The sequence below is a fragment of the Novosphingobium naphthalenivorans NBRC 102051 genome (genome assembly GCF_001590985.1).
Classification (GTDB): domain Bacteria; phylum Pseudomonadota; class Alphaproteobacteria; order Sphingomonadales; family Sphingomonadaceae; genus Novosphingobium; species Novosphingobium naphthalenivorans.
Genome location: NZ_BCTX01000005.1, coordinates 57,672 through 115,342, shown reverse-complemented (window position 1 = coordinate 115,342; position 57,671 = coordinate 57,672). Strand labels below are relative to the sequence as shown.

Here is a 57,671-nt window from a genome sequence, read left to right as displayed (position 1 = left end):
GGCCGAGCCGGCTCCTGCCGGAACGCAGGCTCCGCAGGGTGCACCGGCAGCGCCGGCATCGTCTCCTGCATCTCCCGACGTCCAGACCGTCTCCAATCCGGTGGTCCAGCAGCTCTTCGTGGCCGAGCCGGTGATGTCGTGGTCGCTGGCCGATGCGAAGGCCCTGCTTCAGACCATCGGCTATATCGGCAAGGAAGGCCTCATCCCCGCCGACTACCAGCCCGCCGCGCTCAAGGCGGCGATTGCCGGGGGCGAGGGCGATGCTCTCGATACGCTCGCCAGCAAGGTCTTCGGCTGGCTGATCGAGGATCTGCGCGACGGGCGCACGCCGATGAAGGACCGCGTGCAGTGGTTCGCGGTCGATCCCGATCAGGACACCATGCCGACCGCGCAAGTCATGGCGCAGGCGCTGTCCGAACATGACGTGCCGGGCGTCGTCGCCAAGCTGGCGCCGACCAATCCGGACTATGCCGCGCTCAAGGCCGAATTCAACGCGACGCCGGTGGCCGACAAGGCCAAGCGCGCGCTGATCCAGGCCAACATGGATCGCTGGCGCTGGCTCAGGCAGGACCTCGGCGAGGTTTACCTGATTACCAACATTCCCGAATTCCAGCTGCGGCTGGTGGTGAAGAACAAGATCATCCGCACGTACAAGACGGTGGTCGGCAAGCCGGGCCGCACGGCGACGCCGCAGCTGGCCGAAACGGTGAGCGCGGTGGTCTTCAACCCGACCTGGACGGTGCCGCAGTCGATCGTCAAGGGCGAGGGGCTGGGCGCGAAAGTGCTCGCCAATCCCGGCTGGGCCAAGGCCGCGGGCTACAAGGCGGTCAAGGGCGGGGACGGCACTGTCTATGTCGTCCAGCAGCCGGGGCCGACCAATTCGCTGGGCCTGATGAAGATCGACATGCCCAACGAGCACGCGATCTACCTGCACGACACGCCGTCCAAGCAGTATTTCAACCGCGACGTGCGCGCGTTCAGCCACGGCTGCATCCGCACCGAGCGCGCGGTGGAACTGGGCATGACGATGGCAATCCTCGGCGCGCAGATGCCCGCGACGGAAGCGGCGGACATCTCCCGCTCGGGCAAGTACACCAAGGTCGACATGACGCGGACTTTCCCGGTTTACCTGACCTATTTCACCTATGCCCGTTCGATCGACGGCGAGCTCAAGCCGTTCGACGATCTCTACGGCCGCGACAAGCCGGTGCTGGACAGCTTCGCCGCGCCGCGCGAACTGAAGACCACCCAGCGCAAGAGCGACGAGGAAGTGATCCAGCTCGATAATCCGCTTTGAGCACAATTCGTGGCGTTCTCGTCATTCCAGCCATTCCTATGGGCGGTTAGCCGATGTGGTCTGAAGTGCGAGGATTGCGTGAAGATCGTGACATGGAGTGAAGCTGGACCGGACTTTGCTCTGTAACACGCTGTAAGTACGGTTGCACCATGAGCAAGAACCGTCGCAACAGTCCTTACGTCAAGGCTTGCCTGTTCATGCTTTGCTCGATCCTTTGTGGTATCGTGGCTATCTCGCTGGTTCCCATGGTTTTGGCTGATCTGGGCCTGTCACCAGACGCGGCTGGGTGGGTTGAAGCATCGCTTGGAGCTACCTGGGTGCTTGTCGGCGGTATCGGCGCGTTTGCAATCAGATGCCCCATGTGTGGCAGGTCATTGTTCAAACGGCGTTGGTCTATTCATGTGCCATGGCCGGCTGAACGGTGCAGCAAGTGCAACTATGATTTGACCAACGAGACGTAACAAGGCGTGCAGGGTTGGCTTGAGATCCAACCCGCTCAGAACTGCCGGATCACGTGCAGGAATTCCTCGCCGTACGTGTCCAGCTTGCGCGCGCCGACGCCGCCGATTTCGCCCAGTTCCGCGAGTGACGAAGGCCGGGCCTGCGCCATCTCGCGCAAGGTGGAATCGTGGAAGATGACGTAAGGCGGCACGCCAGCGTCCTTGGCCAGATCGCGGCGCAATTCGCGCAGGGCGTCGAACAGCGGATCGCCGACGGGGTTGGCCCCGCCATCGGCTCGGCCCCGGCGCTGGCGTTCCTTTTTGGGCGGGCGCACGATCATCACCGCCGCATCGCCTTTCAGGATTGCGCGGGAATCGCCGCCCAGCGCGAGCCCGCCATGCTCGGTAGGGACGAGGCTGCCGCGCGCCTGCAGGGCGCGGGCGAGGGCCTTCAGAAGCGGCTTTTCCTCCTCGCGCAGGATGCCGAAGACCGAGAGCTGGTCATGCCCGCGCTGGAGCACGCGGTCGTCGCTCACTCCGCAGAGCACCTTTTCGAGATGGCCGAGGCCGTAGCTCTGCCCGGTGCGGTACACGGCCGAGAGCAGTTTCTGCGCGATCGTGGTGGCGTCGATCACATCGGCCGGTTCGAGGCAGTTGTCGCAGTTGCCGCATTTCGCGGGCGGCTCCTCGCCGAAATGGCGCAGCAGCACGGCGCGGCGGCAATCGGCGGTCTCGACCAGCCCGGCGAGCGATTCGAGGCGCTGGCGCTCGCTCTGCTGGCGCTGCGGATCGACTTCGGAGAGGCGCTGGCGGGCGCGGGCGAAATCGTCGGCGCCCCAGAACATCACCGCGACGGAGGGATCGCCGTCGCGCCCGGCGCGGCCGGTTTCCTGATAATAGGCCTCGATCGACTTGGGGATGCCGGCATGGGCGACGAAGCGCACGTCGGGCTTGTCGATGCCCATGCCGAAAGCGACGGTGGCGACCATGACCATGTCCTCGCTGGCGACGAAGGCGGCCTGGTTGCGCGCGCGCACGTCGGGGGAGAGACCGGCATGGTAAGGCAGCACGCGGCGGCCGGTGCTGGAGGCGAGGCTTTCGGCAAGCTGCTCCACGCGCGCGCGGGTGGGCGCGTAGATAATGCCGGGACCGGGGTTCTCGTCGAGCACGGCCTTCAATTGCCGCATCGCATTGTCGCGCGGGCGGATCGCATAGCGGATGTTCGGCCGGTCGAACCCGGCGACGATGAGGCCATCCTCGGCAATCCCGAGCTGGGCGAGGATGTCGGTGCGGGTGTGGTGGTCGGCGGTGGCGGTGAGGGCAAGGCGCGGGACTTGCGGGAACATGTCCAGCAAGGGTTTCAGCAGTCGGTAGTCGGGCCGGAAATCGTGGCCCCATTCGGAGACGCAATGCGCCTCGTCGATGGCGAATAGGGCGATCCGCGCTTGCGAGAGCAGTTCGCGGAAATGCGGCTGGCTGGCGCGTTCGGGCGCGACATAGAGCAAGTCCAGCTCGCCGGCGCGGAAGCGGTCCATGGTCTCGCCCCGGTTCTCGTCGGCGCTGGTGAGCGTGGCGGCGCGAATGCCGTTGGCGGTCGCCGAGCGGAGCTGATCGTGCATCAGCGCGATCAGCGGCGAGACGACGACGCAAGTGCCCGGCAGCAGCACGGCGGGCAACTGGTAGGTCAGCGACTTGCCCGCGCCGGTGGGCATCACCGCGAGTGTCGACTGCCCCTGCAGCACCCGGCCCACCACCTGATCCTGCACGCCGCGAAAGCCGGGGAAGCCGAACACGTCGTGCAGCGCCTGCGACACCGCTTCCGGTGAAGGCGGCTCGGCAGGCGCGAAATCGAACGCGGGCGCGTATGCATCGAGCATGTCCGCATCCGGTTCGCCGTAGAAGGTCGTCTCGTAAGGCCAGTCGTCGTCGTTCACGCGGGCACTATGGCAGAGACAGGGGCTGGCAGGAAACCCCGGCGGCCAAGGGTTACACGGATTTCATCGTGCTGTGAGCGGCCATGCCGTGCTCACTCATGGCCGTCGCGCGCGTCCGCGGGCCGCATTTCCCGGCATGTGGGGAAAGTCACATGGCCGCTGTGCCGTGTCCCACGGACGCCGGAGCCGGTTCGCGGCACTATGGCTTCATCGGAACGACAACCGGACCGCAAGGGCCGGACAATGCAAGGGAAGACGATCATGGAACCGACCGCTGGCAAGCTCTTTGGATTGATTGGCGATGCCGTCCGCGTGGCTACCGGAATGGTCGCCCAGCAGCCGCTCGCCGCGCCGGTGCCTTACCGGCGGCCGCAGGCGGTGCCTGCGCTGTACCGTGTACAGGAATGTGCGGCCCGCTGATGTCTGCGATAGGTCCTGACCCTAAGGCAAAATGCAAGAGATCTGAATCAAGGCCCGCTCACCCTCAGCTTGTCGAAGGGTGTTGGACCTCGCGCAGCGCCAGCGTCCTTCGACAAGCTCAGGACGAGCGGAAGGGGTGCGGATTTCCCGCAAGATGCTCTAGAGCCAGACCGGATTGGCCGGCACGTCCGCGCTGAACATGTTGAGGTATTGTACCAGCCGGGACTTTTGCGAGCGGTTGGGGCTGGCATCGTGGGGCAGGGCATGGTGCCAGATGATGAGGTCGCCCGCACCGGCCGGAACCGGCCGGGCCTGTGCGGTGAAATCATGGGCGCGCGGGGCGTTCCGGCCTTTGCCGTCGAGCCATTCGCCGATCACCCGGTGGAACCCCGGCACCACGCGCAGCGCGCCCTGATCGGCCGCGGTGTCGGTCAGATAGAGAATCCCGAGAGTTCCGAACGGAATCGGCCTCGCCAGGCTGACGTCCCAGTGAATGCCGCCGCCACGGTAGGTATGTTTTCCCATGACGGGCGGGTTGAAGCCCATGCGGTCTATGGTCATCCACAAGTCCGCCGTGCCCCAGAGCTGGGCGAAGGCCTTGCGCACTTTGGGGCTGCGGCGGGCCGGTTCCAGCGCGGGGTGGTGGAACAGGTTGACCCAGATCCCCTCGGTTTCGGCGCGCGGCCAGCTTGCCGGATCATCGGGGCTGACGCCCAGCGCCTCCCACAGCGCACGTTCGGCCGCAGCGGCTTCGGCCTTGGAGATTGCGCCGCGTACCACGATGAAGCCCTGCTCGTCCCATTGCAGGAGATCCGCATCGGACAGCACCGGGGGCATGGCGGCGATGGTCCCGGATCCTGTAGCGGGCCCTGCGCTGGCCGCAGGCGCACCGTCCAGCCAGGCGTGATAGCGCGTGACGAGGGCGGGGTCCGGGGCACCGGCGGTGGCCTCTATCCAGCGGCAGAAGGCGGCGAAATCCGGGCGCTCGCGGTGGAGCAGTGGCAGGACTTCGCCGATGCCGAGGCCCAGTGCGGAGAGCATGACCTTGTCCGCATGGGCCTCTTGCGCCGTCGCGGTGCGCGCGTCGCGGCTGCGTTTCCAGAAATCCTCCAGCCTGCGCACGCCGGTAAGGGCTGGGGCAAGGGTAAGGTCCGGCGCAGCCATCTTCGCTCTAGTCCAGATTGGGCCGGAGCCAACGCTCCGCCACCTGCAGGTCCACCCCGCGCCGCGCCGCGTAGTCCTCCAACTGGTCGCGGCCGATGCGCGCGACGCCGAAGTACTGGCTTTCCGGATGGGCGAAGTAGAAGCCCGAGACTGCCGCGGTGGGCAGCATGGCCTGGCTTTCGGTCAGGGTGATGCCCGCATTGTCGGTGGCCTTGAGCAGATCGAACAGGATCGGCTTGAGCGAATGGTCCGGGCAGGCCGGATAGCCCGGCGCCGGGCGGATGCCGCGGTATTCCTCGCGGATCAGCGCTTCGTTGGTGAGTTGCTCGCCCGGCGCATAGCCCCACAGGGTGGTGCGCACATGCTGGTGCAGGCGCTCGGCGAACGCTTCGGCAAAACGGTCGGCCAGGGCTTTGAGCAGGATGTCCGAATAGTCGTCGTGACCCGCCTTGAAGCGTTCGAGGTGCGGATCGATGCCGTGGATGCCGACCGCGAAGCCGCCGAGCCAGTCGTTCTCGGTATCGACGAAGTCCGACAGGCAGAAGTTCGCGCGGCCGCGCGACTTCTTGAACTGTTGGCGCAGGAAGGGCAGGCGAACCTGGTCCCCCTCCCCTTCAGGGGAGGGGTTAGGGGAGGGGGTGTGCCCGGCGGCCCGCCCCTCTCCCAACCCTCTCTCCTGAAGGGGAGAGGGCTTGATGATGATATCGTCCCCCTCGCGATGCGCGGGCCAGAAGGCGCAGACGCCCTTGGCGGTCAGCCACTTTTCCGAGACGATCTTTTCCAGCATCGCCTTGGCGTCGGCGAAGAGATGGCGAGCGCTTTCGCCAATCACGGCATCATTGAGGATCGCGGGGTAAGTCCCGGCCAGTTCCCAGGCGCGGAAGAACGGCGTCCAGTCGAAAGTCTCGACCAGATCGGCCAGGTCCCAGTCCTCGAAGACGTGCAGGCCCGGCTGCACCGGGGCCGGGGCCTTCTGCGCGAAGTCGGGCGCATAGGCATTGGCGCGGGCATCGGCGAGGGGCAGCAGGTCCGACTGGCCCTTGCCCTCGCGGGCGATACGCACCTTTTCGTAGTCGATCGCGACCGACTGCTTGAAGCCTTCGGCCTGCGTGTCCGACAGGAGCTGTGAAGCGACGCCCACCGCGCGGCTGGCGTCGAGCACATGGACCACGGTGCCTTCATAAGCCGGGTCGATCCGCAGCGCGGTGTGCACCTTGCTGGTGGTGGCGCCGCCGATCAGCAGCGGGATAGTCATTTCGGCGCGCTGCATTTCCTCGGCCACTGTCACCATCTCGTCGAGCGAGGGGGTGATGAGGCCCGAGAGGCCGATGATGTCGACCTGCTCTTCCTTCGCGGTGTCGAGGATCTTCGACCACGGCACCATGACGCCAAGATCGATCACTTCATAGCCGTTGCACTGCAGCACGACGCCGACGATGTTCTTGCCGATGTCATGCACGTCGCCCTTGACGGTGGCCATGATGATGCGGCCCTTGGCCTTGGCACCCGCGTCCTTCTCCGCCTCGATGAAGGGGATCAGGTGGGCGACCGCCTTCTTCATCACGCGCGCGGACTTCACCACTTGCGGCAGGAACATCTTGCCCGAGCCGAACAGGTCGCCGACGACGTTCATGCCGTCCATCAGCGGGCCTTCGATCACTTCGATCGGGCGGCCGCCGCGCGCGGCGATCTGCTGGCGGGCTTCCTCGGTGTCGTCGACGATGTGGGCGTCCATGCCCTTTACCAGCGCGTGCTCGATGCGCTTGATGACGTCCCAGCCGCGCCATTCCTCGGCGGCCTTTTCCTCGGCGACGGACTTGCCCTTGAAGCTTTCGGCGAGCTCGATGAGGCGCTCCGTGGCATCCGGGCGGCGCATCAGGATCACGTCCTCGCAGGCCTCGCGCAGTGCCGGGTCGATCTGGTCATAGACGTCGAGCTGCCCGGCATTGACGATCGCCATGTCGAGCCCGGCGGGGATCGCGTAATAGAGGAACACCGAGTGCATCGCCCGGCGCACCGTCTCGTTGCCGCGGAAGCTGAACGAGAGGTTGGACAGGCCGCCCGAGAAATGCACGTGCGGGCAGGCCTCGCGGATTTCCTTCACCGCCTCGATGAAGTCGAGCGCGTAGCGGTCGTGCTCCTCGATGCCGGTGGCGACGGCGAAGACATTGGGATCGAAGATGATGTCTTCGGGCGGGAAGCCGATGCCGGTCAGCAGCTTGTAGGCGCGCGAGCAGATCTCGACCTTGCGCTGCTTGGTGTCGGCCTGCCCGGTCTCGTCGAAAGCCATGACGACCACGGCCGCGCCATAGGCCATGCACTTGCGCGCCTGCGCCAGGAACGGCTCCTCGCCTTCCTTCATCGAGATCGAGTTCACGATCGGCTTGCCCGAAACGCATTTCAGGCCCGCCTCGATCACCTCCCACTTGGAGCTGTCGATCATCACCGGCACGCGGGCGATGTCCGGTTCGGCGGCGATCAGCTTGAGGTAGGTGGTCATCGCCTTGACCGCGTCGAGCAGGCCTTCGTCCATGTTGACGTCGATCACCTGCGCGCCGTTTTCCACCTGCTGGCGGGCGACTTCGACGGCGGCGGGATAGTCGCCGGCCATGATCAGCTTCTTGAACTTCGCAGAGCCGGTGACGTTGGTGCGCTCGCCGATGTTGACGAAGCGGGCAGAAGAAGGTGTCGCGGTCATGGGTTTTCTCGTTGAATCAAAATAGCGGCATTGGCGTTCATCCACCACCGCGCATTCCGGGGAAGGGCCCCGGCCTTGGGGATGGCGGGCTCAGTCCGAACGGGCGTGCAGGGCCGGTTGCAAGGACGGCGAAGCGGGGGCGAGCGGGCGGGCCAGGACCAGATCGTTATAAATCTTGCCGCCCACGTCGAAGCGGCGGGTGCCGATCGTTTCGAAGCCGTTCTTGCGGTAGAACGCGATGGCGCGGTGATTGTCGTCCTTCACCCCCAGCAGCAGGCGGGCGCGGCCCTCGGCGGCTTCGCAGGCGTGGCGCAGCAGCACGCCGCTGATCGCCGAGCCCTGAAAGCGCGAAAGCAGATAGATCCGCTTCAGTTCGAGGTCGCCGGGCCGGGCCAGTTCCAGCTCGGGCTCGCAAGTCAGCGCATAGCCGACCGGGGCATGGCCGGGTTCGACTTCGACCAGCCAGGCCTTGGCTCCTTTGGCGAAATAGGCGCGATAGGCATCGGCGCTGTGATGACGCAGGCAATGCGCGACGATTCCGGCGCCATCGACAAGGCCTGCGAAACTTTCAAGGAAAGTGGCAGAACCCACGAGCGAGAGCGCATCGGCATCTTCGGGGCCGGCAGGGCGGATGCGCCAGATCGGGAAGGTTTCCATGAACAGGGGGCTCCGGTCTCAGGCTGCCAGCGTGAAGGGTTCGAGGCCGGCCAGCCGCGTCACCGGCTCCAGCACCGGCACTTTGCGCGGCGGCACCCCGGCGACGGCCTTGGCCATCGCGGCGATATGCGCAGGGGTGGAGCCGCAGCAGCCGCCCAGCACATTGACCTGCCCGGCGATCGCCCATTCCTTGACGAAGCCGGCGGTGGTGTCGGGCATTTCGTCATAGGCGCCCAGTTCGTTGGGCAGGCCGGCGTTGGGATAGATCATGATGAGGGTGTCGGCGATTTCGGACAGCGCCTTTACATGCGGGCGCAGCTGGGTGGCGCCGAACGAGCAGTTCAGGCCCACCGTCACCGGCTTGGCATGGCGCACGGCGTGCCAGAAGGCTTCGACCGTGTGGCCCGAGAGGTTGCGTCCCGAAAGGTCGGTGAGCGTCATCGACAGCATGATCGGCACTTCGCGGCCGAGGTCTGCTTCGAGCTGCTTGACCGCCATGATCCCGGCCTTGGCATTGAGCGTGTCGAACACCGTCTCGATCAGGATGAAGTCCGCCCCGCCTTCGACGAGGGCGGCGGCCTGTTCCTTGTAGACATCGACCAGCGTGTCCCAGTCGATCTCGCGATAGCCCGGATCGTTGACGTCGGGCGAAAGCGAGAGCGTCTTGTTGGTCGGGCCGATGGCGCCTGCCACGAAGCGCGGGCGCCCATCCTTGGCCTGGTATTCATCGGCCAGGCGGCGGGCAAGCTGCGCCGAGGCCACGTTGATCTCGCGCACCAGATGGTCGGCGCCGTAGTCCGCCTGGCTGATGCGGTTGGCGGAGAAGGTGTTGGTCTCGGCAATGTCCGCCCCGGCCTCGAAATAGGCGCGGTGGATCGCCTCGGGCACTTCGGGCTTGGTCAGCGCGAGGATGTCGTTGTTGCCCTTCTGCTCATGCGAAAGGCCAAGGTTGCCGGCATAGTCCTCTTCGGAGAGCTTCCAGTTCTGGATCTCGGTGCCGAAAGCGCCGTCGGTAATGAGGATGCGCTTGGCAGCCTCGGCGAGAAAGGTTTCGCGGGCGGTCATGCGGCATTCTCCCCAGGGATCGATTTCGGGCGCAGGCCCAGTAGCTGGCAGATCGCGTAAGTCTGCTCGGCCTTGTTCAATGTATAGAAGTGAAAGTCACGCACGCCGCCATCATAAAGCCGCTTGCACAAGTCGGCGGCCGCGACCGCGGCGACCAATGCGCGCGGGCCGGGGCGCTCGTCGAGCCCTTCGAACATCGATTCGAGCCAGACGGGAATTTCGGTGTTGCCCGACATGCGGCGGATCGCGGCGAAGCTTGTCACTGGCATGATGCCCGGCAGGATCGGCGCGGTGATGCCCGCCGCCAGCGCCTTGTCGAGGAAGCGGAAATAGGCGTCGGTCGAAAAGAAGAACTGCGTGATCGCGCGGCTGGCGCCCGCGTCGATCTTGCGCTTCAGGTTGTCGAGGTCGGCCTCGGCGCTCACGGCATCGGGATGGACTTCGGGATAGGCGGCGACCGAAATGTCGAAATCATGCCGAGCCTTGAGCCCCGCGACCAGATCGGCGGCGCAGGTATAGCCTTCGGGATGGGGCACGAACTTGCCGCCGTCGGCCGGCGGCGGATCGCCGCGCAGGGCGACGATGTGGCGCACGCCCGCCTCCCAGTACTGGTCGACGATCTCGGCGATTTCACCCTTGCTGGCCCCGACGCAGGTCAGGTGCGCGGCCGGGACCAGATCGGTTTCGCGCGCGATGCGGGCCACGGTCGCATGGGTGCGTTCGCGGGTGGAGCCGCCCGCGCCATAGGTCACTGAGACGAAGCTGGGGGACAGCGGGGCCAGCTGGGTGATCGCGTCCCACAACTGCGCTTCCATCTTCTCCGTCTTGGGCGGGAAGAATTCGAAGGAGACGGAAATGTCGCCCGGCACTTCTCCGAAAAGGGGATGTTCGGCCGGTCTCGTGGCAGCGGTCATGCGGAAGTCGTCTTTCCTGTTTCAGCGGTCTTGCCGCTTGCGTTGGGCGCCGTGGCGCAATCGCGCCGTGCCGTCCAGATCTTCACAGTGAGCGGCGTGCCCGGAAGCGCGACGGGCGTTTCCGGCACCAGTCCCGCTTCGCCAAGCAGCGTGAGCATCTGTTCGTCGGAAAAGCCCAGGCGCGCGTGGGCGTGGCGTTCGCGCAGTTCCTCGCGGTCGTGCGCGGCGAGATCGACCACTGCGATGCGGCCCGCGGGGCGCAGCACGCGCGCGGCTTCGCCCAGCACTACGCCGGGGTCCTGGGCATAGTGCAGCACCTGATGGAACAGCACGGTATCGAACGCGGCATCGCCGAAAGGCAGTCCGGTGAAGTCGCCCTGTACCAGATCGACCGTGCCGGCCGGCAGGGCCTGCAGCCGGGCGCGGGCGATGCGCAGCATTTCCGGACTCTTGTCGAGCGCGGTGACATGGGCGGCGCGGGCCGCGAGCAGTTCGGCCATCCGGCCGGTGCCGGTGCCGACATCGAGCAGCGCGCCCAGATCCTGCCCGGCAAGGGCCTCCAGCAGCGCCTGTTCCACCGGCCCGTCGGCGCCGTGCAGCAGGCGCAATGTGTCCCATTCCACGGCATGACGGGCGAAATAGGCTTCGGCGCTGGCTTCGCGGCCCGCGCGAATCGCGGCGAGATGGCGCCGGTCCTCGGTGCAGCGGGCGGCAAAGGTGGTGTCTTCCTGTTCGGCTACGGTCAGCAGGCGGGCTGCCGCCGCGCCGAGCGGGCTGCGGCTCTGTTCGCTGACGGCGCTGCGCAGGAACACCCAGCTGCCTTCCTTGCGGCGTTCGGCGAGTCCTGCATCGCACAGGATTCGGATGTGGCGCGAGACTCGCGGCTGGCTCTGTCCGAGCACCTGGGCAAGCTCTCCCACGGCCAGCTCCATATGGGCCAGCAGGCGCATGATGCGCAGGCGCGTCGGTTCCGAAAGCGCTCTCAGGAGGGGGTCAATCCGCATGGAAGATCATATAAAGATATCTTTATATGTGTGCAACCCCAAGGAAAACAGCGGGTTTCCGCCCTTTCACTTCCTATTTGCGTTGCACCATTGTCTCGTCTAAAGAATGGCCCGCAGGCTTGCCTGCAAGCGTTGGCCTATGGGCCAAACAATGCAAGGGGATTCGCATGAAGAAGATTGCTTTCGCCGCGTTCGCGTCGGCTGCTGCTCTGTCGCTCGCCGCTTGCGGCGGTACTCCGGCTCCGACGGAGACCGAGTCGGTTGAGACCGCTCCGCAGGAAATGATGACCGGTGACGCCACCGACGCTCCGACCGAGGCTGCGTCCGAGGCGATGTGATCCGGCTTGGGGGCCGCCGCGTGCCATAGCGGCACGCCGGCCCCCGCCGCTTTCCATCAAGCCCGGTTCCCGGGTGAAATGGAAAGTCCGTCGAAAGACGGACAGAAGCCCTCCCCTCCGGGAGGGTTTTTTGTATCTGCGTTCCGCGCAGCCTTTGGGCTGAGGCATCGTACCGTTAATCAGCATCAGGTTCCGCTCGGCACGAGCGGCGGCCGCCCGGGCTTTTGGGCGGCGTGTCTGGCAGCGGTTTTGTTTGACTGTTCTCATTCCGCAGCGGGTTTTCAATTGCATCGCGCAAGGCCGCCGGGCATCACCCCGTCATGCCTGATACGCTGAAGATTGCCCTCGCCCAGCTCAACCAGTCGGTGGGGGATATTCCCGGCAATGCCCAGAGCATACTCGATGCGCGCCAGCGCGCGCGGGGCTGCGACCTCATCGTCTTTCCCGAACTCCACCTGATCGGCTATCCGCCCGAGGACCTGATCCTCAAGCCATCGCTGATCGAACGGGCCGCCGCCCAATTGCAGACGCTGGCCGCGGCCAGCGCTTCGGACGGCCCGGCCATGCTGGTCGGCTCCGCCTTCGTGCTCGACGGGGCCTTGCACAACGGCGTGGCCCTGCTCGATCAGGGCAAGGTGGTGGCCGTCAGGCTCAAGCACGAACTGCCCAACTACGGCACGTTCGACGAGATGCGCCTGTTCCAGCCCGGCCCGCTGCCCGAGCCGGTGATCGTGCGCGGCACCATGATCGGCGTGCCGATCTGTGAGGATATCTGGCAACCTGAAGTCTGCCGCCACCTCGCCGACTTCGGGGCCGAGATGCTGGTGTGCATCAACGGCAGCCCTTACGAGATCAACAAGGACGCGTTGCGAATCGAGGGCGTGGCCAAGCGCCGCGCGGTCGATACCGGACTGCCGCTGGCCTATCTCAACCGCGTCGGCGGGCAGGACGAGCTGGTGTTCGACGGCGCAAGCTTCGTCGTCAACGGCGATGGGATGCTGGCGGTGCAGTGCCGCGACTGGGAGGAGCAGGTCGTCGAGACCAGCTGGACCAAGACCGCGCAAGGGTGGCGCTGCGATCGCGGCACTCTGGAGACGCTCGCCACGCATCCTGAGGATATCTACTGCGCCATGGTCCTGAGCCTGCGGGACTATGTGAACCGCAATCATTTTCCCGGCGTCGTGCTGGGCCTGTCGGGCGGGGTCGATTCGGCCATCTGCGCGGCCATTGCCACCGATGCGCTGGGCGCGGACCGGGTCTGGGGCGTGATGATGCCCTCGCGCTTCACCAGCCAGGAGAGCCTCGACGATGCCGCCGCCTGCGCCGATGCGCTGGGCATCCGCTACAACGTCATGCCGATCGGCGCGGCGGTCGACGGGCTCGATGCCATGCTGGGCGAGGCGTTCGAAGGCACCAACCGCGATCTGGCCGAGGAAAACCTGCAGTCGCGCATTCGCGGCATTGCGCTGATGGCCTTGTCCAACAAGTTCGGGCCGATGCTGATGACGACCGGCAACAAGAGCGAGATGAGCGTCGGCTACGCCACCATCTATGGCGACATGGCGGGCGGCTACAATCCGCTGAAGGATGCCTACAAGATGACGGTCTTCGCCATTGCCCGTTGGCGCAACCATCACAAGCCGCGCATCGGTCTGGGCCCCGAAGGCCCGGTGATGCCCGAAAACGTGCTGACCAAGCCGCCCAGCGCAGAGCTGCGTGCGGACCAGCGCGATTCGGACAGCCTGCCGCCTTACGAAGTGCTTGACCCGATTCTCCTCGGGCTCGTCGAGCATGACAAGAGCGTGGAGCAGGTCGTCGCCGAGGGATTCGACCGCGAAACCGTGCAGCGCATCGAACGGCTGCTGCATCTTGCCGAATACAAGCGCCGGCAGGCGCCGCCCGGCGTGAAGCTGACTGCCCGCAATTTCGGCCGCGATCGGCGCTATCCGATCACCCACGCCTTCCGCAGCGGATAGGCCGGAGGAGCGGAAGGCGGGGTCCTCTGAAGGTTCCCGCCTGAATCGGCCGGTGAGACGAGCCGTGTTTCGATTGAGGCCGAATGCTCCAGATTGTGCAGTGCACAAGCTCAAGTGTAGTTGAAGTTTAACCGGTGCTCCCTTAGCTTTTCAGGCAAGAGAGATAGAACCGGGGTCGCTAGAACATGGATTTGAGTCGTCGTTATTTTGTCGGCGGCGCGGTTGCGATGGTCGCGGGCGCGTCTGCTTCGGGGGTTATTGCCAAGCCCGGCCAGAAAGTGATCTGGCCCAAAACGGACATTCCGAACGAGCCCGCTGCGCCGGCCGTCCCGGCCGCGCCGAAACAGGCCGAACGCCCGCCCTTGCTGCAAAAGGCCCTGGCCGCGCTCGACCGGCACGGTTCGCGCGTCGGCAATCACCAGCGCATCGGTATGGTCGATTTCACCGAGCATTCGAGCCAGAAGCGCTTCCAGATCGTCGATGTGGCGAACGGCGCGATTGTCGGCTCCTACCTTGTCGCGCATGGGCGCGGGTCCGACCCCCGGCATACCGGCTGGGTCGAGCGCCTTTCGAACCGGCCCGGCTCGAACGCATCGTGCCCCGGCAGTTTCGTGATCGCCAGCCGGTATTACGGCAAGCACGGCGTGTCGCGCCGGCTGATGGGGCTCGATCCGGAAAACAATCTGGCGCTCGAACGCGCGATCGTGATTCACGGGGCCTCCTACGTCGACAAGAGCCTGATCGGTTCGCAAGGGCAGATCGGCCGCAGTCTGGGGTGCTTTGCCGTGGCGGAAAACCAGATCGCCGAAGTTATCCGCGAACTGGGCGAGGGCTGCCTGCTCTACGCATCGGAAGCGCGCGCCTGATCCAGGCTCTCTGACGCCGAACCTTTGACGCCAAACCTTTGACGTGAGCCCGCGCGCGCCGTAATCGCGCGGGCCATGACTGTTACCCGCTTCGCCCCTTCGCCCACCGGGCATCTGCATGTCGGCAATATCCGCACGGCGCTGCACAACTTCCTGCTCGCCCAGAAAGGGAAACAGGGGCAGGCAGGCGGCCGCTTCCTGCTGCGGATCGACGATACCGATGCAGCGCGCAGCCGCGAGGAATATGTCGAGGGCATTCGGGCCGACCTCGCCTGGCTGGGGCTTCATGCCGAAGGCGAAGAGCGGCAGTCGGCGCGTTTCGATCTCTATGAGGCCGAATTCGAGCGGTTGAAGGCCGCCGGGCGCGTCTATCCCTGCTGGGAAACGCCGCAGGAACTCGAATTGAAGCGCAAGGTCCTGCTCGGGCGCGGGTTGCCGCCGATCTACGATCGCGCCGCGCTCTCGCTGAGCGAGGACGACAAGGCGGCGAAACTGGCCGCCGGCGATTTGCCGCACTGGCGCTTCCTGCTCGACCGGGATGAGCCGATCGCATGGACCGACGGTATTCGCGGGCCCCAGCATTTCGATCCGGCCATGATGTCCGATCCGGTGATCCGGCGTGCGGACGGTTCGTGGCTCTACATGCTGCCATCGGTGATCGACGATGTGGCCATGGGCGTGACCGACATCCTGCGCGGGGAGGACCACGTGTCGAACACGGCGGCGCAAGTGCAGATGTTCACGGCGCTCGGCGCCAAAGTCCCCAACTTCGCGCACGAGGCGCTGCTGGTCGGCACCGAAGGCAAGCTGTCGAAGCGGCTGGGCTCGCTAGGCGCGGCGCATTTCCGCGAGGCGGGAATCGAGCCGCAGGCGCTGGTGGCGCTGCTCGGCCGTCTGGGCACGTCCGATCCGGTCGATCCCGCCCTGGGGCTGGAAGAGTTGGCCGCGCATTTCGACTTGTCCCGCTTCGGCCGCGCGCCTGCCCGCTTCGACGAGGCAGAACTGGAACGGGTGAATGCGGCCGTGGTGCATGGCCTGCCTTTCGCGGCCGTGGCGGACCGCTTGCCCGCAGGCATGGACGAGGCGGCGTGGGAGGCCGTGCGGCCCAACCTCACGCATGTGCACGAGGCGGCGGACTGGTGGCAGGTGGTGACCGGCCCGGTCGCAGCGCCCGCCTTCTCCGAAGAGGACCAGGCCTATCTGGCGCAGGCCGCGGAAGTTCTGGCCGGGCTCGATTGGGGGGAGGGCGTGTGGAAGGCGCTGACCGAAGCCCTCAAGGGCGCCACGGGCCGCAAGGGCAAGGCCCTGTTCCTGCCGCTGCGCCAGGCGCTGACCGGCATGGACCACGGCCCCGACATGGGCGCGCTGCTTCCGCTGATCGGGCCGCAGAAGGCGGCGGAGCGTCTTGGGGTTGCAAAGCGTTAATCTGCGTTAGCTAAACCCTTGAGGTGCGAAGTTTACCAATCGGTGCGAGATTGGGCGTTCGGTCATCAGGGCAGAGGCAATGCAGGTCGCGGTCGTCAATGTATCATGGGAGCCCGCTTCGTTCGCGCGGCGCATTGTCGGCCGGCCCCAGGGTTTCAACTGTTCCAGCTGCTGCTTCTGGGATGCCTTCGAACAGACCGGCGGGGACGGTGCCGGGCTCTGCCGCCGCTTCGCCATCGCGCCCGGTTTCGACGCCTGGCCGATAACCGAATCGGCCGACCGGTGTTCCGACTGGTCGGCGGTAAAGCCGCGGCCCTAGAGCATCTTGCGGGAAATCCCCCCTTCCGCTCGTCCTGAGCTTGTCGAAGGACGCTGGCGCAGCGCCATGCTCAACACCCTTCGACAGGCTCAGGGTGAGCGGGCTTTGATTCAGGTTTCCTGCATTTCGCGCTAGCCGAGGCAGGGCGATTGCGCCCGGTCCCTTGACCGCGATCAAAGTATTCGAAGCCGTTTGGATTAGTATTCCTCGTCAAAGAAGCGAGGAGGGCAATGTCATGCGCTTCGTTGTTATCACGCTGGCCATGTATGCCTTGTGCGTGGCTGTGCTCATGGGCGTTGGTGTTACCGGAGTTCTTGCCGCAGGGATGGTCGGCGCCAGACCGATCCTGATTGCCGTGGCGGCAGGTGTGGTTCTGGCTATTCCGGTTACCTGGATCGTCACGCGCCAGATTCTGGCGAAAACGTCGAAGGGCTGAGAGTCCGTTTGGAAATTCGCTGAAGGCGAATTTCGCGGCACCGGCCCGCTCCCCCACCCGCAGGATACCGTGGTTGGGCAGTGGGTGGGGGAGCGGACCGGTGCCGCAACGGGAATGCCCAAACGGGCATTTCCCAAACAGTCTCTGCCGACCCTTCGACCCGGAGGGCCGGGCTCCGTGCGGGGTGCATGGGGGCACGCCGCGCGGAGCCCGCTTTCCCTTATTCCATGTACCAGCCGTGGCTGGCGATCAGCGACTGGCCGGTGAGCGCGTTCGTCTGGAACGCGGCGAAGAACAGCGCGACTTCGGCGATGTCTTCCACCGTGGTGAATTCGGCATCGACGGTCTGGCCGAGCATGACCTTGCTGATCACTTCCGATTCGGGAATGCCCAGTTCCTTGGACTGTTCGGGGATCTGCTTGTCGACCAGCGGGGTGCGCACGAAGCCGGGGCAGATCACATTGGTGCGCACGCCCTTGGGGCCGGCTTCCTTGGCGATCACGCGCGACAGGCCGAGCAGTCCGTGCTTGGCGGTGACATAGGCGCTCTTGAGCTTGCTCGCTTCCTTCGAGTGGACCGAGCCCATGAAGATGATCGAGCCCGAGCCTTGCGCATACATGTGCGGGATCACGGCCTTGGAGGTGAGGAAGGCGCCGTCGAGATGGATCGCCAGCATCTTCTTCCAGTCGGAAAAGGCGAAGTCCTCGATCGGATTGACGATCTGGATGCCCGCGTTGGAAACCAGCACGTCGACCGTGCCCCAGGCATCGACGACGGCCTGGACGCCCTGATTCACCTGATCCTCGCTGGTGACGTCCATGGTAATGGCCATGGCTTCGGTGCCGAACGTGCTCTTGATGTCGTCGGCCGCCTTCTGCGCGGCATCGATGTTGAGGTCCGCGATCGCGACTTTGCCGCCTTCGGAGGCGTACTTGTGCGCGATGGCATTGCCGATGCCGCTGGCAGCGCCAGTGACGATGCAGACCTTGTCCTTGAGCTTCATGCTTTCTCTCCGTGCGGTTCGGTCAGCGGCTGGTGAGTTCACGACCCAATCGGTCGCCGGCCAGGTCAAAAGTGATGATTTCGTCGGGAGCGGGCGCGCGGCCCGTCCAGTCGGGGTGCTCCAGCGAATAGAGCGCGTCGGCGCGGCCCGCGGCCCAGTGATCGTCCACGGTCATGCGCGAGAAATCGTAGTCCTTGGAATTGGTCTCGTAGCCGCGCGTGCGGTTGATCAGGTGCATCACCGCCACGGCCCCTTCGGGATGGTGGTTGAGCAGGGCCGCCATGTCCGGATCGTTGTGCCACTCCCGGGGCAGCCGGTGTGCGAGGCGGCGGGCGGCGGCGCGCATCTTCTGCATCTGGCGGGACTGATCGGTGCCGAGGCGCGTGCGGCTGGAATAGCGGATGTCCTTCACCCGCTGGTCGATGTCGGCCATGGTGCGCGGCACGCTCCCGCGCGAGGAGAACAGATCGACCTGGAACACGGTCATCTCGCAAGGGGTGCGGTTGTCGAGCACATATTGCAGAGGCGTATTCGAAACGAGGCCGCCGTCCCAGTACCATTCGCCATCGATCTCGACCGGCGGGAAGCCGGGCGGCAGCGCGCCGCTCGCCATGACGTGTTCGGGGCCGATCTTGCGCTGGGTATTGTCGAAATAGGTGAAATTGCCGTTCAGCATGTTGACTGCGCCGACGCTGAAGCGCGTTTCGCAGCGGTTGATGCGGCCGAAATCGACCAGTTCGAGCAGCGACGTGCGCAACGGGGTCGTGTCGTAGAAGCTCAGTTGCCCGATTTCGGCCGGCCATTCGGGCAGCGGCATGGGCCAGCGCGGATTGAAGAATCCGGGTATCCCGAAAGCGGCCGCGAACTGGGCAGAGGCTTCGTTGAAGGTCCGGCGGGCGAAGCCGATCGGTTCGTCCAGCCGGTACTGCAGTTCGGCAGAGGCGCGATACCAGAAGCGGCGCAGCGCCGCCACGCGCTCTTCCGGGGCGTTGCCCGCGACGATCGCTGCGTTGATCGCGCCGATCGAGATGCCCGCAACCCAGTCGGGCAGGGCACGGTGTTCCGCGAGCGCTTCATAGACGCCCGCCTGATAGGCGCCGAGCGCGCCGCCGCCCTGCAGGACGAGAACGCATTGCGGTGCAAGCTGGTGGTGGTCGGAATCAGGAGCATTCATGGCGAGATCCTGCGCAGTGATGGGGGGATGGCACTGGGCATGCTGCAATGCAACAGATGGGATCGCCGAAAGTTCCTTTCAACACCAGGCCAATGCCGGGTCCGTATCGAGGCAGGGCCACTGGAGCCGGGCCGGACGGTCAGGCCGCCGCTTCCTCGGCGCTGTGCTCGCTTGCTGCTTCGAGCAGGCGGCGTTCGAGCGCCTTGAGCCGGTTCGTGGAGGTCAGCTTCTCGCCCAGCAGGTCCGTGACGTAGAACGTGTCGGCCGCGCGTTCGCCATACGTGGCGATATGCGCGGAATGGACCATCAGCCGCGATTCGAACAGCGCATAGGCCAGCCGGTTGAGCAGCGCCGGACGGTCCCGCGCATTGACTTCCACCACGGTGAAGCGGTTCGAGGCCTTGTTGTCGAACAGCACGCGCGGGCGGACTTCAAAGGCATCGGCGCGCGGGCGCGCATCGGGCTTGGCGACGAGCTGGGGCAGGATCTTGATGCGGTTGGCGAGCGCGTTCTCGATCGAGGTGCGCAGCCGTTCGAGCTGGGCTTCCTCCATGAAGGGGCGGCCCAGCGGGTCCTGCACCAGGAAGTTGTCGACCGCGCGGCCGGTGCGGGTGGTGTGGATGCGCGCGTCGATGATGTTGCCGCCGGCCAGGTGGATGCCCCCGGCGATGCGGTAGAACAGGCCCGGATGGTCCGAGGCGATCACCGTCACCAGCGTCGCGCCGTGGGCCGGATAGTATTCGGTATGGATCGACAGGGCATGGGCCAGCGCCTCGGCCGCTTCGAGCTGGGCGAGATTCTTGGCGATCACGTCCTCGCTCTCGGCGATCCAGTAGGCGTCGATGAACTTGGTGCCAATCTTCTCGATCAGCGCCGCGCTTTCCGGCGAGAGGGCGGCGACGGCGGCTTTCTTCGCGGCAACCCGCTTCTCGCGCCCGAATTCGGCATGGCCCAGCCGCAGGCGCTCCTCGGTGGCGGCATAGAGCTCGCCGATAAGCTGGCGCTTCCACGAGTTCCAGGTGCCGGGGCCGACCGCGCGAATATCGACGATCGTCAGCAGCGTGAGCTGGCGCAGCCGGTCCAGCGACTGCACGACTTCGACGAAATTGCTGATCGTCTTGCCGTCCGACAGGTCGCGCTTGAAGGCTGTGGCGGACAGCAGCAGGTGCTGGCGCACCAGCCACGAGACCAGATCGGTCTCCTCCTCGTCCAGCCCGAAGCGCGGGCACAGCTTGCGCGCGATCTCGGCGCCCAGCACCGAGTGATCGCCGTCCCGCCCCTTGGCGATGTCATGCAGCAGCACGGCCAGATAGAGCACGCGGCGCGAGCGCACCTTGTGCACGATGTCGTGCGCCAGCGGGTGGTCCTGCTTGAGCTCGCCCTTCTCGATCCGCGACATCAGGCCGATCGCGCGGATGGTGTGCTCGTCCACCGTGTAGTGGTGGTACATGTCGAACTGCATCTGCGCGTTGACGCGGCCGAATTCGGTAACGAAGCGGCCGAACACGCCGGCCTCGTTGAACCAGCGCAGCACCGTCTCGGGATGATTGCGGCTGGTGAGCAGGTCCATGAACAGTTCGTTGGCGCGCTTGTCGTGGCGCACCTCGTCCTTGATCAGCGTGGCATCGCGCGAGATCAGGCGCATGGTTTCAGGGTGGATCTCGAAACCTTCCCGGTCGGCGATCACGAAGATCTCGATCAGGCGCACCGGATCCTGCGTGAACCAGTCGTCCGAAGGCGCCTTGATGCGCCCGCCGAAGACCTTGTAGCCCTTGACCATGCGTTCCTTGGCCCGGAACCCGGCGAGCAACCCGCGCGGCTGCTTCTTGGCGAACTGCTCATCGAGCTGGGCCAGGAACACGCCGGTGAGGTTGCCCACGACCTTGGCCTGAAGGAAGAACATCTGCATGAACCGCTCGACCGCGCTCTTGCCCGGCCGGTCGGAGAAATTCATGCGCGAGGCGACTTCGCGCTGCAGGTCGAAGGTCAGCCGGTCCTCGGCGCGGCGGGTGATCGTGTGCAGGTGGCAGCGCACCGCCCAGAAAAAGTTCTCGGCGCGGCGGAACGAGAGATATTCCTTGCGCGTGAGCAGCCCCACGGACACCAGCTCGGACGGGTCGCGCACTTTGTGGATGTACTTGCCGATCCAGTAGAGCGTGTGAAGATCGCGCAAGCTGCCCTTGCCTTCCTTCACATTGGGTTCGACGACATAGCGGCTGTCGCCCATGCGCTTGTGCCGCTCGTCGCGCTCGGCCAGCTTCTCGACCACGAACTGGCGCTCGGTGCCCGAGACCACATCCTTCCAGAAGCGCTGGCGCGCCTCTTCATAGAGCTCCTGATCGCCCCAGACATAGCGGCCTTCGAGCATCGCGGTGCGGATCGTCAGGTCCGATTTCGACATGCGCACCATGTCGTCGAGCGAGCGGCTGGAGTGACCGACCTTGAGGCCGAGGTCCCACAGGAAATAGAGCATCGCCTCGATCACCTGTTCGCACCAGGGGGTGTTCTTGATCGGGGTGAGGAACGCGATGTCGACATCCGAATGCGGCGCCATCTCGCCGCGGCCATAGCCGCCCACGGCCATGACCGTTAGCCGCTCGCCCTTGGAGCGGTTGCTGGCGGGATAGACGTACTGGACCACGTAATCGTGGATCACGCGGATCAGCTGGTCGGTCAGGAACGCCTGGGCTTCGGCGACTTCGTGCCCGGCGGAGGGGTTCTCGACGAGGCGGCGGGCGATTTCCACGCGGCCCGCTTCCTGTGCGCTGCGCAGCGCCTCGACCACGAACTTGCGCGCCTTGGACGGGCCATGGGCCTCGACCAGCTTGTCGAGTGTCTGCACGAGCTCGCGCCGGTCAATCACTTTGCGGGGCGAGGGAATCCGGATCACGCTGTTCATGGGAGGCGGCTTCTAGACTGGTGGGATGGCTATGGAAAGGCAGCGGAGGCGATCGCGGTGATCGCCCGCTGCCCGGCGGTGTTCAGCGATTGTGCAGCGAAGGTGTGAAAACGCGGCTACCATCATCAGCCGGGCTATGCCAGAAGGCGCCCGTAACAGAGCCTCCCCAGGTCCGCGCGGGGCCGCACAGGACACAGCCAGGCAAGACACAGGCAGAGAGATCGAATGTCCCTGATACAACTGGCCGCCGCCGCTGCGGTGCAAGTGCACGAACCGATTCACTGGGTGGATCTGGGCCTCAAGAACTACCTGTTCCGGATCGGCAGTTTCGAACTGCGCTGGTATTCGCTGGCCTATCTGGCGGGCATCCTGCTCGGCTACTGGCACCTCAGCCGCATGATCAAGGCGCCCGGTGCGCCGCTGGCGCAGCGCCATGCGGACGACCTGTTCTTCTACTGTACGCTGGGCATCATCCTGGGCGGGCGTCTCGGCTACGCCACGTTCTACACCGGCGGCGATTCCGCCATTCCCAGCATGTGGCTGCATCCCGCCGAGCTGGTCCAGCTCTGGCACGGCGGCATGAGCTTCCACGGCGGGCTGATCGGCGTGCTGCTGGCGATGCTGTGGGTGTCCTGGCGCAATGGCCTCAATTTCGTGCGCGTGGCGGACTACATTTCGGTCTGCGTGCCGTTCGGCATGATGTTCGGCCGTCTCGCCAACTTCGTGAACGGCGAGCTGTGGGGGCGCGTGGTGACGGACCCGAACCTGCCCTGGGCGATGGTCTTTCCCGATGCCGGCCCGCTGCCGCGCCATCCCAGCCAGCTCTACGAGGCCGGGCTGGAAGGGCTGATGATGATCCTGATCATGCTGCCGCTGTTCTGGAAGACACGCGCGCGCTTCCGCACCGGCCTCTTGGTCGGCGTGTTTACCACCGGCATCGGCTGCGCGCGCTTCATCGTCGAATTCTTCCGCGAACCGGACGCCCAGCTCGCCGAGTTCGCGCGCAACACCGGCCTTTCGATGGGCCAGTGGCTGACGATCCCGCTGATCGCGCTCGGCCTGTTCCTGATCACGCGCGCGCTGATGAAGCCGGAGCTGGCCAGCGGCCGTACAGCCATGGCTCCGTCCGCCGCCTGATGATGGCCTGATGACTCGGGGCGGAGAGCCGCTCGCGGCTGTTTTCCAGCGGCTGATCGCCAACTACGGGCCGGTCACGCTGCAGCACTTCATGGGCGAATCCAACGCCCGCTACTATGCCGGGAAAGACCCGCTCGGCAGCGCGGGCGATTTCATCACCGCGCCGGAGATCAGCCAGATGTTCGGCGAGCTGATCGGGCTGTGGCTGGCCGACATCTGGATCAGGGCCGGACGCGAGGGGCCGTTCCACTACGTCGAGCTGGGGCCGGGGCGCGGCACTCTGGCGCGCGATGCGCTGCGGGCGATGGCGCGCTGCGGGCTGACGCCGCAAGTCCACCTCGTCGAAGCATCCACCGCGCTGCGGGCCATCCAGCGGGGCGCGGTGCCGCAGGCGCAGTGGCATCATGACGTCGCCAGCCTGCCCGAGGACGCGCCGATGCTGGTCGTCGCCAACGAATTTCTCGACGCACTGCCGGTACGCCAGCTGGTGAAGACGCCGCAGGGCTGGCGCGAGCGGATGGTGGATTTTCAGGCCGGCCGCTTCCTGCCGGTCGCCGGGGACAAGCCGATGGACGCGGCAGTGCCGCCCGCAATGCGCGAGCAGGCGGACGGCACGCTGATCGAGACCTGTCCGGGCGCGGCGGCGGTTGCCCATGACATTGCCGGACGGCTGGCCGGGCAGGGCGGCGCGGCGCTGTTCATCGACTATGGCTATGACCGCAGCCAGACCGGCTCCACGCTGCAGGCGCTGAAGGCGCATACCAAGGTCGATCCCTTCGCCACGCCGGGCGAGGCGGACCTCACTTGTCTGGTCGATTTCGCGGCCATGGCCGATGCCGCGCAGGCGGGCGGGGCGCGCCATCTCGGCACGGTGACGCAGGGCCATTTCCTGCGCGCGCTGGGGATCGAGACCCGCGCGGCCAATCTCGCCGCCGCGGCGCCGCATCATGCGGCGGCTTTGGAGGCCGCGAAAGACCGGCTTATCGCGGAGGATCAGATGGGCACCTTGTTCAAGGTGATGGGCCTCGCCGCGCCCGATTGGCCGGACGGCGCGGGGTTCTGATGACCGAGGCGCATATGTCCACCGCTCCCGACAAGCTGGAAAAGCTGCTGGGCGCTCTGGCGCTGGTGCTGCTGGGCTTTATCGCCGCCGCCGTGCTGCGCGGCATGGGCGATTGGGGCCTGGTTCCGGCCGTTGTCTGGTTGCACCTTTCCACCGTCGTTGTCGCACTGGTGCTGACGCCCGTGCTGCTCTGGCGCCGGCGCGGCACACGGGGGCATCGCCAGCTCGGCTATGTCTGGGCCGGGGCGATGCTGATCACGGCGGTCGACAGCCTGTTCGTGCGCTTGCAGAACCATGGCCAGCTCAGCCCGATCCATGCACTTTCGGCGATGACCATCGTGCTGGTTCCGGTGCTGGTGATCGCCGCGCGCCGCCACGACGTCTATCGCCACCGCCGGACCGTGCGCGGGCTCATTATCGGTGCGCTGCTGATCGCCGGGTTCTTCACGTTCCCGTTCCACCGGCTGCTTGGCCGCTGGCTGTTCGGATAGGCGCGATGGACCCGGAAGAGCTTGGCGAATACCTGCACCGGCAGATCCCGCTTTCGGCGGCCATGCAGGTGGAGGTTCGGTCGGCCACCGCGCAATCCGTCGTGCTCACAGCGCCGCTGGAACCCAACATCAATCACAAGAGCACGGTGTTCGGCGGCAGTGCTTCCGCGCTGGCGATCCTTGCCGCCTGGTCGCTGGTGCATCTGCGGCTGGTGGAAGAGGGGCTGCCGAGCGAAGTGGTGATCCAGTCCAACCAGATGGACTATGGCCGCCCGATGCAGGGCCCGTTCACCGCCTCATCGATGCTGGCGGACGAGGCGGCCTGGGCCGCGTTCGTGAAGACGCTCGCCCGGAAAAGGCGCGCGCGGATCGAAGTGCATTCGGTGCTGACTTGCGGGGATACCGAAACGGGCAGGCTTACAGGCCGGTTCGTCGCGTTCCTGCGGGACGGAGCGTAACAGATTTATCCCCCTCCTCTTCAGAGGAGGGGGAGAGGCTTATCACCCCCCGATCTTCACCCCCCGATCTTCACTGCGCGCACTTCGGCCGGGACCTGCCGCACCGGCACGGCGGCGATCCACTCCTGCAAGGCCACGTTGTCGATGATCCCGCGCACTTCGTCCGTGCCCTGCTTGAAGGTGGAGAAGCCGTCCCCGCCCTCGGCGAGGAATTGGACCACGGTCACGCGGTAATCGGCCTTGGGATCGATGGGCTTGCCGTTCAGCGTCAGCGAAACCACGCGGCTGCGCGAAGGGCGGGACATGTCGAAGGTGAATTTCAGGCCGGCCGAGGCCGCGAGGACCTGCTTGGCACCGTCATCGTCCAGTCCGTCCTCGATCACCGCGCGGACCTGCGCGCCGGTGAGTGTCATTGTCACCAGGTCGTTGTTGAACGGCTGCACCATGTAGATCTGGCCGAAAGTCACGGTGCCATCGGGCGCCGGATCGATCGGGGCGCGGATGCCGAAAGGATTGGTGAAGGCGATCTGCGCGCCGGCGCTCTTGCTGGCATAGAGCTGGCCGTCGGCGATCAGGTTGCCGAGCGGGCCGCCCTCGTTGCTTTCGCCAGAGGGCTTGGCGGCGGGGCCGGAGAGCTTGCCCACCGGGCGCGCGATCAGGTCCTTGGCGTCCTTCACATAGGCCGCCACATAGCTGGCCACGTCCGCACGCGGGCTGAACTGCGGGTAGAGCGCGGTATTGGGCACATCGCCGCGCCCGCTCGCATAGCCTTCCGACTGCACGATCACATTGTGCGCCTTCTTGGCGATGACGCGGTGAGTGGCCGGATCGATGGTGAGCGTGATGTCCGTCACCAGCTTGCCGTAAACGCCCGCGCTGGTCAGCAGGATCGGATCGCCGGGCCGGGTCTGGCCGTACTGGCAGACATATTGCCAGTGCGTGTGGCCCGAGACGACCAGATCGACACCGGGGTTCAGGTGGTCGAGGATCGGCTTGATCGCGCCGGTCAGATCGTCACAACCGTTCGGGTTCCCGCCGGTCGTGTAGCCGCCCTGGTGGATCAGCACGACGACGGCATCGGCGCCTTCGGCCTTGAGCTTCGGCACTTCGCGGTTGATCGCCTCTGCCTCGTCGCCGAAAGTCAGCCCCTTCACTTCATCGGGCGAGACGAGCGTGGGCACGTCCTTGAGCGACAGGCCGATGAAGCCCACCGTCACCTTTTGCGCGCCCGTGCCGAAGCTCTTGAGCCCGGTGGCGGGGAACAGGGTGGTGCCGTCGGCCTTGTAAGTGCTGGCGGAAAGGTACTTGTACCGCGCGCCCTGGAACTGTTCGAGCTGGCAGGGCTGCAGCCGCGTGTTCTTTTCGCACCCGCCGTTCTGCAGGCGCTGCAATTCCTTCCAGCCGCGGTCGAACTCGTGGTTGCCCACCGCGTTGAATTCCAGCCCGATGCGGTTCATCACGCCGACCGCCGGCTCGTCGAGATGCAGCGAGGAGGAAAGCTGCGAGGCGCTGGTCAGGTCGCCCGCGGCCACCACCACATGATTAGGATGCTCGGCCTTGAGCTGGTCGACCGCCGATGCGAGCCAGGCCGCGCCGCCAGCCGGGACCGGGATCGATCCGCCCTTGCCGTCCGGCGCGGATACCGCCGCCTTGGGCGGCTCCAGCGCGCCGTGGAAGTCGTTGATGGCAATGATCCCCACGTCCACCGGCTGCACGGCGGGAGCGGCTACCTGATGCGTGGAGGGAGTTGTGGCACAGGCGCCCAGCAGGGTGAGGGCAGCCAGAGGAGCAATGTGCGGGGCGATGCGGGGGGGAATCCGGAAAAGCATGGCGACGCTCTATCGCATGGAAGCGTGACGCTCCAGCGACCAAATTGCGCGCGGGGCGTGCGGTTTTCTCATGCCGCTTCCCGGACACCAAATCCCATCCGTTCGTGTCGAGCGAAGTCGAGACACGCCGACGTCGCGGTGTCTCGACTTCGCTCGACACGAACGGGGACGGATAGGGCAGTATGAAGATCTGGAGGGCGATCGTCTTTGAATGAACCCTTCGTCATTGCGAGCGAAGCGAAGCAATCCAGGGCGGTTTGCGCTCGCTCTGGATTGCCGCGGCCCTGCGGGCCTCGCAATGACGATTCAAGGTAAGGCGATCACGTTCCAGTCACGTGAATCGGAAGTTCGCATCCCAATTCCACGTCGCCCCCGCCTTCGCGGGGGCGACGAATTGTGAGGCGAACTTTGGCTCCATCAGACCAAGGGCTGAATCCCCACAGGCCCTAACGCCCGCCCTCTTCCAGCGCGTGCATCTGCGCATCGCTGAGGCCGAAGTGGTGGCCGACTTCGTGCACGACGACATGCGTCACCAGATCTTCCAGCGTCACGTCCGTCTCACACCATTCGGCGAGCAGCGGCTGGCGGTAGAGCGTGATGCGCGGGCGGAATTCGCCCGAGGCCCACACGCTTTCCTCGCTCATCGGCCGGCCGTGATAGAGGCCGGTGAGCTGGAACGGATCTTCCAGCCCCACCGCGTGCAGCGTCTCGTCGTCGGCGAATTCCTCGACATGGACCGTGATCCCGTCGAGGTGTTCGGCGAAGGGAGAAGGGATGCGCGCGAAGGCGGCATGGGCCAGGGCTTCGAAGATGGCGGGGCCGGGGGCGGAGCCGAAACGGGTCGTCATCGGCGCATGATAGGATGAAAGAGGCGCGGCGTCTTGCGGCTTGCGTCAGCCGTCCACCGCCGCGCGGCCGATCGCCGGATCGTCGGTGAAGAAGGCGTCGAGACCGACGGCGAGGTAGGCGCGGATTTCGGCCATGCTGCCTTGCGGGTTGCGTGCGCCGTCGCCTTCGCCGTTGCGCAAGTTGGCGGGCAGGAAGTGGTTTTCCGGGCGGAAGGTCCATGAACAGACCAGCAGGCCGGCCGCATGGGCATTGTCCATCAGCGGCGTCGGCGTCGCCGAAAGGGCACCGTCCTTGTCGCGCGGCAGCAGGGCGAGGTTGTAGGGCGAAATCCAGTCCGCATAGGCGGCCATGTCCGCGAGCCCGCGCGGGGTGTGCATCTCGTCGTAAGTGGGGCCGGAGCCCTTGGCGGCGAGATCGGCCGGGCGCACCGGGGCCGGGACGGTGAGCTGCATGAGCTGGACATTCTTCTGCCCGGCCAGGCGCTCGCGCAGCCACTTGAGGTTCGAGACTTCGAAGCTCTGGATGATCAGCGGGGCGGTCTGCAGGTAAGTGCTGGCGGCAATCCGGTCGAGCAGGCGCTGTTCGAGCGGCAGGCCGATCCCGGCGAAATAGGTCGAATGCTTGATTTCGGGGATCAGGCCGATCGTGCGTCCGCGCGCGGCAGCTTCGGCGGCGGTGAAATCGGCGATTTCCTCCAGCGTGACGATCTGGAACTGCCCGTCGTAGCCATGGCTTTCCGGCCGCAGCGGACCCAGCCGCTCCTTCGCGCGCAGCGACTTGATCTCGGCCAGCGTGAAGTCCTCGGTGAACCAGCCGGTGATGGTCTCGCCGTCGATGACCTTGGTGGCCTTGCGCGCCGCGAAGGCGGGGCGGGCGGAAACGTCGGTGGTCTCGGCGATGTTGTTTTCATGCCGGGCGATCAGCACGCCGTCCTTGGTCGAAACCAGATCGGGTTCGATGAAGTCGGCGCCGTCCGCGATGGCCTTGGCATAACTGGCCAGCGTGTGCTCGGGCCGCAGCGCGGGCGCGCCGCGATGGCCGATCACGATCGGCTTGGCGGGACGTTTCAGAGGCGGGTGAGCCGTGGCGGCGAAAGCGCCCGGCACATGCACGACTCCTGCCGTGGCCAGCGCGCCGCCGATCAGACTGCGGCGGGAGATGTCGAACTGGGGCATGGCTGGTCCTTTTGGCGCGCAAAGATCGCCGCATAGGCGGGACCGATGACAGTCGCGGGACAACTGCCCCGCAACCTCGGCCAACCAACGCCCCCCACCCGTTCGTGTCGAACGGAGGTGGGGGGCGAATGGCTCAGACGTCGAGGTTCGCCACGTTCAGCGCGTTTTCCTGGATGAAATCGCGGCGCGGTTCGACCACATCGCCCATCAGGCGGGTGAAGATCTCGTCGGTCACGTCCGCATCCTCGACCTTCACTTGCAGCAGCGAGCGGTTTTCCGGGTCGAGCGTGGTTTCCCAGAGCTGCTCGGCGTTCATTTCGCCAAGGCCCTTGTAGCGCGAGATCGACAGGCCCTTGCGGCCCGTGGCGAGCACGGCTTCGAGCAACTGGCTCGGGCGGGTGATGACCCCGGCCTGCGCGGTGGGGCGGGCGGCTGCGGTTTCCTCGCCGTCATCGCCTTCGGTTTCCGCGGCTTCGCTGGCGGCGGTAATGCGCACGAGGCGGGCCGTGCCTTCGTAGATCTCGGCGTTCTCGGCGGCGAGGCGGGCCAGCTTGCGGGCCTCGGCGCTGGAGAGGAAGCTCGCCTCGATCTTGTGGTGATCGGTGACGCCGCGCCACAGGCGCTCGATTTCGACGATGCCGTCTTCGGAGAGGCGGGCGGACCACTTGGCCTCGCCATCGCCGCGGTCGAGCCAGGCAGCGGTCTTTTCGAGCGCGGCCGCGCGCGCCGTGGCGGACATGTCCGGCTCCAGCGCGCCGGACAGCGCCAGCGTTTCGACAATCACCGGATCATAGCGGCGCGGCACGAAGGCCATGAGGTTGCGCAGGCGGATCGCGTGTTCGACCAGCGCTTCCAGTTCCTTGCCGCTGCGGGCGCCGCCCGAGGTTTCCAGCATCCGCCCGCTGAGACCGGCCTCGACCAGATAGCGGTCCAGCGCGGCGTTGTCCTTGAGGTAGACTTCGCTGCGGCCCTTGGTGACTTTGTAGAGCGGCGGCTGGGCGATGAAGAGGTGCCCGGCGCGGATGATGTCGGGCATCTGGCGGTGGAAGAACGTCAGCAGCAGCGTGCGGATGTGCGCGCCGTCGACGTCGGCGTCGGTCATGATGACGATCTTGTGGTAGCGCAGCTTTTCCAGGTTGAAGTCGTCGCGGATGCCGGTGCCCATGGCCTGGATCAGCGTGCCGACTTCCTTCGACGAGATGATGCGGTCAAACCGCGCACGCTCGACGTTGAGGATCTTGCCCTTGAGCGGCAGGATCGCCTGCACCTTGCGGTCGCGCCCGCTCTTGGCGGAGCCGCCGGCCGAGTCACCCTCGACCAGGAACAGTTCGCACTTGCTGGGATCGCGCTCCTGGCAGTCGGCGAGCTTGCCGGGCAGACTGGCGATGTCCATCACGCCCTTGCGGCGGGTGAGTTCGCGGGCCCGGCGCGCGGCTTCGCGCGCGGCGGCGGCGTCGATGACTTTCTGGATGATCGACTTGGCGATAGCCGGGTTCTCTTCCAGCCAGTCGGTCATCTTCTCGCTCATCAGCGCTTCGAGCGGCTGGCGCACTTCGGAGCTGACCAGCTTGTCCTTGGTCTGCGAGGAGAACTTCGGGTCAGGCAGCTTGACCGAGACGATTGCGGTCAGGCCTTCGCGCATGTCATCGCCCGAGAGCGTGACTTTCTCTTTCTTGAGCAGGCCCGAACGCTCGGCATAGTTGTTGAGCGTGCGCGTCAGCGCGGCGCGGAAGGCGGCGAGGTGGGTGCCGCCGTCGCGCTGCGGGATGTTGTTGGTGAAGCACAGGACGTTTTCGTAGTACGAATCGTTCCATTCCAGCGCGACGTCGATGCCGATCCCGTCCTTCTCGGCCGAGATCGCGATCGGTTCCTGCATCAGCGCCTGCTTGTTGCGGTCGAGGAACTGCACGAAGGCCGCAATGCCGCCTTCGTAGAACAGGTCGTGTTCGGCCACTTGCTCATGCCGCTTGTCGCGCAGCAGGATGCGCACGCCCGAGTTGAGGAACGCCAGTTCGCGGTAGCGGTGCTCCAGCTTGTCGAAATCGAACTCGGTGACGTTCTTGAACGTGTCGGTCGAGGCGAGGAAAGTGACGCGGGTCCCCTTCTTGAAACCGTTCTGATCGGAGTTCTGCTCCACCTTCGGAGCATCGCCCCTGACGATCAGCGGCGCCACGGCGTCGCCGTGCTCGAAGCGCATCCAGTGCTCCTTGCCGTCGCGCCAGATGGTGAGTTCCAGCCATTCCGACAGCGCGTTCACCACCGAGACGCCCACGCCGTGAAGGCCGCCCGAGACCTTGTAGGCATTGTCGTCGCTGGTGTTCTCGAACTTGCCGCCCGCGTGGAGCTGGGTCATGATGACTTCGGCCGCCGAGACACCTTCTTCCTTGTGCAGGTCGGTGGGAATGCCGCGCCCGTTATCTTCGACGGAGACCGAACCGTCCGGGTTGAGCTCGATCAGCACGAGGTCGCAGTGGCCCGCGAGCGCCTCGTCGATGGCGTTGTCCGAAACCTCGAACACCATGTGGTGCAGGCCCGAGCCGTCGTCGGTATCGCCGATATACATGCCGGGACGCTTGCGCACGGCGTCGAGGCCCTTGAGGACCTTGATCGAATCCGCGCCGTAGGTGTTCTGATTCTTGCCGCTTTCGGGTTCTGTAGCCATGCCGAGCATATAGGGTTTGCGCCCGCCAAACCCAAGCAAAAGCGGCTCCGCAGCGGGGCTTTTCCACAAGGTTGGGCGGCGTCCCGGTTTTCATGGCCGGGCCTTTCGCAGGGTTTCAGGGGGCGGTGCTGTGCTTTCCTACAAGCCGAGGTAATCGACCGGCGAAGATTTCGGTTTGATAATGAGGTCGCGCATATGGTCGATCTGTTCTTTGGTTTGCCAGCGCGATCGCGGGAGGAATTCGATTTTGTTGCAGGTGTCGATCCGCTCTGCGCGTACTGCGTTCAAATTGCCCGTGGGATCGTCAATGCTGATGGGGATCATCCTGCAGCTGTCGCGCAAATTGCGCATCAGTGCCATGAAGGCCGCTGGCTGAATTCCCGTATAATACGAGTTCTGATTGTCCTGTTTTCCGATGAACAGTTTATCGTCATTGAGTCCTAGGCATTCCAAAAACTGCGAGACGGTTTCATTTTTGCTATATTTGGCCTTGTTGCACTCTACCGAGTTGCGAGCAAGAACTTCGAGTCCGGTGCGATGGGTGGCTGCGCCGCTGTGCAATCCGTCGAGCGTTTTTACCGAGAAGCTGAAAGCGGCGGATACTGCTGACACGAGGTTGCCCGACGTAACCTGATCAAGGAACTGCTTTGCCTGCTTTTGCGGCAGTGCTGCCATGGCGAGGCGGAACAAGCGTTTTTCAATCATGGGCAGGTCAGTTTCGAAGTTCACGCGATAGCTGAGGCAGCCGCCGGTATCGGGGCTGTCGTCAGGCATCGTTGTCGGTGCTTCCTTTGCGTCATCTTTGGTGTCGTTTGCGGGCTGCCCTGCCAGCATGTTCTCGATTTTACCTGCGCTGTCCGCTGCCGAGGTTGCAGCTGCCTGCGCGATGGCGGCGTTCGCCTGTGCTACCTGTGCGCTGTCACGGGCTGAGCGCGCATCCGTTTCGAACTGGTCGGCTAGCATTTGTATTTCGCCGGACAGGACCTGGCGGGCAGGCTTTGCTTCAGGGGGATTTGCTCCATGCATGGGAACGGGGCAGGCGAGGTTCGGTGTTGCGCCTCCGGGCTTGAGATCAAAAACCTGATCCAGTTGGTAAATGTCGCCTGCAACGATGTTCAGTTCGTCCGAGGCTGCAACGAGGTAGTTGACATAGGCTTCGTTCTCGCGGGAATCGCGCGCATAGACACTGCCGCCGCGCGCGACCATATCGATCAATATCGCATAGCGAAGCAAGGCGAGTTGTTTCGATCCACTCGCGTCGAACATGCGTGTGTCGAGAACATCACCGACGACGCCACCGGAATGCCGCAAGTCTTTGGCAATATAAGTGCAGCCTGATGTTAATGTGGTCGCTGCAGTCAGTATGCAAAGCCAGAATCGTCTCAATTTTAAGACTCTTGTATTGTTATATTCGAAGCGAGAATATTGCAGAATCAGTGTGGCGTCGAAAGTTAAATATATGACGCAAGGTGGCTGGAGAGGGCGGGGCAATTCGCGCGATCAGCAGTTGCCTTCTGCGGCAAATGTGCTTGTATCGCGCCGTTCCCACAGCATGACATACAGGGGTGCGCGATGCGTAAGGGTTTGATGACAATGGCTTGCGGGGCTCTGCTCCTGTCTTCGATGACCGGAACCGGGGCAGGTGCGGCCGAACCTTCGGCGCCGATGCCGAAGCTGCGCGCGGACCAGCAGGATTTCTTCGGTCTCTACAAGGAACTGATCGAGACCAACACGACCGTTTCGCATGGCAGCTGCACCGAAGCGGCCGCCAGGATGGCGGCCCGGCTCAAGGCGGCGGGGCTCAAGGATGACCAGCTCACGGCGTTCTTTACCTCCGATCATCCCCGGGATGGCGGGCTCGTCGCGGTCTATCCCGGCACGGACAAGCGCATGAAGCCGATGCTGCTGCTGGCGCATCTGGACGTGGTCGAAGCCAAGCGCGAGGACTGGGTGCGCGATCCGTTCAAGCTGATCGAGGAGAACGGCTACTACTACGCGCGCGGCGCGGTGGACGACAAGGCGATGGCCTCGATCTGGGTGGACACGCTGGTTCGCTTCGCCAAGGCGGGATACAAGCCCAAGCGGACGATCAAGCTGGCGCTGACCTGCGGTGAGGAGACCAGCGGGGCGTTCAACGGCGCCGAGTGGCTGGCCCAGAACCGCAAGGACCTGATCGACGCGGCGTTCGTGCTTAACGAAGGCGGCGGCGGCCGGACCGATGGCCATGGCAAGCTGATGGTCGAGACGCTGCAGGTGGGCGAGAAGGCCTATCAGGATTTCACCCTGACCGCGACCAACCCCGGCGGCCACAGCTCGCAGCCGGTGCCGGACAATGCGATCTACGAGCTGTCCACCGCGCTGCTGAAAGTCGGCGCTTACGAATTCCCGGTCGAATTCAGCGACACCACCCGCGCCTTTTTCACCAAGGCGGGCAAGATGCGCGGCGGGGAAACCGGCGCGGCGATGCAGGCGCTGGCCGCCAATCCCGGTGACAAGGCGGCGCTGGCGATCGTCGATCAGGACAAGATGCTGCACTCGATGCTGCGCACGACTTGCGTTGCCACCATGGTCGATGCCGGGCACGCGCTCAACGCGCTGCCGCAGCGGGCCGAGGCCAATGTCAATTGCCGGATGTTCCCGGGGCGCACGGCCGAGGAAACGCAGGCGGCGCTGGTCAAGGCGATCGACGATCCGCGCATCACTGTCGATCTGCGCGTGAAGGACAAGCCGATCGCCTCGCCGCCGCCGCTCGATCCGAAGATCACTGGCCCGGTGGAAAAGATCGCGGCGAAGTATTTCCCCGGCGTTCCCGTGATTCCGTCGATGTCGACCGGCGCGACCGATGGGGTCTATTTCGGGGCACTGGGCATTCCGGTTTACGGCGTGCCCAGCGTCTGGGTCGATCCGGATGGCAATGGCATCCACGGCCTCAACGAGCGGGTCGAGGCACGGGCGCTCTATACCGCGCGCGATTATCTCTACGATCTGGTGAAGGCGCTTGCTGGCTGACGGTGCCGGCTGACGGTTGCGCCAACTGACCAAAACAAAAGGGCGGCCTTGCGGGGCCGCCCTTTTTGCTTGTGCCCGGCGGGACCGCCGGGCGCGGGGATCAGGTGTCAGGTTCAGGTGCCAGATTCAGGCAAGGGTGATCGCGAAAGCGAAGGCAAAGGCGCCCAGAGCTGCCGCGAAACCGATCGACTTTTCAGCGATGGTCACAAGTCTATCTCCATTCACACAAGGGATTTCATATCCTTACCATGCTTAATATAAGCTAGGTTAGGATATTTGCAAGGGATAAAATGAAGGGGGTGCGAAAGTGCCGCGTCCGAAGGGGGCGGAAACGAAAAGAGCGGCCTTGCGGGCCGCTCTCGTCACACATGCAAAAGGGGTCTGATGGGACCTATTGCACGATGCGCATCCCTTCTCGCTCAGGCGAGGGTAAGCGCAAATGCCAGCGCGCTGACGCCAAGCGCCGCCGCCAGGCCGAACGTGCGTTCGACGATGGTCATTGTAATGCTCCTGCAAACATTGTTTTTTATTTTATCCGCGCCGGGCTCCTTTGGTCGCTCCGACGGCGGACGGGCGAAATAGGCTTCGCTGGAATTCTCGCAAATTCAAAAGCAACAATATTACTTGCAAGTTTTGCAATCATCAATTGAACGCCATGCATCTGCCTCCGGCGGCGTTCAGCCATCTGGACACCCGGCGCCTGTGCTATTAGGGGCCAGCCATGAGTATCCAGACTTCTGAATCCGTACTGATCGTCGATTTCGGCAGCCAGGTGACCCAGCTGATCGCGCGCCGCGTGCGCGAAGCGGGCGTCTACTCGGAAATCGCTCCCTTCAATGCCGCCGCAGAGGCGTTCAAGCGCATGAACCCGGCCGGGGTGATCCTGTCCGGTTCGCCGGCCTCGGTTCTCGATGAGAACGGCCCGCGCATTCCCCAGGCGATTCTCGACAGCGGACTGCCGATTCTCGGCATCTGTTATGGCCAGCAGGCGCTGATGCACCAGACGGGCGGCGAAGTGCTGCTCGGCGACTCGGGCGAATTCGGCCGCGCCTTTATCGAGATTCTGGACGAATGCGCGCTGTTCGACGGCATGTGGCAGGTCGGCGAGAAGCACCAGGTGTGGATGAGCCACGGCGACAAGGTGACGAAGCTGGCCCCCGGCTTCCGTCCCGTCGCTTCGAGCGCGGGCGCGCCTTTTGCGGTGATCGCCAACGACGAGAAGCGCATCTACGCGATGCAGTTCCACCCCGAAGTCGTGCACACGCCCGACGGCGGCAAGCTGCTCAAGAACTTCGTGCGCCATGTCTGCGGCCTCGCCGGGGACTGGACCATGGCCGAGTTCCGCAAGACCAAGATCGCGGAAATCCGCGAGCAGGTCGGCGACAAGCGCGTGATCTGCGGCCTTTCGGGCGGCGTCGATTCGGCGGTGGCGGCGCTCCTGATCCACGAGGCGATCGGCGATCAGCTCACTTGCGTCTTCGTCGACGGCGGCATTCTGCGCATGGGTGAGGCTGAGCAGGTCGTCAGCCTGTTCCGCGGCCACTACAATATCCCGCTGGTCCACGTCGATGCCTCGACCCTGTTCCTCAAGGGGCTCGAAGGCGTCACCGACCCGGAGAAGAAGCGCAAGTTCATCGGCAAGACCTTCATCGACGTGTTCGAGAACGAGGCGAAGAAGATCGGCGGCGCCGAATTCCTCGCGCAGGGCACGCTCTATCCCGACGTGATCGAATCGGTCTCGTTCACCGGCGGGCCTTCGGTGACGATCAAGAGCCACCACAACGTGGGCGGCCTTCCCGAACGCATGAACATGAAGCTGGTCGAACCGCTGCGCGAACTGTTCAAGGACGAAGTGCGCGAACTCGGCCGCGAACTGGGCCTGCCCGAGATCTTCGTCGGCCGCCATCCGTTCCCGGGGCCGGGCCTTGCGATCCGCATCCCCGGCGAAGTGACGCGCGAGCGCTGCGACATCCTGCGCAAGGCCGATGCGATCTACCTTGAGGAAATCCGCAACGCCGGTCTCTACGATGCGATCTGGCAGGCCTTCGCGGTGCTGCTGCCGGTCAAGACCGTGGGCGTGATGGGCGACGGGCGCACTTACGACAGCGTCTGCGCGCTGCGTGCAGTGACCAGCACCGACGGCATGACCGCCGACATCTACCCCTTCGACGCCACGTTCCTCAGCCGCGTCGCGACCCGCATCATCAATGAGGTGAAGGGCATCAACCGCGTGGTCTATGACTACACGTCAAAGCCGCCCGGCACGATCGAGTGGGAGTGAGGGGTAACTCTAGCGTAGATATACGCCAACTTGCTGCATGCTAAGTTTGCCGCTCCCTTCGGTTTAACCTCAAATCTTCTCGCTGAACATCCTGCCGTGAGAATAATAGCGCTGTCAGGTTCGCTGTGCCCCCCCCCCCGGCGGGGCAAGCCTGTGCGTTGTCAGCGAACGTCGGCTTGCCTCGCCTAGGGAGCCGTCAGCTCGCCGCGAGGCAAGGAAGTTGCGTGCTTGCGACGACCAATCGGCCTGCACGCTGACGACGTCCTGTCCGCCAACAGCCGTGAAAGCGGCAACGCGACCAGAGCGGTGTCGGCTAGGTTCGACGTGTCGCCAAGCACGCCGTTCAGGCGCCCGCCGATGGCTTTCACTGCAGCATCTGGTGAGTCCTGACGACGGCCGCTGATGAACACCGATGCGCCTCAGTAACCGACGCCGTTGCGGACATCGCACAAGCGTGCCGACGGTTCGAATTCATTCCACTCCGCGCCTAGAGACTTCGAAGGAAGTCCAGCAGAACGCGCGAGGTTTCCTGCGGACGTTCCATCTGCACGAAATGTCCGGCCCCTTCGATCAGCACGGTATCGCGCAGGTCGGGCACCCGGCGGCGCTGGATATCGAGGGCATCGGCTGCGATCATGCGCAGCACGATGTCCTGCGCTCCGGCGATAAACAGGGCAGGCACTTCGATATTGGCGTCGGCCCAGGGTTCGCCCAATTCCCAGTTGCGATCAGCCGTGCGGTAGGAATTGAGCCCGCCGATGAAATAGCCGCCCGGGTCGGTTCGCGTGAAGCCATCGACGAAAGTCTGGAAATCCTCTTCGCTCATCCAGTCCCACGGCAGGTCGGGTGCCTCGGGAAGCACGTCGAGGTAGCCTGTCCCTTCGCTCGGATGGTTGACGTAATTACCCAGCTTTCCCCCCGCGCTGAGCGCCCAGAACAGGCGCTTCAGGAATTCGGCCGGGAGAGCGCCAAGTTCGGCTTCTGCAGGTCCGATAGCCTGGAAGTAGTGGAGGTGGAGGAAATGCTGCTTTGCCGCCATGGCGAAAGCCTGGGTCGGCCGGATGCCGCCGCCCCAATCCATGTCCGTTCTTCCCTCGGGCGGCTTGCTACCCTGTCCCGACCGGCCGGCAAGGTCAAAATCGTAAGGGCACGCCATAATGACCACCGCCCTCACCCGTTCGCTGTGTCTGACGGCAAGGTTGCAGACCTGTTGCGCCCCGAAATCGTGGCCCACGAACACGGCCTCGCTTTCGCCCAGTGCATCCAGCAGCCCTGTCATGTCGGCCATGACCTGATCGGCGTCATAGGAAGCGACGTCGCGCGGCCTGTCGCTACCACCATAGCCGCGCTGATCGACCGCGATGGCGCGATAACCTGCCTCGGCAAGTGCCTTCATCTGATGACGCCAGCTATAGGCAAGGCCCGGAAAGCCATGGCAGAATACGACCGGCGCGCCTTCACCGGCGATCGCAACTTGCAGGCTGATGCCATTGCTTTCGACCATCCGATATTCCATTTCCACGGCCATCTTCCTTTCGGTATCCGGCTTGCAGCCAGCTACAGCGTACCGTTTTCAAGTTTACCCAGCTGACGATCGAATTCGGTCAGCAGGAAGTCGCGATTGTAGGATTGCTTGTCCGCCACGCTCAGGGTGCTAAGACCCGACAAGATATAGAAAAGGCGTTGTGCAGCCTGTTTCGCATCAATTGCAGGCGAAATTTCGCCAAGCGATTGCGCAACGATGATGTCTTCCTCGATGACCTTCAGCCAGATTTGCAGACGCTGGCGTTGTACCGTGTTGATGTCCTGGTCGGGCGAACTCCAGAACCGCAGGCGCAACCGCCATTCGTTTCGCGTCGTCGGGGACTTCGGCAAAGAGTACTCGAAGCGGGCACGCAGTGCGGCAAGTCCGCGCTTGCCGGCGACCGCCTTGTTGATCCGCCGCAAATAACTTGCGTTCAGCCAGTCGATCGCAGCGCCGACAAGTTCGGTCTTGTTCTCGAAATAATGCTCGATGAAGCCGCGTGTGGCGCCGGTGCGCTTTGCCACTTCCCGGATCGACGCACTTTCAAGTCCACGCTCCGAAATCACTTCGGCAGCAGCACGTGCAATCTGTTCTCGACGCTGTTTGGTATCGACGATCTTCGGCATACGACGAATTTCCCAGATGGCATGCGGCGATTGCACCAGGCGCGGTTATTCATCGCAATTACGTTAAGCCTCCCCGCTCCCGCTCAATCAGCGCCTGCAGGTTGGGGCGGGCGATGGCGCAAGTAAGCGCGCACCCGTTCGGCCCGCTGTATCTCGCGCTGGTCCGGATCGACGAAGACAGTGTTCGGCGCAAGGGCCGATTTCAGATCGGCAAGCTTGACCATCTCTGTCGGCCGCAAGGCGACTTTGGGGTCGGCCGGTCCAGTCAGCGCCTGCCATCGCAGGGCGATCATGCCGCTATCATGGCCCTGTGGTTCGAGCCAGTTATGGACGCCGGGATCGAGACGGGAAATGACATAAGTGTACGAGCCATCTGGGTTGGGCTTCGATTCCGCCAGATTGTAGCAGCTCAGATGTTCGAGATACTCGAACTGCACCCCCCACGGGTCGGTAACCTGGATATCCACCGCCAGCGCGCTCAAGGGTTCCACCGTCACCACCAGCGCTTCGTCGTCCGCGAGCTTGAAATGGCCCCCGCCGGCCAGTCCGCGTCCGCCCGGACGCGCGATTGCATGGGCTGAATTGACCGGCCCAACGAAGGTGTACTTGTCGAAGAAGGCGATCCAGAACCTGCCCTCGGCCAGGGCGATCTCCGCCGCGCGCTGCGCCAGCGCTTCGTCGCTCGGCATCGGCTGTGCCGGCGGGCCGTCGGTCCTGGTGATTTCGATCGAGTAGATATGCTGGGTGGTCCAGTCGGTCAGCAGGTCCCGCGTGACCAGGAATACATAGCCGACGGGCGGGACCTGCATATGATTGATGCGGCCATTGGCCGGCTCGGTATCGAGCGTGACGAGGAACGAACCGTCGTCGGCAAAAACCATGTCCTCGCCGTTCAGCGTGGCGGTCTGGGGCGACCCTTCCGGGTCGATGGTCGGTCCCGCCCCCGGGATCTCGGAGCGCGCCTCGAAATGCAGCTGCACCGGCCCGGGGCGCTGCACCTTGCCGGTGATGACATATTTGGAATTCACGTCGAGGATGACGTGCCGATATACCGCCTGGGGATTATCGATGCCGTAAGCTGCGCGCGGCACTTCCATGTCATGCCAGCAATGCGGTGCGCTTTCGAACCAGAGGAACGCCGGGTCGGCGGTCAGCGGCTCAAGCACGGCGTGATACACCGACATGAATGCGGTGGCCGAAGCGGCGCGATGCATGGTGGCCTGGCCGGTTGCAGTGGCGCCCAGCGGGTGGGCTGCGTAGAGCGCCTTGATCTGCTCTACCGCGTCGCGCATTTCGGGCCGTTCGAAAACACGTATGGCAAGCCGCTCGCGCTCGATCTGAGCGGTGGTTGCCAGTTCAGGATAGAGATTGCCTGATTGCGGCGAGGATGGCTGCATGATTGGTTCCTCTCTCATCATCGGAAATGCTGGACGATTGCCGCCCAGGCTATTCCGTCTCGGTCGGCACGTCGAAACGCTCGCGATAAGCGGCAAAAGTCTGACTGACCGCCGTTGGATCGAGGCCGAAATCTTCCAGCCGGTAACGATGGCGGCCATGGCCGCGGTCGCGTGGTTTGGCCGCAACATAAGCACTCATTCGCTCTGCAGCATCATCGGGCAGGTCGAGGCCAAGATCCTGGTAGGCCTTGCGTATCGTTGCCACCGGATCGCGCATGAAATCCTGGAACTTGACGTCGGTGATCTGGGATTCAGGCACGATTCCTGAGTCCCTCGTCTTGATCGCGACATCGAGCATATAGGCAAGCGCCTGCTCCATTTCGTGACCGAATCTGACGGGCTCGATGGTGTCGGTGCGCATCCAGAACAGGGCGCAACGCAGGCTGCTTTGCGAAGCCACGACCTTCAACGGATCGCGGTGCGTCATGATCACGCGCGCATCGGGATAGGTCCGGAACAGTTGCGGCAGATTCATCAGGTGGGTCGGCGATTTCAGCACCCAGCGCCGTTTCGGGAACTTCCATTGCAATATCTGGAGCACGCTCTTGTGCATTTCCCAGGCCGGCGCGCGATCCTGCTGGAACAGCCATTTCTGAAAGCTCGGCACGCCGTACAGCCCGATCATGTGATCCGACAGGATCGAGAAGTTGAACAGGAAGTCATCCTCCTGCGGCACGGCGCCCCCGCCCTCATGCATCTGCTTGTAGGGCGGTGCGATGTGCTCCCAGCGATGGACATGATGATCGGCTTCGCGGATGCGCGGATCGCTGGCATGGGTCGCCGGATCCGGGGGAGGGCAGGGGCGGAGCACTTCCCAGTGCAACAGGGCACGGTTGTTCAGCGAATCCTGCGCCAGCACTTCGTGCAGGATCGAGGTGCCGCTTCGTCCGGTACCGGTGATGAAGATCGGCTCGACGATCTGTTGTTCGCGGATCTCCGGATGCCGCTTGATGGTGTCGACCACCAGCAGGCGGTTGATCAGGTGATTGCGCAGTTCCAGTCGGGTCAGCCAGCGCCCGACCGGAGTCAGATCGCACTCGCTTTCCAGGCTGCGGCAAAGAACGCGCAAGCCTTCCTCGAAGGAAAAGCCGCCGAAATCGCTCAAGCCGGTCTTGCGCCGCGCGTGGTCGACCAGACTGTCTTCATCGAGCCTGAACGGTTGCACGCCGATACCGTTCAGGCACCTTCCGGCAGCATTCAACATCCGGATGTCAAGCGGTCGATCGCTGGGCGTCCAACCTTTTTGCATGGTAGCCCCTCTCCTTATGTTGCCTTTGGCTCAATGACTTTCCCATGGAAGATCACCGGCGCCGCCTTCGTTATTAAATGACACTTGTCATGTCAATTGTCGCCTGAAAGGCGCTGTCAGGCGAACTTCCGCCGTCAAGCGAAGGCCCTGATCCGGACTTCACCCCGCCCCGGTTGACGCGGCGTCTCGCTCCGCCATGACGGCGGCAACGCCTCGGCGGAAACGATCGACGGTCTTTACAAGGCCGAGATGATCCGCAGACGGAGGCATGGCGATCCTTGAAGCCGTTGAATACACCACGCTCCAATGGGGGGCTGGTTCAACAATCGCCGGATGGCGGGGTGCACCTGCACGGCCGGGAAGGCCAGACAATCGAAGTCATCGCGAGCAGCGCGATGGCTGCATGTCACGACACTCCAATCCCAGGGGATGCAGGACAGCTGGCAAGCCCGTCAGTAGGGCCGGTTCAAGCATGTGTTTGCGGATCGACGCGATTCCTGCATCGCTCAGGCGCAGCCCTCGTGAAGGTAGCCTTCAAGCGAGCCGTAACGAGCATTGATCGTGGCGAAGGAGGCGTCGAGCCATTCGGGTTCGACATGCGCGAGAACCGCCAATGCACCGGGTTCACTTGGCCCAGGCCTTCCAGTCGCTTGACAGGCTGACTGGTGGCGATGCGTCCAGCTACCGCGGCGTCGATGGTCTACTTCTGAGCAACCCCCGCCTGTGATCCCTCCGTGATCGATACGTATGGGCTTCCGAGTGTCCCGGCTATTGCCGTTGCCGCGCTCGCAGTCGGATCGCGCGCATGTTTGGTCTACAGAAACACCCGCGCCGCATCGCCACTCGCTTCGAGAAGCCGCCTTGTCCTACCTCAGCTCCCTTGACCTCGGGAGCCGACCGCCTGTGGCTGAAACATTTTGTCAACGCGCGCTAATCCGCCACGCCGCCCCCGATCTCTGCCGGAGGATACGTGACGTAACCTTCCGGTCCGGGACTGTACAACGTGTTCGGATCGAATTCCGCCAGCGGAAGTCCCTTGCGGAAACGAAGGACCAGATCGGGATTGGCTATGAACGGGCGGCCGAAAGAAACCGCATCAGCCGTCTTGCCGGAAATTAGCGTTTTTGCGCGTTCCAGCGTGATGCTTTCGTTCAGGATCAGTGGCCCCTGCCAGCAGCTCTGGGCCAGCGGAAGGCTCTCGATCTGCGGATTGGGCCAGTCAATCAGATGCAGATAGGCAAGGCCGAGCGGTGACAGGGTTTTCAGCAGAAGCCCGTATGTTTCAACCGGATCGTCATCATGGATATCGTTGAACGGGTTACCGGGACAGATCCGGAAACCGACGCGTTCACTGCCGATTGCTCTCGACAGGGCCTGAATCGTTTCCACGACGAACCGGATACGATTGGCCGCCGGTCCGCCATAGCCATCCGTTCGATGGTTGCTTCCGGAGGACAGGAATTGCGCGGGCAGGTAGCCGCTCGTGCAATGCAGTTCCACCCCGTCGAAGCCAGCCTGGACGGCATTGCGCGCCGCGCTGGCATATTCTTCGATGATGCTTGGAATCTCGTCCGTTTCGATTGCGCGCGGGGTGTCCAACGGAACCATGCCGGATTCGGTGAACATCTCCCCTGCCGCTTGTATGGCCGAAGGCGCGATGGTCTCTACTCCGGGCGCCTTGTTGAGATGCGAAGCGACACGGCCGACGTGCATGAGCTGCAGGACGATCTTGCCGCCTTCCGCATGCACCGCGTCCGTCACTTTGCGCCACGCCTTGATCTGCGAAGAGGAATGAATGCCGGGGGTGCGGCAATATCCCTTTCCCGCAGGGCTCGGCTGCGTGCCTTCGGTGATGATGAGCCCGGCGCCAGCGCGTTGCCGGTAATATTCGACATGCAGATCCGTCGGCACATCACCGTCACCAGCACGGCTGCGCGTCATGGGAGCCATGACCACGCGATTGGCAATCTGGATATCGCCCAGCATGCCGGGATCAAAAAGACTGGTCATGGCGTCACCATTTGAACCGTTTGACGACACCGCGGCGGCGCTCGTCGAGCTGTTCCCTTCGCGCTTCGGAGGTGATGCGCTTGACCGTCTTCGGAAGGTGGTCGAACAGTTCGCTCCGCTTCACCTGCTGCGCGGTCGGATAGGGATAGGAATCGGCCAGCAGCCAGCGGATCGTAAAATAACCCTCGCTGTGCCCCGATGGGTCGAGCCAGTTCGGCACGCCGGGATCATCGTGCGAGACCACCATGATCAGTTCGCCATCATCTTCAAGAATAGCATGATGGCTGTTCGTGCTGGAAAGGCGGTAGCGATAATCCATCGTCTCCCACCAGTAATTGCCGAATTCGACGGCCCAGTAATGCGCCTCGGGCGGCGTGACCCGGATGATGAGGGCTTCGTCCTCCGGCAATATCCAGTAGGCATGCAGCGCCCGGCCACCCGGCGTCGCATCGATCTTCTGGTTTTCGATCTCGAAATAGGCGAGGAACTTGTTGGGCTGCGCCTTCCACTTTTCCAGAAGGTCGGCCCAATAGGTGATCGACCATTTCATCCAGTGCGTTGCCGCGGCCAGCCCCTTGCTCACCTTTTCGGGTGTCAGTTGGGGAGGAGCCTGATCGCCGGTGATGCGGTCGATCCGCGCTTCCATTGGCGCCTCTCCTTCCCAGTCCGCGAAGAACTGGCGGAAGGTTACCCGAAAGCTGTCCGGAGTGGTCTTGATCCAGTTGCCGGGCTGCGGGTCCGGGCTGAGGAACAGTTCGAAATTACCGTCCGCGTCGGTTTCGAGTTCGTCCCCGAACAGCGCGCCGGCGACACCGCCGCCCCAGGGCGTGTTGCCGCGTTCAACGACCGTCACGCCGAAATATCTGGAGGAACCGCGCTTGCCGGAAATCCGGTAGGTGTCGGTGCCGTTGATCGGCCCGCCGACATAGAGCGCGTCCGTATTGTCGCCGCCTTGCTTACGGATCGGGTCGAAATAATGGAGCAGTTCCGGGTGCAACGGATCATTGTTCTCCAGTTCGAACATCAGCGCGAGGGCGATGTTGCGGGAAAGGAGCCGTATCGCTCCGGCACGATCGACGGGATTGCTGGCGGCGGTTTCGCGAAAGGCGATGTCTCCCGCGGATTTCAGGTCATCACAAAAGCGGTTCCACGCTTCGCGCAGCATGAGGTCTGCTTCCACTGTCATCGATCACGCTCCTTTGTCTGATTTGCCGCTATCGTCCGCATGAAGCGGGACCGCGGGCGGATGCTGTTCTTCCGGTCATGTGGCGCGGACAAGGCCGCGGATGGATACGCACGGCCCCCTGATGCCGCAGCAAGGATCAGAGGGCCGGGAAATCGGTCACGCCTCGCTCGGCACGTCGAAATAGCTCTGGTAGCGGCTGAAGAGCGCGCGCGTATGGTCCGCCTGATCGACGGTATAATGATGCGCGCCGAACTTGTGCCGGGGCTTGCCGGAAAGATAGGCCTCAACCGCACCACGGGCCTGTTCGGTGAACGGAAGACCCAGCTTTTCGTAAAGCGATTCAAGGGTCTGCACCGGCGCATCGACCAGATCAGCATAGCGCGAATGAATGACGCGATCGGCAGGGACCGCGCCGCCTTCGATCCAGTCGATCACCTGATCAAGGCGCGCAGCCGTTCCTTCCGGGGTCAGAAGCTGTTCATAGGCCTGGGCATCGAAGGGCTTGTCGCTCCGCATCCAGTAGAAGGTTCCGAGCAGATTGATGACGGACCCCTGTGCCCGTACCGGGTCGCGGTGCGTCATCACCACTTCAGCATCGGGAAACACCTTGAACAAGGTGGGGAGGAAGGACTGGTGCTCAGGAGACTTGAGCAGCCAGCGCTCACGCGGGTTCTTCCACTGCAGAAGCTTCAGCAGTCGCTTGTAATCGGCATACATGGGCGTCTGATCGGCACTGAAAAGCCATGTCGCAAAGGTTGGCGCCTGGAATGCGGCGGCCAGATGCGGCGACCGGAAGGTCATGCGCCATGCGACAGCGCATTCATTCGGGATCCAGGCACCCATTTCATGCATGGACCGGAAGGTCGGCGCCACCCGGCCGGGCTGCGTGATGAGATCATGGGCGCGCGGCACGCGCGGATCAGTTCTGTAAGTCGTGGCTTCGGGAGGCGGGCAGGGAAGCAGAAACTCCCAATTCGCCGGCGCCATGAACTGCTTGTCCTGCGCCAACAGTTCGAAAAGGATGGAAGTGCCGGATCGCGGCAGGCCGGTGATGAAGACGGGCTGATCGATAACCTCGTCCTCAATCTCGGGATGTGCTTTGTATTCCGCCTCGATTTTGAGGCGCGTTTCCAGGAAAAGGATCAGCTCCTGCCGGGTCCATAGCCGCCCGAACAGATGCATGTCGGCTTCTTCCTCAGCCGAGCGCACCAGGATTTCGAACGGTTCGCGCCAATAGTCCGGCCCGAAATCGGTAAGGCCCGTGCGCCGCTGTGCCGTGGCGATCATCTCGTCGGCCTGCAATGGCGCGACGGCGTTCGCATCCCAGGCCTGCGTTTCCTTCAGAAATGCGCTGAGCCATTCCGGCCGTTCGGGTGGTTGCCAGTAGTGCATTGGTGCTGGAGCTTCGTTGCTCATTTTTTCACAATCCTCATCCCGCAAAACATCCGTTGAGCAGGCAAGCCGGATACGCCCGCGGACACTGGACTGAACACCGAAAATTTGTTCAAATATACCACGAAAAGTGCTCACCAGACGATCGATGCCATGGATGCCAACGCTACCGTCCCGCCCATTTCCGGAGATGACGTTCTCAACCTGCTTGACAAGGCGGCACGGGTTGGCGGCGATCCGGCCGAGATCCTGATCAAGGCGAACATTCCCCATAGCTGGGCTGATTTTGACGCTGGCCACGTCCAGACCGTATCGCGTGAACAGATGGCGGCCATCTATCGGGAGTGCATCGTCACTATCGGCTGGCACTCCAGCCGCCTGGACAACAAACCCCAGATGCATCCGGATGAATTCCGGCTGCTATGCTATTGCGTGATAACGGCGCCCACCTTTGCCGAGGTGATGGAGCGCCTGATCATGTTCTACCGAACCCGCAGCGACCGGCTGTCCACTCTTGCGCTGGACATCGATAAAGGAGTGGCAACGCTCAGCATTGATACGCTCCGCAGAAGGAAAAGCTTCGGCGCGTTTCTTTCCGATCTTGCGGGGATGTCGATATTCACCCGCTTCTTCGCCTGGCTGATCGGATTGGGCGGTTACGCCTTCCAGGTCGGGTTGGCCTATGATCTTCGCTTTGACGAAGAGCCTGTCTATGATTTCTTCGCGGGCGATCTGGTGCTTGGCCAGCGGGTCAACACAGTCAGCTTCCCCGAAAGTTTTATGAATCTGCCGGTTGTCCGGACGCCTGTGGAACTGGACCTTCTATTGCAGGAGTTTCCTTTTGATTTCATGGCTATCAGACCGATGGAACTCAGTCTTTCCGACCGGCTTCGAGGCCTCTACGCCCAGTCCATGGCGCGGGGCAACGGCCTTCCATCCATCGCCAGGCTGGCCCCCTTGTGCGGCCTTGCCCCCAGTACCCTGCGGCGTAGGCTGAAGCAGGAAAATATCTCCATTCGTGCGCTGAAGGACGCGGCACGGCGCGATGTGGCGCTGGAAATGATATCTCGCGGGGGGCATTCGATCGAAACCGTCGCAGCCAAAACCGGCTTTCGGCACACAGATGGCTTTCGGTCCGCCTTTCGCCGCTGGACCAACCTGTCACCGCGCGATTATCGCAAGACCATGACGTGAGGCCCGGCTTTCATCCAGTGGTAACAAGTGGGACGGGACGGAGCTGTCGTGCAGAAATGCAATCGACGGAATTGACGGGTCTAGCGGGGCAACTTGACGTTGGCGATTACTTCGTCGCACGAGCGCCGACGTCCATCTTTGGGTTCGTTAAACCTTCAGGCGGCCGATCATGGCCTCACGTTCGCCGTCTTCAGCCAACGCCTCGCTCAGATCGAATTCCAGATTGCGAGCTTCGATGATACGCTCTTCCTGGCTTGCCTCCGCAGCGCTGCGCCACGCGGTAGCCTCAAGGGACGAAGAGCATGTAGCGAAGCCTGGTCTGGATCGTGCTGGTCCCCGGAAATAGCAGGTCCGCCGATCCGTCGCGAATTTGCCGAGACTCCGAGACAAGAGAGTGTCAGCGAAGTCGGCCCTATTGGACGGTAAACTTGCTTCTGCATGGCGTCCGGAATCAACATTACGATGCTCCGAAGCCGACAGTCGCGAATGTCCCAATGTCGGTCATTCGCGGTCGCCCACAACTCGGTGAACGGAGGGCCGCTTCCGGGGTGACCGGATGAGGTTCTGCGCGACCGCTTCTCATGTGCTTCGAGCCTTTGGTCGCTCACCCGGCTGCGACGATCGAATGTTCAAGCCGTATATCGTCCAGAAGCATCTCGATCGCGGCACGCTGCGCATCGGTGCCGCTTAGTCTGACATCCCAATTACAATGGGCATGTGTCTCCGCGTCACGCACGATCACCTTGCCAAGGGCTCGCTGCCATGTCTGCGATGTCCCGCCTTTCTCTCGGATAAGGCGTGCAATAAGCATCTGTTCGAGGTCGGAGGCAGTCATGCCACCTACTTAGCTGCTGTGGTTGGCTGGGCAAGCAGACGTTCGCGTGTCAGCTTGTTGAATTAACGGCCAGCTTCGAGGTCAGCAGCAAAGCTGCCGTTCGCTCAGGTTCGTTGCTTTAAGGCCGCGGATTGATCGGTATGCGGGACAGAACCGACAAGTGGGATTCCGAATGACACGCCGGTCTCAGGTGAGCGCCTTTGCCGTGGAATTGCTCACATCTGCGTTGCCCCGAGATAGGGCCGACTTTCCGAAACGAAGGCGGAGCAGCAAACTTGGCAGCTCAGTTCGGATCCGTCTTCGTGTCGCTCACCTTGATGTCGGCTGACAGATTCTGCTTGGCCTTGCGGCTCGGCAGCTTGGTGAAGCCGCGTACATCGCTGATCTGGTCGAGGTCGCGCTCGATCATCACCGGGCTGGTCACGTAGGCCGTGACCAGTTCCGCCACCGAGCGCAGCGCGTGGAGGTGGATGCGCTCGTAGCCGTGACTGGCATCGATGCCGAAGGTGATCAGCGCGGTCCGCACGTCCGCGCCGGCTTCCACGGCACTGGCGGAATCCGAGCGGTAATACCGGAAGACATCCTTCTGGTAGCGGATGTCCTCGTCGCGGCAGAGATGGGCCAGTTTCTTGGTGAGGTGATAATCGAAAGGGCCGGTCTGGTCGGCCATGGCGATCGTGACGCCGAACTCGTCTGAATTCTGACCCGGTGCGGTTGTGCCGTTGTCGATCGCAACCATCGAGGCGACCTGCGGTTGCAGAACCGAACTGGCTCCCACCCCCACTTCCTCGGCGATGGTGAAGAGGAAGTGGATGTCCACCGGCGTCTCGGCTTCCTCGGTCTGCAACGCCCGGATGGCCGCCAGCATGATGGCAACACCGGCCTTGTCGTCGAGATGGCGCGAGACGATGTAACCATTGTCGAGGATCTCGGTCTGGGGATCGATGGCGATGATGTCGCCGATGTCGATGCCGAGCTTGGCGAGCCCGACCTTGCCGCGGGCATAGGCATCGACGCGGACTTCGACATTGTCCCAGCTTACCGGCTGGCTGTCGATTTCCTTGTTGAAGGTATGGCCCGAGGCCTTCAGCGGCAGGATCGAGCCGCGATAGGTGCCTTTCTCGGTGAAGATGGTGCAGCGTGCGCCCTCGGCGAAGCGGGAAGACCAGTGGCCGATCGGCACGATCTCCAGCCGCCCGTTGTCCTTGAGGTTCTTGACCTGCGCCCCCAGCGTATCGAGGTGGCTGACGATGGCCCGGGCGCCGCGCGGATCGGCACCGCGCCGGACCGCCCGGATCGCGCCGCGGCGGGTCAGTTCGGCATCGATGCCCATATCCGCGAGTTCAGTAGTGACCAGCCTTACGACATTGTCGGTATAACCGCTGGGACTGGGGGTCTTCAGCAGTCTGGAAAGGGTGGCGACGAGGTAGTCGGTATCAATGGCAAGGCGGCTCAAGTCTTCTGCTCGCTTGATTTGCGCGCGATGCGCTGGGATCGCGCTTCGGCCGGGAGGGACAGGGGAAAGAGGAGATCGACGAACCGCTGGGCGGTTGGCTGCGGCTCGTGGTTAGCAAGTCCCGGGCGCTCGTTCGCCTCGATGAAAACATAGTCGGAAAAGCTCGGGGAACGGACCATGAAGTCCACGCCGACGACCGGAATGTCGATGGCCTTGGCCACCGCGATCGCGGCCTGGACGAGTTCCGGGTGCACGGCATCGGTCACGTCGTGGATGGTGCCGCCGGTGTGCAGGTTGGCCGTCTTGCGCACCGGCAGTTCCTGGCCTTCGGGCAGGATTGCGTCCATGTCATAACCTGCCGCCCGCACGATCCGCGTCGTTTCGGCATCGACGGGGATGCGCGATTCTCCGCCGGTCGCGGCTATGCGCCGCCGGCTCTGTGCGGCGATCAGTTCGGCGATGGTGCTCGACCCATCGCCCGTCACGGCAGCCGGCTTGCGAATGGCGGCCGCGACGAGGCGGTAATTGATGACCACCAGCCGCAGGTCCTGCCCCTCGAAATACTGCTCCAGCAGCACGGCGCTCGACATGCGTTGCGCCGTGGCGATGGCAGTTTCGATTTCCTCGACGGTTCTGAGATCGACCGAAATTCCGGTGCCCTGTTCGCCGCGCACGGGCTTGACCACCACGGAGCCGTTCCGCGCGAGGAAATCCTCGATCTGCTCGCGCGTGCCGTCCCAACCGACCTGGTCGGGCACTTTGACTCCGGCTTCGGCGACCACGCGGCGCGAGATCTCCTTGTTGTCGCAGATCGACATGGCGACGGCGCTGGTGAATTCGGACAGGCTCTCGCGGCACACCACCATGCGCCCGCCCAGTGACAGGCGAAAGAGGCCGCCTTCGGCGTCGATGATCTCGACATGAATGCCGCGCCGCCGGGCTTCGTCGACAATGATGCGCGCGTAGGGATTGAGCTCGGCGCCCTGTTCTGGCCCGGTGAACAGCTTTTCATTGAAAGTGTTCTTGCGCTTGACCGTGAAGCTCTGGATTCGGTGGAAACCCAGCTTCTCGTACAGCGAAATGGCCGCCTCGTTGTCATGCATGACAGTGAGGTCCATGTATTCGCGCCCGAGATCCCAGAAGCGCTCGGCCAGGGTTCGCGTCAGCGCCTTGCCGATCCCCGCCTGCCGCGCCTGGGGATCCACGGCAAGGCACCACAGCGAACTGCCGCCATCGTCCTTACCAAGGTACAAGGTGTGGTCGACCCCCATGACCGTACCGAGGATGTCGCCGGTCTGCGGGTCTTCCGCGACCAGCCAATGCAGCCCGCGCGTCTCCAGATCGTCGTCGAAGAACTCGGGGCGGATTACCACCATGTTGCGGGACGCGAAGATCCGGTTGATGGCCTCCACATCGCTGCCCGGCTGGATGGTGCGGATCGCCATGCCGGAAGGCAGCGGTTGCGCCTCATAATCCGTTCGCATGAGGCGGAACGTGTGCGAGGGATCGAGGAAGAGCTCCTGCGGCGCGGTCGCCAGCAGAACGTGCGGATTGGTGACGTAGATCGCGATGTCGCGGCAGTTGGCCTGTTCCTCGCGCAGAGCCTCGGCGAAGTCGGATACTTCGGCAAAGCTGTTGCCGAAGATGATGCGGCCCCAGCCGCATTCGGCCACGGCGTTTTCGGTCGCCGCCCGGTGCGGCAGTACGGCATGGTCGTGCATCACGAACCGATCCCCTGCGTCTGCAGCCACATCTCGACAAGCCCGGCCTGCCAGAGCTCGGAGCCCTGCAGCGGCGTGATGTGGCTGGTCGGATCGGCGTAGAGCCTGTCGAGCCATTCCTGGCGGAACAGCCCGCGCTCGCGGGCCGCCTGGCTGGAGAGCGCGTCGCGCACCAGATCGAGGTAAGGGCCGGAGATGTACTTGAGCTGCGGGACCGGGAAGTAGCCCTTCTTGCGGTCGATCACCGCGTGCGGGACGACGAGCCGGGCCGCGTCCTTGAGCACGCCCTTGCCGCCGTCGTGCAGCTTGAATTCGGGCGGGATCGTCGCGGCCAGCTCGGCCAGCTCGTGGTCGAGGAAGGGCACGCGCGCTTCCAGCCCCCAGGCCATCGTCATGTTGTCGACGCGTTTCACCGGATCGTCGACCAGCATGACCTGACTGTCCAGCCGGAGCGCGGCATCGACCGGCGTCTCCGCCCCGGCCGCGAGGAGGTGCGCGGCCACGAGATCGCGGCTGGCATCAGTATCGGCCAGCCACTCGGGGGCAAGCTGGCGGCTGAGCGTGGCATGGTCCCGGTCGAAGAAGGCGGCGGCATAGGCATCGACCACTGAGTCCGCGCCCGCCACCTTGGGATACCAGTGGTAGCCAGCGAAGATCTCGTCCGCGCCCTGGCCGGACTGCACGACCTTGATGTGCTTGGAGACCTCGCGGCTCAGGAGGTAGAAGCCGATGTTGTCATAGCTCACCATGGGCTCCGACATTGCTGCGATCGTGCCCGGCAGGTTCTCCATGAGTTCCGATGACGGTACGAAGATCTTGTGGTGGTCGGTCGCGAAATGCTGCGCGATGAGATCGGAATAGACGAATTCGTCGCCTTTCTCGCCGTTGGCCTCCTCGAAACCGATCGAGAAAGTCATGAGGCCCGTCTGGCCCTGCTCGGCCAGAAGGCCGACGATCACGCTCGAATCGACACCGCCCGACAGCAGCACCCCAACCGGAACATCGGCCACCATGCGGCGCTTGACCGCAAGCTTGAGGGCTTCCAGCACCCGGTCGCGCCAATCCTCGCGCGAGAGGCCGGCGTCATCGGCGCGGCGCTCGTGCGGCGGGTTCCAGTAGAGCTTGTCCGCGAAGCTGCCATCCGGCTGGTAGATGCGCACCGTTGCCGGGGGCAGCTTTCTGACGCCGTTGAGCAAAGTGCGCGGCGGCGGCACGACCGCGTGGAAGGTCATGTAATTGTGCAGCGCGGCCCGGTCGATCGAAGTGTCGAGATCGCCGGCCGCGACGATCGCGGGGAGCGTGGAGGCGAAGCGCAGCCGCTTGCCAACCTGCGAATAATAAAGCGGTTTGATCCCGAAACGGTCGCGCGCCATCGTGACGACGCCGCTATCGCGTTCCACAATGGCGAACGCGAACATGCCGTGCAGCCGCTCGACGCAGGAAGCCCCCCAGGCGTGGAAGGCCTTGAGGATCACTTCCGTGTCGCCGTGCGAGAAGAAGCGATACCCCTTGGCGATCAGTTCCTCGCGCAGCTCGGGGTAATTGTAGATGCAGCCATTGAAGACGATCGACAGACCGAGGTCCGGATCGACCATGGGTTGGGCGGCATGTTCGGAAAGATCGATGATCTTGAGACGCCGGTGGGCAAGTGCGACCCGCCCCTGGGCATAGACGCCGGCCCCGTCCGGGCCGCGCGGTGCAAGCTTTTCCGCCATGCGGGCGACGGCGCTGCTATCGGCGAGCGCTCCATCGAAGCGGATTTCTCCAGCCAGGCCGCACATGTCAGCGCAGCCTTTCTATGGGGAAGCGTAATGAACTCGAAATGACGAAATTGCTGTTTGCCTCGACAGCGATGATAGCCTCCTGTGCCCGTTGACGGGATATGCGGTCAGTGTCGCGAAATGCGTCCTGAAACGTGATGGCAGGCGCGAATTGCCGGCTGGCGCCCTGTCACATGTGTTTGGCGATGGTATCCGCCCGCAGCCGGCGAGACAACCCGCAGAACTCAACTTTCCTCCCCGCAATATTGATTGCTGGCCGGCCGATCGGAATGAAAATTTGATGATGGCGATGGGAAATCACGATGATGTTTCAGTCTGAATGCGGTTCTCGTTCTGACATTTTATGTGACCTTCCGATGCTTTCGCGACCTGCTCCGCGAGAGTGAAATTGGGGCTCGTGGATACGGCTGGCAGTGCGATGACATTTTCGACATTTTTCATTGTTCTATTGCCATCCCCAGCACCGTCGTTTTATCTCTCACGAGCACTCATCAGGCCCTGATGAACCCTCTTCGGGAGGGGCGAACAGTCGGACGTCGCTGCGGCATCCACGAGCGGCACGCTGCGAGCGCGCGAAAGACGATGTCTGTGCGCGTGATTTCACGGCGCGCGCGGCTCAGCGCCACGCTGCAGTTGACCGCTACCTGTGGAGCGCATCAGAGGGCCGCTACGCGGACTGGCTTGTCGCCGAACAGGCGCCTGCAGAAACGCTGTCTGCTGCCACACTCTATCCGCTGTTCGTAGGCATGGCCTCGGACAAACAGGCGCAGGCCGTGGCAAAGACGACAAGAGTGCAGCTGCTTGCGCCGGGCGGCCTGCGCACCACCGGAAATCGCACGGGTCAGCAGTGGGATGCCCCCAACGGCTGGGCGCCGCTGCAGTGGATCGCCATTGCCGGGCTCGGTCGCTATGACCGGGGCGATCTCGCACGAACGATCGCCTCGCGCTGGATCGGCACGGTCGCGCGCACTTATAGCGAGACCGGCCGGATGCTGGAAAAGTACGACGTCGAAGAACAGCTGCCCGGCGGTGGCGGTGAGTACGCCCTGCAGGACGGGTTTGGCTGGACTAACGGTGTCGCCAGTGCGATCCTGGGCCGATTTCCCGACCTTGAGCCTAACTAATGAACGGATGGCTGCTATTGGAAGACAGATCTGCCTTCTGCTCAGCGTGCTGAAGTCCGGCACTGGCCAATCGAGCCCGGCCATCTCCAGCAGGCTCGCGACCATGCCGGTGGTTTGGCGCAACGGCAGCTTGAACAGCGCCTTCAGCGTCAGGCAGGTCTGGATCGCGGCATCCGAGAAGATGGGATGGCGCCCGCGCTTGCCGGTGGGTGGCGCCAGCCACTGCATTCCGGGATCAAACCAGATCTGAAGTGAACCCCGTTTCGCCAACGCCGCGTTGTAGGATTTCCAGTTTGTCGTCCGATAGCGTGCTGGGGCCAGCCCGCTCATCGCCGTCCCTTAACAGGCTGGATTAAAAGCCAAAATTCCCCGCCAGCCATGCAACAAAGCCCTCGTTCACATCCGAAAGAGGCGGCGCCACATACCGTCCTGCTCCCGTTCTCGAGCCCTCCCCGCACGCCAGCCGCAGGGGCGGGTTGCCATGCAGCAATATATTGCAATGCAGCATTTCTAGGTCAGCAACGTTCCCTCGCCAGATAGCCTTTTCGGATAACGGGATGCCCTCTTTCCCGAGAGGAGTAACGGTTCGTGACAGGGGGCGAATTTGGCAAATGAGCGTATCGGCCTGCGGCAGGCTGCCACATGGCTGGCGGAAATCGTGGGTCCCGACAGAAGCTATGTGAACGTCGGCATTGTCTATACCGTCGCGATCAGCCTGCTGTCGCTGGCAACGCCGATCTCCGTGCAACTTCTCATCAACTCGGTCGCCCGAACTGCGCTGTTCGCGCCCCTGTGGATCCTCTCGGGCGTCCTGCTGGTCCTGCTCCTGGTGGTCGCGGGTCTCAGCGCGCTGCGGATCTATCTCCTCGCCATCTTCGAGCGGCGCATCTTCGCGCGCGTCGTGGCCGAGATCACGGTGCGCGCAGTCCATGCCCAGAACCCCTTCTTCGCCGACGAGAGCCGCGGCAGTCTGTTCAACCGCTACTTCGACATGGCCATCGTCCAGAAGTCGGTCCCCAGCCTCGTCATCGGCGCCTTCACGATCATCCTGCAGGGCGCGGTCGGGCTGGTGGTGACCAGCTTCTACCATCCCTTCTTCCTGGCCTTCAATCTGGTGCTGGTGCTGGTCTGCCTTGCGATCTGGCTGATCTGGCGTCACGGCGCGCTGACCGGCGCGGTCGGTCTCAGCCACGCCAAGCACGATGCCGCGCACTGGCTGGAAAGCGTCGGCGCGTCGAACGGCTTCTACAAGTCCGCCCGCCATCTCGACTTCGCGATGGACCGCTCCGAGGCCGTCACGGCGGACTACATCCAGGCCCACCGCCGCTACTTCCGCTACAGCTTCGCTCAGACGCTCGGCTACTTTCTCGTCTACGCCTTCGCGGCCTCGGCCCTGCTCGCGCTGGGTGGCAGCCTGATCCTCGCAGGGCAGCTCTCGATCGGCCAGCTGGTCGCCGCGGAACTGATCCTGTCGAGCGTGTTCTACGGCATCTACCAGCTCGGCTGGTATCTCGACACGTTCTACGATCTCGTCGCGAGCAGCGAGGAGCTCTCGTTGGTCTTCGCTATCCCGCAGGAACGGCCCGGCCGGCGTGGCGAGGCCCCGCTCGACGGATCGGTGCGCTTTCGCGATGTCGATTGCGAAGGAGCGCACCTCGATTTCGCCATCGCCAGCGGCGAACAGGCCGTCATCCTCGCCGAGCCCGGTGTCGAGAGCACGCTGGCGCTGCTGCTCAAGCGCCACGTCACGCCCCGAGGCGGCATCGTCTCGATCGGCGGCAGCGAACTGGGCAGTCTCGACATGTACCTGCTGCGGTCGGCGGTCATGGTGCTCAATCGCCCGACCATCGTCGATGTCACCTTGCGCGAATACCTGACGCTGGCCGAAGGAGGCGCCGGAGACGGGGCGGCGATCATGCGGGCGCTCGAACGGGTCGGCCTGCTCGCCCGGCTCGCCAGCCTGCCCGACGGGCTCGACACCCAGCTGGCAAGCTCGGGTTCGCCGCTCTCGATCGTCGAGATGATGCAGCTCAAGCTCGCCAACGCCCTGCTCAGCAGCCCGCGGGTGCTGGTCCTGTCGCAGCTCTTCGACATGATGCCGCTCGGCGTCCTCAATGCCACGCTTTTCGAACTGCGCCAGAACGGCACCACTGTCCTGCTCAGCAGCGGCCGCCCCGAAGCGCTCGACCTCGATGCCTGGTACTGGCTCGGCGCGCGCGAGCAGCACCGGTTCACCGACAAGGACGCATTCCTGCGCTTTGCCGCCGAACGGGAGGCGCGGCCATGACGCTCGACTGCGCCCAGATGGACCATTTCCCGTCGCTGTCACGGCTTCGCCCGCCGCGCGTGGTGACGACGGTCGCCTGGCTCGTCCTCATGGGCTTCGTCCTGGCCGTCGCGATCCTTTTCGTGCCCTGGCTGCAGACCGCGCAGGGCGGCGGACAAGTGACGACGCTCAACGCGCAGGACCGGGCGCGCGAGGTCTCCTCGCTCGTGGGCGGGCGGGTCGACGAATTCTACGTCAAGGACGGCGACTACGTGCGCGCGGGCGATCCGATCGTGCGCGTGGTCGATGTCGATCCCGATTTCCTTGATCGCCTCGCCGGCGAAAAGGCCCAGGTCGAAGCGCAGATCGCCGCGGTCCAGCAGGCGCGTGCCACCGCCGCGATCGACGTAGGGCGCACCGGCCAGCTCTATGCCGAGGGCCTCGCCGCCCGGCGCGACTACGAACAGACGCAGATCAAGGTCGCCGAAGCCGATACCAAGCTCGCCGAAGCGCGCGCCAAGCTGAAGCAGATCGAGATCAAGCTCGCGCAAAGCTCGGCGCAGGTGGTCAAGGCTCCGCGCGATGGCCGCGTGCAGAACCTCAATGCGGCCTCGGGCGGCGCCCTCATTTCCTCGGGAACGGTGCTGGCCACGATCGCGCCAGAACGCATTACTCGTGCGGTCGAACTCTATATCGACGGGCGCGACATTCCGTTGGTCGAGCCGGGCCGCCCGGTGCGGCTTGAATTCGAAGGCTTCCCGGCATTCCAGTTCAGCGGATGGCCGGGCTTTGCGGTCGGCATTTACGATGGCCGGGTGCGGTCGGTAGACCCCACCCCGCGCAGTGACGGGCTGTTCCGCGTCCTC

Annotated in this window: 49 protein-coding genes and 1 pseudogene (2 of these 50 cut by a window edge); 21 read left to right on the top strand and 29 right to left on the bottom strand. The window is 64.1% G+C overall.

The features are described from left to right. On the top strand, window positions 1–1,297 hold the 3' portion of the coding sequence (locus NN5_RS03175; RefSeq protein ID WP_067732602.1) for a L,D-transpeptidase family protein. Its footprint begins 140 nt before the window's first position; only the last 1,297 of its 1,437 coding nucleotides appear in the window; its start codon lies off the left edge, out of view; it ends in the stop codon at window positions 1,295–1,297. Window positions 1,298–1,446: 149 nt separating this feature from the next. Continuing rightward, the gene (locus NN5_RS25610; RefSeq protein WP_157080984.1) at window positions 1,447–1,758 is read left to right on the top strand and encodes a hypothetical protein; all 312 of its coding nucleotides are present in this window, start codon (window positions 1,447–1,449) and stop codon (window positions 1,756–1,758) included. A 35-nt stretch (window positions 1,759–1,793) separates the two neighbouring features. Here the strand turns inward: NN5_RS25610 and recQ are convergent, their stop codons facing one another. Continuing rightward, window positions 1,794–3,671: a DNA helicase RecQ gene (gene recQ / locus NN5_RS03170; protein ID WP_245656188.1), complete on the bottom strand. Its 1,878-nt coding sequence runs from the start codon at window positions 3,669–3,671 to the stop codon at window positions 1,794–1,796. 261 nt (window positions 3,672–3,932) lie between these two features. On the opposite strand from recQ, the gene NN5_RS25605 reads away from it, so the two are divergent. Then, window positions 3,933–4,091 (top strand): hypothetical protein, encoded by a 159-nt coding sequence (locus NN5_RS25605; RefSeq protein WP_157080983.1) that lies wholly within the window; start codon window positions 3,933–3,935, stop codon window positions 4,089–4,091. A 159-nt stretch (window positions 4,092–4,250) separates the two neighbouring features. Here the strand turns inward: NN5_RS25605 and NN5_RS03165 are convergent, their stop codons facing one another. The 6 genes from NN5_RS03165 to NN5_RS03140 all read right to left on the bottom strand — a co-directional run bounded on the left by NN5_RS03165 (window position 4,251) and on the right by NN5_RS03140 (window position 11,593). Beyond that, a complete protein-coding gene (locus NN5_RS03165) occupies window positions 4,251–5,255 on the bottom strand; it encodes a phytanoyl-CoA dioxygenase family protein (RefSeq protein WP_157080982.1) in 1,005 nt (334 codons plus the stop codon). A 7-nt stretch (window positions 5,256–5,262) separates the two neighbouring features. Further along, window positions 5,263–7,953: a methionine synthase gene (metH, locus tag NN5_RS03160; RefSeq protein ID WP_067732601.1), complete on the bottom strand. Its 2,691-nt coding sequence runs from the start codon at window positions 7,951–7,953 to the stop codon at window positions 5,263–5,265. A gap of 90 nt (window positions 7,954–8,043) precedes the next feature. Beyond that, the gene (locus tag NN5_RS03155; protein WP_067732600.1) at window positions 8,044–8,610 is read right to left on the bottom strand and encodes a GNAT family N-acetyltransferase; all 567 of its coding nucleotides are present in this window, start codon (window positions 8,608–8,610) and stop codon (window positions 8,044–8,046) included. A gap of 18 nt (window positions 8,611–8,628) precedes the next feature. Then, window positions 8,629–9,675 (bottom strand): homocysteine S-methyltransferase family protein, encoded by a 1,047-nt coding sequence (locus NN5_RS03150; RefSeq protein ID WP_067732599.1) that lies wholly within the window; start codon window positions 9,673–9,675, stop codon window positions 8,629–8,631. After that, complete coding sequence (metF, locus tag NN5_RS03145; RefSeq protein ID WP_067732598.1) at window positions 9,672–10,589, bottom strand: methylenetetrahydrofolate reductase [NAD(P)H]; 918 nt, start codon at window positions 10,587–10,589, stop codon at window positions 9,672–9,674. Before metF ends, NN5_RS03150 begins: the two co-directional genes overlap by 4 nt. Next, the gene (locus tag NN5_RS03140) at window positions 10,586–11,593 is read right to left on the bottom strand and encodes an ArsR/SmtB family transcription factor (RefSeq protein WP_067732597.1); all 1,008 of its coding nucleotides are present in this window, start codon (window positions 11,591–11,593) and stop codon (window positions 10,586–10,588) included. Before NN5_RS03140 ends, metF begins: the two co-directional genes overlap by 4 nt. Window positions 11,594–11,760: 167 nt before the next feature. Here NN5_RS03140 and NN5_RS26225 point away from each other — a divergent pair, with 167 nt between their 5' ends. The 6 genes from NN5_RS26225 to NN5_RS03115 all read left to right on the top strand — a co-directional run bounded on the left by NN5_RS26225 (window position 11,761) and on the right by NN5_RS03115 (window position 16,953). After that, window positions 11,761–11,931: a hypothetical protein gene (locus NN5_RS26225; RefSeq protein WP_169800937.1), complete on the top strand. Its 171-nt coding sequence runs from the start codon at window positions 11,761–11,763 to the stop codon at window positions 11,929–11,931. 320 nt (window positions 11,932–12,251) lie between these two features. Continuing rightward, the gene (locus NN5_RS03135) at window positions 12,252–13,907 is read left to right on the top strand and encodes an NAD+ synthase (RefSeq protein ID WP_067732596.1); all 1,656 of its coding nucleotides are present in this window, start codon (window positions 12,252–12,254) and stop codon (window positions 13,905–13,907) included. Window positions 13,908–14,092: 185 nt separating this feature from the next. Continuing rightward, complete coding sequence (locus NN5_RS03130; RefSeq protein WP_084384704.1) at window positions 14,093–14,773, top strand: murein L,D-transpeptidase catalytic domain family protein; 681 nt, start codon at window positions 14,093–14,095, stop codon at window positions 14,771–14,773. Between the two features lie 75 nt (window positions 14,774–14,848). Further along, on the top strand, window positions 14,849–16,198 hold the full coding sequence (locus NN5_RS03125) for a glutamate--tRNA ligase (RefSeq protein WP_067732595.1): 1,350 nt from the start codon (window positions 14,849–14,851) through the stop codon (window positions 16,196–16,198). Between the two features lie 79 nt (window positions 16,199–16,277). Next, entirely contained in the window at window positions 16,278–16,517 is a 240-nt protein-coding gene (locus NN5_RS03120; RefSeq protein WP_067732594.1) for a hypothetical protein, read from the top strand. Window positions 16,518–16,680: 163 nt separating this feature from the next. Beyond that, a complete protein-coding gene (locus NN5_RS03115; RefSeq protein ID WP_157080981.1) occupies window positions 16,681–16,953 on the top strand; it encodes a hypothetical protein in 273 nt (90 codons plus the stop codon). A gap of 220 nt (window positions 16,954–17,173) precedes the next feature. On the opposite strand, the gene NN5_RS03110 is transcribed toward NN5_RS03115, so the two are convergent. From NN5_RS03110 to NN5_RS03100, 3 genes are all read right to left on the bottom strand, one after another. Then, on the bottom strand, window positions 17,174–17,956 hold the full coding sequence (locus NN5_RS03110) for a 3-hydroxybutyrate dehydrogenase (RefSeq protein WP_067732592.1): 783 nt from the start codon (window positions 17,954–17,956) through the stop codon (window positions 17,174–17,176). 22 nt (window positions 17,957–17,978) lie between these two features. After that, a complete protein-coding gene (locus NN5_RS03105; protein ID WP_067732616.1) occupies window positions 17,979–19,130 on the bottom strand; it encodes a patatin-like phospholipase family protein in 1,152 nt (383 codons plus the stop codon). Between the two features lie 139 nt (window positions 19,131–19,269). After that, window positions 19,270–22,029 (bottom strand): [protein-PII] uridylyltransferase, encoded by a 2,760-nt coding sequence (locus NN5_RS03100; protein WP_067732591.1) that lies wholly within the window; start codon window positions 22,027–22,029, stop codon window positions 19,270–19,272. A gap of 225 nt (window positions 22,030–22,254) precedes the next feature. On the opposite strand from NN5_RS03100, the gene lgt reads away from it, so the two are divergent. Genes lgt through NN5_RS03080 form a run of 4 tightly spaced genes read left to right on the top strand, consistent with a single transcriptional unit; the run spans window position 22,255 to window position 25,178 of the window. Beyond that, a complete protein-coding gene (gene lgt / locus NN5_RS03095) occupies window positions 22,255–23,166 on the top strand; it encodes a prolipoprotein diacylglyceryl transferase (RefSeq protein WP_067732590.1) in 912 nt (303 codons plus the stop codon). 10 nt (window positions 23,167–23,176) lie between these two features. Then, on the top strand, window positions 23,177–24,229 hold the full coding sequence (locus NN5_RS03090; RefSeq protein ID WP_067732589.1) for a class I SAM-dependent methyltransferase: 1,053 nt from the start codon (window positions 23,177–23,179) through the stop codon (window positions 24,227–24,229). After that, complete coding sequence (locus tag NN5_RS03085) at window positions 24,229–24,720, top strand: DUF2306 domain-containing protein (protein WP_067732588.1); 492 nt, start codon at window positions 24,229–24,231, stop codon at window positions 24,718–24,720. The genes NN5_RS03090 and NN5_RS03085 overlap by 1 nt, the downstream gene beginning before the upstream one ends. 5 nt (window positions 24,721–24,725) lie before the next feature. Then, complete coding sequence (locus NN5_RS03080; protein ID WP_067732587.1) at window positions 24,726–25,178, top strand: YiiD C-terminal domain-containing protein; 453 nt, start codon at window positions 24,726–24,728, stop codon at window positions 25,176–25,178. A 56-nt stretch (window positions 25,179–25,234) separates the two neighbouring features. On the opposite strand, the gene NN5_RS03075 is transcribed toward NN5_RS03080, so the two are convergent. From NN5_RS03075 to NN5_RS03055, 5 genes are all read right to left on the bottom strand, one after another. After that, entirely contained in the window at window positions 25,235–27,007 is a 1,773-nt protein-coding gene (locus NN5_RS03075; protein ID WP_067732586.1) for a bifunctional metallophosphatase/5'-nucleotidase, read from the bottom strand. 446 nt (window positions 27,008–27,453) lie between these two features. Further along, window positions 27,454–27,855 (bottom strand): metallopeptidase family protein, encoded by a 402-nt coding sequence (locus NN5_RS03070; RefSeq protein WP_067732585.1) that lies wholly within the window; start codon window positions 27,853–27,855, stop codon window positions 27,454–27,456. Between the two features lie 45 nt (window positions 27,856–27,900). Then, a complete protein-coding gene (locus NN5_RS03065; RefSeq protein ID WP_067732584.1) occupies window positions 27,901–29,031 on the bottom strand; it encodes a glycerophosphodiester phosphodiesterase family protein in 1,131 nt (376 codons plus the stop codon). A 133-nt stretch (window positions 29,032–29,164) separates the two neighbouring features. Then, window positions 29,165–31,693, bottom strand: coding sequence for a DNA topoisomerase (ATP-hydrolyzing) subunit B (gene gyrB / locus NN5_RS03060; RefSeq protein WP_067732615.1), 2,529 nt, complete (start codon window positions 31,691–31,693; stop codon window positions 29,165–29,167). Window positions 31,694–31,831: 138 nt separating this feature from the next. After that, entirely contained in the window at window positions 31,832–33,004 is a 1,173-nt protein-coding gene (locus NN5_RS03055; protein WP_157080980.1) for a hypothetical protein, read from the bottom strand. Between the two features lie 261 nt (window positions 33,005–33,265). On the opposite strand from NN5_RS03055, the gene NN5_RS03050 reads away from it, so the two are divergent. The 3 genes from NN5_RS03050 (at window position 33,266) to guaA (ending at window position 36,983) form a co-directional block, all read left to right on the top strand. Further along, window positions 33,266–34,702 (top strand): M20/M25/M40 family metallo-hydrolase, encoded by a 1,437-nt coding sequence (locus tag NN5_RS03050; RefSeq protein ID WP_084384703.1) that lies wholly within the window; start codon window positions 33,266–33,268, stop codon window positions 34,700–34,702. Between the two features lie 401 nt (window positions 34,703–35,103). Continuing rightward, window positions 35,104–35,352, top strand: coding sequence for a hypothetical protein (locus NN5_RS25600; RefSeq protein WP_157080979.1), 249 nt, complete (start codon window positions 35,104–35,106; stop codon window positions 35,350–35,352). Window positions 35,353–35,423: 71 nt separating this feature from the next. Further along, entirely contained in the window at window positions 35,424–36,983 is a 1,560-nt protein-coding gene (gene guaA / locus NN5_RS03045; RefSeq protein ID WP_067732581.1) for a glutamine-hydrolyzing GMP synthase, read from the top strand. 487 nt (window positions 36,984–37,470) lie between these two features. Here guaA and NN5_RS03040 read toward each other — a convergent pair whose 3' ends face one another. The 8 genes from NN5_RS03040 to NN5_RS03010 form a co-directional block, all read right to left on the bottom strand. Next, the gene (locus tag NN5_RS03040; protein WP_217998565.1) at window positions 37,471–38,499 is read right to left on the bottom strand and encodes an alpha/beta fold hydrolase; all 1,029 of its coding nucleotides are present in this window, start codon (window positions 38,497–38,499) and stop codon (window positions 37,471–37,473) included. Window positions 38,500–38,540: 41 nt separating this feature from the next. After that, a complete protein-coding gene (locus NN5_RS03035; RefSeq protein ID WP_067732579.1) occupies window positions 38,541–39,134 on the bottom strand; it encodes a TetR/AcrR family transcriptional regulator in 594 nt (197 codons plus the stop codon). Between the two features lie 83 nt (window positions 39,135–39,217). Beyond that, the gene (locus tag NN5_RS03030; RefSeq protein ID WP_067732578.1) at window positions 39,218–40,531 is read right to left on the bottom strand and encodes a hypothetical protein; all 1,314 of its coding nucleotides are present in this window, start codon (window positions 40,529–40,531) and stop codon (window positions 39,218–39,220) included. A 49-nt stretch (window positions 40,532–40,580) separates the two neighbouring features. Then, window positions 40,581–41,450 carry a sulfotransferase family protein gene (locus NN5_RS03025; protein ID WP_245656192.1) on the bottom strand — a complete coding sequence of 290 codons (870 nt, stop codon included), beginning with the start codon at window positions 41,448–41,450 and terminating at the stop codon, window positions 40,581–40,583. A gap of 896 nt (window positions 41,451–42,346) precedes the next feature. Beyond that, entirely contained in the window at window positions 42,347–42,568 is a 222-nt protein-coding gene (locus NN5_RS27145; RefSeq protein WP_281190393.1) for a tyrosine-protein phosphatase, read from the bottom strand. 202 nt (window positions 42,569–42,770) lie between these two features. Continuing rightward, a complete protein-coding gene (locus NN5_RS03020) occupies window positions 42,771–43,850 on the bottom strand; it encodes an alkene reductase (protein WP_067732576.1) in 1,080 nt (359 codons plus the stop codon). Window positions 43,851–43,854: 4 nt separating this feature from the next. Continuing rightward, window positions 43,855–45,036 carry a DUF1214 domain-containing protein gene (locus NN5_RS03015; RefSeq protein ID WP_067732575.1) on the bottom strand — a complete coding sequence of 394 codons (1,182 nt, stop codon included), beginning with the start codon at window positions 45,034–45,036 and terminating at the stop codon, window positions 43,855–43,857. A gap of 156 nt (window positions 45,037–45,192) precedes the next feature. Next, window positions 45,193–46,428, bottom strand: coding sequence for a sulfotransferase family protein (locus tag NN5_RS03010; RefSeq protein WP_157080985.1), 1,236 nt, complete (start codon window positions 46,426–46,428; stop codon window positions 45,193–45,195). Between the two features lie 153 nt (window positions 46,429–46,581). Between NN5_RS03010 and NN5_RS03005 the strand changes: the two genes are divergently transcribed. Continuing rightward, window positions 46,582–47,622, top strand: coding sequence for a helix-turn-helix transcriptional regulator (locus tag NN5_RS03005; RefSeq protein ID WP_217998563.1), 1,041 nt, complete (start codon window positions 46,582–46,584; stop codon window positions 47,620–47,622). 286 nt (window positions 47,623–47,908) lie between these two features. Here the strand turns inward: NN5_RS03005 and NN5_RS26745 are convergent, their stop codons facing one another. The 5 genes from NN5_RS26745 to NN5_RS02985 all read right to left on the bottom strand — a co-directional run bounded on the left by NN5_RS26745 (window position 47,909) and on the right by NN5_RS02985 (window position 53,415). Further along, window positions 47,909–47,971, bottom strand: a complete 63-nt coding sequence (locus NN5_RS26745; protein ID WP_245656190.1) for a DUF6361 family protein — start codon at window positions 47,969–47,971, stop codon at window positions 47,909–47,911. A 255-nt stretch (window positions 47,972–48,226) separates the two neighbouring features. Further along, complete coding sequence (locus NN5_RS03000) at window positions 48,227–48,457, bottom strand: hypothetical protein (RefSeq protein WP_067732572.1); 231 nt, start codon at window positions 48,455–48,457, stop codon at window positions 48,227–48,229. Window positions 48,458–48,740: 283 nt separating this feature from the next. Further along, window positions 48,741–49,913 (bottom strand): osmoprotectant NAGGN system M42 family peptidase, encoded by a 1,173-nt coding sequence (locus NN5_RS02995; RefSeq protein ID WP_067732571.1) that lies wholly within the window; start codon window positions 49,911–49,913, stop codon window positions 48,741–48,743. Then, on the bottom strand, window positions 49,910–51,634 hold the full coding sequence (ngg, locus tag NN5_RS02990) for an N-acetylglutaminylglutamine synthetase (RefSeq protein WP_067732570.1): 1,725 nt from the start codon (window positions 51,632–51,634) through the stop codon (window positions 49,910–49,912). Before ngg ends, NN5_RS02995 begins: the two co-directional genes overlap by 4 nt. After that, the gene (locus tag NN5_RS02985; RefSeq protein WP_067732569.1) at window positions 51,634–53,415 is read right to left on the bottom strand and encodes an N-acetylglutaminylglutamine amidotransferase; all 1,782 of its coding nucleotides are present in this window, start codon (window positions 53,413–53,415) and stop codon (window positions 51,634–51,636) included. The genes ngg and NN5_RS02985 overlap by 1 nt, the downstream gene beginning before the upstream one ends. A 91-nt stretch (window positions 53,416–53,506) precedes the next feature. On the opposite strand from NN5_RS02985, the gene NN5_RS25590 reads away from it, so the two are divergent. Further along, a complete protein-coding gene (locus NN5_RS25590; protein ID WP_157080977.1) occupies window positions 53,507–53,734 on the top strand; it encodes a hypothetical protein in 228 nt (75 codons plus the stop codon). Between the two features lie 121 nt (window positions 53,735–53,855). After that, window positions 53,856–54,539, top strand: a complete 684-nt coding sequence (locus tag NN5_RS02980) for a trehalase family glycosidase (protein WP_084384701.1) — start codon at window positions 53,856–53,858, stop codon at window positions 54,537–54,539. Between the two features lie 15 nt (window positions 54,540–54,554). On the opposite strand, the pseudogene NN5_RS24925 reads toward NN5_RS02980, so the two are convergent. After that, window positions 54,555–54,869: pseudogene (locus tag NN5_RS24925) on the bottom strand (transposase); the annotation flags it as partial. A 274-nt stretch (window positions 54,870–55,143) separates the two neighbouring features. Between NN5_RS24925 and NN5_RS02970 the strand changes: the two are divergent. Then, complete coding sequence (locus NN5_RS02970) at window positions 55,144–56,826, top strand: ATP-binding cassette domain-containing protein (RefSeq protein WP_067732567.1); 1,683 nt, start codon at window positions 55,144–55,146, stop codon at window positions 56,824–56,826. Continuing rightward, window positions 56,823–57,671, top strand: the 5' portion of a protein-coding gene (locus NN5_RS02965; protein WP_067732566.1) for an HlyD family secretion protein. Its footprint extends 222 nt past the window's final position; only the first 849 of its 1,071 coding nucleotides appear in the window; it begins with the start codon at window positions 56,823–56,825; its stop codon lies off the right edge, out of view. The genes NN5_RS02970 and NN5_RS02965 overlap by 4 nt, the downstream gene beginning before the upstream one ends.

Coding starts and splice junctions, on each gene's coding strand:
- NN5_RS03100 (WP_067732591.1), bottom strand. CDS start 22,029: ATGAACAGCGTGATCCGGATTCCCTCGCCCCGCAAAGTGATTGACCGG.
- NN5_RS25610 (WP_157080984.1), top strand. CDS start 1,447: ATGAGCAAGAACCGTCGCAACAGTCCTTACGTCAAGGCTTGCCTGTTC.
- NN5_RS03120 (WP_067732594.1), top strand. CDS start 16,278: ATGCAGGTCGCGGTCGTCAATGTATCATGGGAGCCCGCTTCGTTCGCG.
- NN5_RS03040 (WP_217998565.1), bottom strand. CDS start 38,499: ATGGAATATCGGATGGTCGAAAGCAATGGCATCAGCCTGCAAGTTGCG.
- NN5_RS03110 (WP_067732592.1), bottom strand. CDS start 17,956: ATGAAGCTCAAGGACAAGGTCTGCATCGTCACTGGCGCTGCCAGCGGC.
- NN5_RS03050 (WP_084384703.1), top strand. CDS start 33,266: ATGCGTAAGGGTTTGATGACAATGGCTTGCGGGGCTCTGCTCCTGTCT.
- lgt (WP_067732590.1), top strand. CDS start 22,255: ATGTCCCTGATACAACTGGCCGCCGCCGCTGCGGTGCAAGTGCACGAA.
- NN5_RS03105 (WP_067732616.1), bottom strand. CDS start 19,130: ATGAATGCTCCTGATTCCGACCACCACCAGCTTGCACCGCAATGCGTT.
- NN5_RS03070 (WP_067732585.1), bottom strand. CDS start 27,855: ATGACGACCCGTTTCGGCTCCGCCCCCGGCCCCGCCATCTTCGAAGCC.
- NN5_RS03005 (WP_217998563.1), top strand. CDS start 46,582: ATGGATGCCAACGCTACCGTCCCGCCCATTTCCGGAGATGACGTTCTC.
- NN5_RS03075 (WP_067732586.1), bottom strand. CDS start 27,007: ATGCTTTTCCGGATTCCCCCCCGCATCGCCCCGCACATTGCTCCTCTG.
- NN5_RS03085 (WP_067732588.1), top strand. CDS start 24,229: ATGACCGAGGCGCATATGTCCACCGCTCCCGACAAGCTGGAAAAGCTG.
- NN5_RS03155 (WP_067732600.1), bottom strand. CDS start 8,610: ATGGAAACCTTCCCGATCTGGCGCATCCGCCCTGCCGGCCCCGAAGAT.
- metF (WP_067732598.1), bottom strand. CDS start 10,589: ATGACCGCTGCCACGAGACCGGCCGAACATCCCCTTTTCGGAGAAGTG.
- NN5_RS03080 (WP_067732587.1), top strand. CDS start 24,726: ATGGACCCGGAAGAGCTTGGCGAATACCTGCACCGGCAGATCCCGCTT.
- guaA (WP_067732581.1), top strand. CDS start 35,424: ATGAGTATCCAGACTTCTGAATCCGTACTGATCGTCGATTTCGGCAGC.
- NN5_RS03010 (WP_157080985.1), bottom strand. CDS start 46,428: ATGCACTACTGGCAACCACCCGAACGGCCGGAATGGCTCAGCGCATTT.
- NN5_RS03030 (WP_067732578.1), bottom strand. CDS start 40,531: ATGCAGCCATCCTCGCCGCAATCAGGCAATCTCTATCCTGAACTGGCA.
- NN5_RS03165 (WP_157080982.1), bottom strand. CDS start 5,255: ATGGCTGCGCCGGACCTTACCCTTGCCCCAGCCCTTACCGGCGTGCGC.
- NN5_RS02985 (WP_067732569.1), bottom strand. CDS start 53,415: ATGTGCGGCCTGGCTGGAGAAATCCGCTTCGATGGAGCGCTCGCCGAT.
- NN5_RS03135 (WP_067732596.1), top strand. CDS start 12,252: ATGCCTGATACGCTGAAGATTGCCCTCGCCCAGCTCAACCAGTCGGTG.
- NN5_RS03015 (WP_067732575.1), bottom strand. CDS start 45,036: ATGACAGTGGAAGCAGACCTCATGCTGCGCGAAGCGTGGAACCGCTTT.
- NN5_RS03150 (WP_067732599.1), bottom strand. CDS start 9,675: ATGACCGCCCGCGAAACCTTTCTCGCCGAGGCTGCCAAGCGCATCCTC.
- ngg (WP_067732570.1), bottom strand. CDS start 51,634: ATGCACGACCATGCCGTACTGCCGCACCGGGCGGCGACCGAAAACGCC.
- NN5_RS03065 (WP_067732584.1), bottom strand. CDS start 29,031: ATGCCCCAGTTCGACATCTCCCGCCGCAGTCTGATCGGCGGCGCGCTG.
- NN5_RS03000 (WP_067732572.1), bottom strand. CDS start 48,457: ATGACTGCCTCCGACCTCGAACAGATGCTTATTGCACGCCTTATCCGA.
- NN5_RS03140 (WP_067732597.1), bottom strand. CDS start 11,593: ATGCGGATTGACCCCCTCCTGAGAGCGCTTTCGGAACCGACGCGCCTG.
- NN5_RS03130 (WP_084384704.1), top strand. CDS start 14,093: ATGGATTTGAGTCGTCGTTATTTTGTCGGCGGCGCGGTTGCGATGGTC.
- NN5_RS25600 (WP_157080979.1), top strand. CDS start 35,104: ATGCGCATCCCTTCTCGCTCAGGCGAGGGTAAGCGCAAATGCCAGCGC.
- metH (WP_067732601.1), bottom strand. CDS start 7,953: ATGACCGCGACACCTTCTTCTGCCCGCTTCGTCAACATCGGCGAGCGC.
- NN5_RS26225 (WP_169800937.1), top strand. CDS start 11,761: ATGAAGAAGATTGCTTTCGCCGCGTTCGCGTCGGCTGCTGCTCTGTCG.
- NN5_RS03090 (WP_067732589.1), top strand. CDS start 23,177: ATGACTCGGGGCGGAGAGCCGCTCGCGGCTGTTTTCCAGCGGCTGATC.
- NN5_RS03125 (WP_067732595.1), top strand. CDS start 14,849: ATGACTGTTACCCGCTTCGCCCCTTCGCCCACCGGGCATCTGCATGTC.
- gyrB (WP_067732615.1), bottom strand. CDS start 31,693: ATGGCTACAGAACCCGAAAGCGGCAAGAATCAGAACACCTACGGCGCG.
- NN5_RS03035 (WP_067732579.1), bottom strand. CDS start 39,134: ATGCCGAAGATCGTCGATACCAAACAGCGTCGAGAACAGATTGCACGT.
- NN5_RS03020 (WP_067732576.1), bottom strand. CDS start 43,850: ATGACCAGTCTTTTTGATCCCGGCATGCTGGGCGATATCCAGATTGCC.
- NN5_RS25605 (WP_157080983.1), top strand. CDS start 3,933: ATGGAACCGACCGCTGGCAAGCTCTTTGGATTGATTGGCGATGCCGTC.